The 57,671-nt window shown below is 29.1% G+C and carries 51 protein-coding genes (2 of these 51 running past the window's edge); 31 read left to right on the top strand and 20 right to left on the bottom strand.

What is annotated here, in order from left to right:
- A protein-coding gene (locus AC34EU_RS00790; RefSeq protein ID WP_487533033.1) for an amidase crosses the window boundary here: on the bottom strand, positions 1 to 798 show its 5' portion. Its footprint begins 789 nt before the window's first position; 798 of the gene's 1,587 nt are visible here — the first part of the coding sequence; the start codon lies at positions 796 to 798; the stop codon falls past the left edge of the window.
- Between the two features lie 76 nt (positions 799 to 874).
- Between AC34EU_RS00790 and AC34EU_RS00785 the strand changes: the two genes are divergently transcribed.
- Complete coding sequence (locus AC34EU_RS00785; protein ID WP_487533032.1) at positions 875 to 1,987, top strand: Sb-PDE family phosphodiesterase; 1,113 nt, start codon at positions 875 to 877, stop codon at positions 1,985 to 1,987.
- An 11-nt stretch (positions 1,988 to 1,998) separates the two neighbouring features.
- On the opposite strand, the gene AC34EU_RS00780 is transcribed toward AC34EU_RS00785, so the two are convergent.
- Positions 1,999 to 3,255 (bottom strand): aminotransferase class V-fold PLP-dependent enzyme, encoded by a 1,257-nt coding sequence (locus AC34EU_RS00780; RefSeq protein WP_489666694.1) that lies wholly within the window; start codon positions 3,253 to 3,255, stop codon positions 1,999 to 2,001.
- A gap of 121 nt (positions 3,256 to 3,376) precedes the next feature.
- Between AC34EU_RS00780 and AC34EU_RS00775 the strand changes: the two genes are divergently transcribed.
- The 8 genes from AC34EU_RS00775 (at position 3,377) to AC34EU_RS00740 (ending at position 16,461) form a co-directional block, all read left to right on the top strand.
- Positions 3,377 to 4,255 (top strand): ABC transporter ATP-binding protein, encoded by an 879-nt coding sequence (locus AC34EU_RS00775; RefSeq protein WP_487533030.1) that lies wholly within the window; start codon positions 3,377 to 3,379, stop codon positions 4,253 to 4,255.
- Positions 4,256 to 4,269: 14 nt separating this feature from the next.
- On the top strand, positions 4,270 to 7,848 hold the full coding sequence (locus AC34EU_RS00770; protein ID WP_487533029.1) for a M1 family aminopeptidase: 3,579 nt from the start codon (positions 4,270 to 4,272) through the stop codon (positions 7,846 to 7,848).
- Positions 7,849 to 7,971: 123 nt separating this feature from the next.
- On the top strand, positions 7,972 to 9,579 hold the full coding sequence (gene pckA / locus AC34EU_RS00765; RefSeq protein WP_487533028.1) for a phosphoenolpyruvate carboxykinase (ATP): 1,608 nt from the start codon (positions 7,972 to 7,974) through the stop codon (positions 9,577 to 9,579).
- A 33-nt stretch (positions 9,580 to 9,612) separates the two neighbouring features.
- Positions 9,613 to 9,972, top strand: coding sequence for a hypothetical protein (locus AC34EU_RS00760; RefSeq protein ID WP_487533027.1), 360 nt, complete (start codon positions 9,613 to 9,615; stop codon positions 9,970 to 9,972).
- A 177-nt stretch (positions 9,973 to 10,149) separates the two neighbouring features.
- Positions 10,150 to 11,355: a DUF4856 domain-containing protein gene (locus tag AC34EU_RS00755; RefSeq protein WP_489695995.1), complete on the top strand. Its 1,206-nt coding sequence runs from the start codon at positions 10,150 to 10,152 to the stop codon at positions 11,353 to 11,355.
- Between the two features lie 72 nt (positions 11,356 to 11,427).
- Positions 11,428 to 12,615, top strand: a complete 1,188-nt coding sequence (locus tag AC34EU_RS00750) for an imelysin family protein (protein WP_489695994.1) — start codon at positions 11,428 to 11,430, stop codon at positions 12,613 to 12,615.
- Between the two features lie 11 nt (positions 12,616 to 12,626).
- Positions 12,627 to 14,045 (top strand): HTTM domain-containing protein, encoded by a 1,419-nt coding sequence (locus AC34EU_RS00745; protein WP_487533023.1) that lies wholly within the window; start codon positions 12,627 to 12,629, stop codon positions 14,043 to 14,045.
- Entirely contained in the window at positions 14,026 to 16,461 is a 2,436-nt protein-coding gene (locus AC34EU_RS00740) for a TonB-dependent receptor family protein (protein WP_489695993.1), read from the top strand. Before AC34EU_RS00745 ends, AC34EU_RS00740 begins: the two co-directional genes overlap by 20 nt.
- 6 nt (positions 16,462 to 16,467) lie before the next feature.
- Here AC34EU_RS00740 and AC34EU_RS00735 read toward each other — a convergent pair whose 3' ends face one another.
- The 9 genes from AC34EU_RS00735 to AC34EU_RS00695 form a co-directional block, all read right to left on the bottom strand.
- Entirely contained in the window at positions 16,468 to 18,012 is a 1,545-nt protein-coding gene (locus AC34EU_RS00735) for a sodium:solute symporter family transporter (RefSeq protein WP_487533021.1), read from the bottom strand.
- 11 nt (positions 18,013 to 18,023) lie between these two features.
- Positions 18,024 to 19,169, bottom strand: a complete 1,146-nt coding sequence (locus AC34EU_RS00730) for an LLM class flavin-dependent oxidoreductase (RefSeq protein WP_489695992.1) — start codon at positions 19,167 to 19,169, stop codon at positions 18,024 to 18,026.
- A gap of 9 nt (positions 19,170 to 19,178) precedes the next feature.
- A complete protein-coding gene (locus AC34EU_RS00725; RefSeq protein WP_487533018.1) occupies positions 19,179 to 20,477 on the bottom strand; it encodes a cryptochrome/photolyase family protein in 1,299 nt (432 codons plus the stop codon).
- 83 nt (positions 20,478 to 20,560) lie between these two features.
- The gene (locus AC34EU_RS00720; RefSeq protein ID WP_489695991.1) at positions 20,561 to 21,001 is read right to left on the bottom strand and encodes a winged helix-turn-helix transcriptional regulator; all 441 of its coding nucleotides are present in this window, start codon (positions 20,999 to 21,001) and stop codon (positions 20,561 to 20,563) included.
- Positions 21,002 to 21,222: 221 nt separating this feature from the next.
- A complete protein-coding gene (locus AC34EU_RS00715; protein ID WP_487533015.1) occupies positions 21,223 to 22,203 on the bottom strand; it encodes a glycosylasparaginase in 981 nt (326 codons plus the stop codon).
- A gap of 150 nt (positions 22,204 to 22,353) precedes the next feature.
- Positions 22,354 to 23,124 carry a hypothetical protein gene (locus tag AC34EU_RS00710; RefSeq protein ID WP_489695990.1) on the bottom strand — a complete coding sequence of 257 codons (771 nt, stop codon included), beginning with the start codon at positions 23,122 to 23,124 and terminating at the stop codon, positions 22,354 to 22,356.
- A gap of 62 nt (positions 23,125 to 23,186) precedes the next feature.
- The gene (locus tag AC34EU_RS00705; RefSeq protein ID WP_487533012.1) at positions 23,187 to 24,200 is read right to left on the bottom strand and encodes an NAD(P)/FAD-dependent oxidoreductase; all 1,014 of its coding nucleotides are present in this window, start codon (positions 24,198 to 24,200) and stop codon (positions 23,187 to 23,189) included.
- 46 nt (positions 24,201 to 24,246) lie between these two features.
- Positions 24,247 to 25,143, bottom strand: coding sequence for an MBL fold metallo-hydrolase (locus tag AC34EU_RS00700; protein WP_489695989.1), 897 nt, complete (start codon positions 25,141 to 25,143; stop codon positions 24,247 to 24,249).
- Positions 25,140 to 25,757, bottom strand: a complete 618-nt coding sequence (locus AC34EU_RS00695) for a hypothetical protein (RefSeq protein WP_487533008.1) — start codon at positions 25,755 to 25,757, stop codon at positions 25,140 to 25,142. Before AC34EU_RS00695 ends, AC34EU_RS00700 begins: the two co-directional genes overlap by 4 nt.
- A gap of 21 nt (positions 25,758 to 25,778) precedes the next feature.
- Between AC34EU_RS00695 and AC34EU_RS00690 the strand changes: the two genes are divergently transcribed.
- The 9 genes from AC34EU_RS00690 to AC34EU_RS00650 all read left to right on the top strand — a co-directional run bounded on the left by AC34EU_RS00690 (position 25,779) and on the right by AC34EU_RS00650 (position 35,847).
- Positions 25,779 to 27,038, top strand: a complete 1,260-nt coding sequence (locus AC34EU_RS00690; RefSeq protein WP_489695988.1) for an aminotransferase class V-fold PLP-dependent enzyme — start codon at positions 25,779 to 25,781, stop codon at positions 27,036 to 27,038.
- A gap of 49 nt (positions 27,039 to 27,087) precedes the next feature.
- Positions 27,088 to 28,122, top strand: coding sequence for an alkane 1-monooxygenase (locus AC34EU_RS00685; RefSeq protein WP_487533006.1), 1,035 nt, complete (start codon positions 27,088 to 27,090; stop codon positions 28,120 to 28,122).
- Positions 28,123 to 28,130: 8 nt separating this feature from the next.
- Entirely contained in the window at positions 28,131 to 29,444 is a 1,314-nt protein-coding gene (locus AC34EU_RS00680; protein WP_487533004.1) for a sugar porter family MFS transporter, read from the top strand.
- A 79-nt stretch (positions 29,445 to 29,523) separates the two neighbouring features.
- Positions 29,524 to 30,966, top strand: coding sequence for a pyridoxal phosphate-dependent decarboxylase family protein (locus tag AC34EU_RS00675; RefSeq protein WP_487533003.1), 1,443 nt, complete (start codon positions 29,524 to 29,526; stop codon positions 30,964 to 30,966).
- A gap of 19 nt (positions 30,967 to 30,985) precedes the next feature.
- The gene (locus AC34EU_RS00670) at positions 30,986 to 32,209 is read left to right on the top strand and encodes a mechanosensitive ion channel family protein (protein WP_489695987.1); all 1,224 of its coding nucleotides are present in this window, start codon (positions 30,986 to 30,988) and stop codon (positions 32,207 to 32,209) included.
- Between the two features lie 4 nt (positions 32,210 to 32,213).
- Positions 32,214 to 34,538, top strand: a complete 2,325-nt coding sequence (locus tag AC34EU_RS00665; protein ID WP_487533000.1) for a zinc-dependent metalloprotease — start codon at positions 32,214 to 32,216, stop codon at positions 34,536 to 34,538.
- Positions 34,535 to 35,032 carry an asparaginase domain-containing protein gene (locus AC34EU_RS00660; RefSeq protein ID WP_487532998.1) on the top strand — a complete coding sequence of 166 codons (498 nt, stop codon included), beginning with the start codon at positions 34,535 to 34,537 and terminating at the stop codon, positions 35,030 to 35,032. Before AC34EU_RS00665 ends, AC34EU_RS00660 begins: the two co-directional genes overlap by 4 nt.
- A gap of 24 nt (positions 35,033 to 35,056) precedes the next feature.
- Positions 35,057 to 35,191 (top strand): hypothetical protein, encoded by a 135-nt coding sequence (locus AC34EU_RS00655; protein WP_487532996.1) that lies wholly within the window; start codon positions 35,057 to 35,059, stop codon positions 35,189 to 35,191.
- Positions 35,185 to 35,847 (top strand): class I SAM-dependent methyltransferase, encoded by a 663-nt coding sequence (locus AC34EU_RS00650; protein ID WP_487533051.1) that lies wholly within the window; start codon positions 35,185 to 35,187, stop codon positions 35,845 to 35,847. The genes AC34EU_RS00655 and AC34EU_RS00650 overlap by 7 nt, the downstream gene beginning before the upstream one ends.
- Positions 35,848 to 35,864: 17 nt before the next feature.
- Here the strand turns inward: AC34EU_RS00650 and ctlX are convergent, their stop codons facing one another.
- Complete coding sequence (ctlX, locus tag AC34EU_RS00645; protein ID WP_487532995.1) at positions 35,865 to 36,782, bottom strand: citrulline utilization hydrolase CtlX; 918 nt, start codon at positions 36,780 to 36,782, stop codon at positions 35,865 to 35,867.
- Positions 36,775 to 37,695 carry a dimethylarginine dimethylaminohydrolase family protein gene (locus AC34EU_RS00640; RefSeq protein WP_487532993.1) on the bottom strand — a complete coding sequence of 307 codons (921 nt, stop codon included), beginning with the start codon at positions 37,693 to 37,695 and terminating at the stop codon, positions 36,775 to 36,777. Before AC34EU_RS00640 ends, ctlX begins: the two co-directional genes overlap by 8 nt.
- A gap of 109 nt (positions 37,696 to 37,804) precedes the next feature.
- Here AC34EU_RS00640 and AC34EU_RS00635 point away from each other — a divergent pair, with 109 nt between their 5' ends.
- Entirely contained in the window at positions 37,805 to 38,218 is a 414-nt protein-coding gene (locus AC34EU_RS00635) for a tellurite resistance TerB family protein (protein ID WP_487532992.1), read from the top strand.
- Here AC34EU_RS00635 and AC34EU_RS00630 read toward each other — a convergent pair whose 3' ends face one another.
- Positions 38,219 to 41,350, bottom strand: a complete 3,132-nt coding sequence (locus tag AC34EU_RS00630) for a cytochrome c biogenesis protein (RefSeq protein ID WP_487532990.1) — start codon at positions 41,348 to 41,350, stop codon at positions 38,219 to 38,221.
- A 142-nt stretch (positions 41,351 to 41,492) separates the two neighbouring features.
- Between AC34EU_RS00630 and AC34EU_RS00625 the strand changes: the two genes are divergently transcribed.
- From AC34EU_RS00625 to AC34EU_RS00605, 5 genes are all read left to right on the top strand, one after another.
- On the top strand, positions 41,493 to 42,236 hold the full coding sequence (locus tag AC34EU_RS00625) for a Rossmann-like and DUF2520 domain-containing protein (protein ID WP_487532988.1): 744 nt from the start codon (positions 41,493 to 41,495) through the stop codon (positions 42,234 to 42,236).
- Entirely contained in the window at positions 42,229 to 42,744 is a 516-nt protein-coding gene (locus AC34EU_RS00620; protein WP_487532987.1) for a KdsC family phosphatase, read from the top strand. Before AC34EU_RS00625 ends, AC34EU_RS00620 begins: the two co-directional genes overlap by 8 nt.
- 4 nt (positions 42,745 to 42,748) lie before the next feature.
- Positions 42,749 to 43,333: a Maf family nucleotide pyrophosphatase gene (locus AC34EU_RS00615; RefSeq protein WP_487532986.1), complete on the top strand. Its 585-nt coding sequence runs from the start codon at positions 42,749 to 42,751 to the stop codon at positions 43,331 to 43,333.
- Between the two features lie 23 nt (positions 43,334 to 43,356).
- Positions 43,357 to 45,828 carry a PIG-L family deacetylase gene (locus AC34EU_RS00610; protein WP_489695986.1) on the top strand — a complete coding sequence of 824 codons (2,472 nt, stop codon included), beginning with the start codon at positions 43,357 to 43,359 and terminating at the stop codon, positions 45,826 to 45,828.
- An 87-nt stretch (positions 45,829 to 45,915) separates the two neighbouring features.
- Positions 45,916 to 47,595: a sodium:solute symporter family protein gene (locus AC34EU_RS00605; RefSeq protein ID WP_487532984.1), complete on the top strand. Its 1,680-nt coding sequence runs from the start codon at positions 45,916 to 45,918 to the stop codon at positions 47,593 to 47,595.
- A 25-nt stretch (positions 47,596 to 47,620) separates the two neighbouring features.
- Here AC34EU_RS00605 and AC34EU_RS00600 read toward each other — a convergent pair whose 3' ends face one another.
- Positions 47,621 to 48,457 (bottom strand): DUF2911 domain-containing protein, encoded by an 837-nt coding sequence (locus AC34EU_RS00600; RefSeq protein ID WP_487532983.1) that lies wholly within the window; start codon positions 48,455 to 48,457, stop codon positions 47,621 to 47,623.
- Between the two features lie 325 nt (positions 48,458 to 48,782).
- On the opposite strand from AC34EU_RS00600, the gene AC34EU_RS00595 reads away from it, so the two are divergent.
- On the top strand, positions 48,783 to 49,292 hold the full coding sequence (locus AC34EU_RS00595; RefSeq protein ID WP_487532981.1) for an SRPBCC family protein: 510 nt from the start codon (positions 48,783 to 48,785) through the stop codon (positions 49,290 to 49,292).
- The gene (locus AC34EU_RS00590) at positions 49,289 to 49,981 is read left to right on the top strand and encodes an SDR family NAD(P)-dependent oxidoreductase (protein WP_487532980.1); all 693 of its coding nucleotides are present in this window, start codon (positions 49,289 to 49,291) and stop codon (positions 49,979 to 49,981) included. The genes AC34EU_RS00595 and AC34EU_RS00590 overlap by 4 nt, the downstream gene beginning before the upstream one ends.
- Here the strand turns inward: AC34EU_RS00590 and murA are convergent.
- The 3 genes from murA to AC34EU_RS00575 are packed head-to-tail and all read right to left on the bottom strand — an operon-like array spanning position 49,978 to position 52,286.
- A complete protein-coding gene (gene murA / locus AC34EU_RS00585) occupies positions 49,978 to 51,285 on the bottom strand; it encodes a UDP-N-acetylglucosamine 1-carboxyvinyltransferase (RefSeq protein WP_487532979.1) in 1,308 nt (435 codons plus the stop codon). The two genes, AC34EU_RS00590 and murA, sit on opposite strands and share 4 nt — an antisense overlap.
- A 12-nt stretch (positions 51,286 to 51,297) precedes the next feature.
- Positions 51,298 to 51,948, bottom strand: a complete 651-nt coding sequence (locus AC34EU_RS00580; RefSeq protein WP_487532978.1) for a DUF4290 domain-containing protein — start codon at positions 51,946 to 51,948, stop codon at positions 51,298 to 51,300.
- 59 nt (positions 51,949 to 52,007) lie between these two features.
- Positions 52,008 to 52,286: a DUF493 family protein gene (locus AC34EU_RS00575; RefSeq protein ID WP_487532977.1), complete on the bottom strand. Its 279-nt coding sequence runs from the start codon at positions 52,284 to 52,286 to the stop codon at positions 52,008 to 52,010.
- A 55-nt stretch (positions 52,287 to 52,341) separates the two neighbouring features.
- Between AC34EU_RS00575 and AC34EU_RS00570 the strand changes: the two genes are divergently transcribed.
- From AC34EU_RS00570 to AC34EU_RS00550, 5 genes are all read left to right on the top strand, one after another.
- Positions 52,342 to 52,881 carry an AAA family ATPase gene (locus AC34EU_RS00570; RefSeq protein WP_487532976.1) on the top strand — a complete coding sequence of 180 codons (540 nt, stop codon included), beginning with the start codon at positions 52,342 to 52,344 and terminating at the stop codon, positions 52,879 to 52,881.
- Positions 52,878 to 54,575, top strand: a complete 1,698-nt coding sequence (locus AC34EU_RS00565; RefSeq protein ID WP_489667040.1) for a RecQ family ATP-dependent DNA helicase — start codon at positions 52,878 to 52,880, stop codon at positions 54,573 to 54,575. Before AC34EU_RS00570 ends, AC34EU_RS00565 begins: the two co-directional genes overlap by 4 nt.
- A gap of 40 nt (positions 54,576 to 54,615) precedes the next feature.
- Positions 54,616 to 55,560 (top strand): methionyl-tRNA formyltransferase, encoded by a 945-nt coding sequence (fmt, locus tag AC34EU_RS00560; protein ID WP_487532974.1) that lies wholly within the window; start codon positions 54,616 to 54,618, stop codon positions 55,558 to 55,560.
- A 125-nt stretch (positions 55,561 to 55,685) separates the two neighbouring features.
- On the top strand, positions 55,686 to 55,958 hold the full coding sequence (locus AC34EU_RS00555; RefSeq protein ID WP_487532973.1) for an HU family DNA-binding protein: 273 nt from the start codon (positions 55,686 to 55,688) through the stop codon (positions 55,956 to 55,958).
- An 81-nt stretch (positions 55,959 to 56,039) separates the two neighbouring features.
- Positions 56,040 to 56,585 carry a YqgE/AlgH family protein gene (locus AC34EU_RS00550; RefSeq protein WP_487532972.1) on the top strand — a complete coding sequence of 182 codons (546 nt, stop codon included), beginning with the start codon at positions 56,040 to 56,042 and terminating at the stop codon, positions 56,583 to 56,585.
- Here AC34EU_RS00550 and AC34EU_RS00545 read toward each other — a convergent pair.
- Both AC34EU_RS00545 and AC34EU_RS00540 read right to left on the bottom strand, forming a co-directional pair.
- Positions 56,582 to 57,415 carry an aminotransferase class IV gene (locus tag AC34EU_RS00545; RefSeq protein WP_487532971.1) on the bottom strand — a complete coding sequence of 278 codons (834 nt, stop codon included), beginning with the start codon at positions 57,413 to 57,415 and terminating at the stop codon, positions 56,582 to 56,584. The genes AC34EU_RS00550 and AC34EU_RS00545 overlap by 4 nt on opposite strands.
- A gap of 7 nt (positions 57,416 to 57,422) precedes the next feature.
- On the bottom strand, positions 57,423 to 57,671 hold the 3' portion of the coding sequence (locus AC34EU_RS00540) for an START-like domain-containing protein (RefSeq protein ID WP_487532970.1). 144 nt of this gene lie beyond the right edge of the window; the window shows 249 of its 393 coding nt (coding positions 145–393); the start codon falls outside the window, past its right edge; its stop codon occupies positions 57,423 to 57,425.

Genomic DNA, 57,671 nt, shown 5'->3' with positions numbered 1-57,671 from the left:
AAGACATATTGCTGCATCTTGAACACTTCTAGCCATTGGTCCTGCAGTGTCTTGAGTATAAGATATAGGGATAATTCCCGATCGACTAATCAAGCCTACAGTTGGTTTAATTCCAACAACGCCATTAACTGTTGAAGGACATACTATAGATCCATTAGTTTCAGTTCCAATTGCTAGAAGAGTAAGATTTGCTGAAACAGAAACTCCTGAACCAGAGCTTGATCCACATGGATTTCGAGTTAAAACATATGGGTTTTTAGTTTGTCCATTAATTCCACTCCAGCCACTAGTTGACCTCTTGCCTCTAAAGTTTGCCCATTCACTTAAATTTGCTTTACCTAAGATTACAGCTCCAGCTTTTCTGAGTTTCTCAGCTACTTTACTGTCTTTTAGTGGTTTGGATCCAGCTAAAGCCCTTGATCCAGCTGTTGTAGACATTTGATCATTAGTATCAATATTGTCTTTCAAAAGAATTGGGACTCCATGTAGATGACCTCTTGAACCATTATTTTTTAACTCTTGATCTAGTGCTTTTGCAATTGAAATAGCTTCAGGATTAATCTCTATAACCGAATTAAGTCTTGGACCATTTTGATCAATTTTTTCAATTCTTTCTATGTATGCTTTGATTACTTCTTCAATTGTAAAGTCTCCATTTTTATATCCATTATTTAAAGCTATAATATCAATCTCAAGAAATTTAAAATCGTTAAGATCTTTATTTATAGGCTCAGTAAAAGTATTGCAACCAAAAAATATAAAAATTATATTGAGTATAAAAATATTATAAGCTTTCATAAAGTCATAAATTGAATAATTATTTAGAATATCATAAAGTTAATTAATATATTATAAGAAATAAAAAACCTATCAAATGATACTTTTATATAAAAAATACTTTTTATTTTTTTTGGTAATTTTTTATTCTTTTGAATGCTATTCGCAAAACATCAAGTCTTTCTTCAAAGCTCCTGATGGAGAATATTTAATCAGTACAGACCTGCATATTCACACTGTTTTTTCTGATGGAAGTGTCTGGCCAGATATAAGAGTTGATGAAGCTGAAAGAGAATCGCTTGATTTAATTGCTATAACTGATCATCTAGAGTATCAGCCTCACTCTAAAGACATACCTAATCCAGACAGAAATAGATCATTTGAAATTGCTAAGTCTCACAGAAGTAAAAAATCAAATTTAATTGTAATTAATGGAGCTGAAATAACAAGATCAATGGCTCCAGGTCATATAAATGCAGTTTTTATTAATGATGCGAACAAAATATTGCACATGGATTCATTAAGTGGAATATTAGAGGCCAATAAACAAGGTGCTTTTGTTTTCTGGAATCATCCAAACTGGATTTCACAAAGAAATGATGGAATAGCTAAGTTAGATCCATACCATCAATATCTTATAAAAAATAAACTTTTACATGGAATTGAAGTCGTTAATGAAAATTCATTCTCTGAAGAGGCTTTTGAAATTGCATTAAATAACAATTTAACTGTATTGGGAACTTCAGATATTCATGGGTTAACCGAATGGGCTTATAATATTTCGTCAGGAGGACACAGGCCTATTACATTTGTAATTTCTAATTCAAAATCAGAAAAAGGTATTCATAACGGATTATTAAACAACCAAACCTTTATATGGTTTAATGATCTCTTGATTGGCAGCGCTGACAACTTAATACCGGTACTTTATTCAAATCTAAATGTTACTTCTAATGGATATAAGTCTAACACAATACTTGCAGAAATTGTTTTAAAAAATCATAGTTCTGTTCCAATTAAACTTGAGTATTTAGGTGAGTACAATCTACATGAAAACAGTAAAATGATTGAAATCGATCCCTATAGCTCAAAAATAATTTTAGTTAAAACAAAAGAGTTTCGTGAAAAAATCAAACTCCCCTTCAGAGTCTTAAATGCATTAATCAGTTCTAAAATAAATGCTTTAATTTCTTATGATATTTCAATTTAAGTTAATAAAAGTTAGACCCTGCTAAGTGATTTTATTGCTTCAATAAAATGATCTAGCTCTTTTGTTGTTGTAAAAACATTGGGAGAAATCCTACAACCATTTACATTTGCATAATTTATTGCTACAGTAAATACATTAAATTGTTTAAATAATTTTTCAGCTAAATCTTTAGAAGACATGTTATCAAGTCCAACGTTAGCAATAGCACAACTTCTTGTTTTATCTTTTGGTGTGTTGATGTTTACATTAGGATAATTACGAAGTTTTTCAGTCCAATAATTCTGAATGAACCTTAATCGTTCTTCTTTTCTATTAATACCCATCCATTCTATATAATCTAAAGCATCATTAATAGCTAAGTCAATATGAACTGGATGTGTTCCTATATGATTCAATCTATCTATATCATTTAAATCTTTATTGTGATCTGCTAAAAGAGGCCATATTTTAGAAGTATGTTTGGAGTCTACATATAATAATCCAGCGCCAAGAGGAGTTGCCAGCCATTTATGAAGACTTGACCCATAATAATCACAATTTAAATCCTCAATATTGAAGTCAAAATGACCTATGCAATGAGCCCCATCAACCATTACTTCAACTTTATGTTTATGGGCCATATCACATATCTTTTTTATGGGTAAAATTTGTCCAGTTATATTTATCATATGACAAACCATAATAAGTTTTGTTTTGGAAGTTATTTTGGATTCATATAAAGACACAATTTCTTCATCAGAATCAGGGTGATTTGGAACAGAAACTACTTTATTTAAAACGCCATGACGCTTATAAACTTGTTCAAACATTACTTTCATTGCGCCATAGTCTTGTTCTGCATAAATAGCTTCATCTCCACTCTTCCAGGGAAATCCACCAATAATAAGATCTAAAGACTCAGTTGTATTTCTTGTTATTGCTATATTGTTAGAATTGCAGCCGACAAATTTCGCAAGTCTATTTGTGATTAATTTTTTATCAGTTAAACGATTATTTCTCATATAATATGATCCTTCAATATTAATTCGCCTAACATGATCAATATGTTTTGACAATGTAGGTTTTGGAATTATATTATAATATCCACTTTCAAGGTTTATATAATCAGATGTTAGTTCATAGTGATCTCTTATTTTATTCCAATAATCTGAATTAAAGTCAGGATAGTTAATTGTCTCTTTTTCAATATATGAAACATTAGATGATGAAATAAGTAAAGGAGAAGCCAATGCAGTTCCAATAGCTTTTAGGAAAGTTCTTTTTTTCATTTTTTTAGAAGTTTGTCTTTTAAAGATAGAAAAATCAAAACTGAAAAAATATTTATATCTTCGGCAAAATTTAAGCCTTAATTAAAAACCATATATTCACTAGCTTTTAAAATTAAAATTTATGAGACAATTAGTGTTAAAAAACCTTTCAAAGACCTACCCAAATAATGTTAAAGCACTTGATGATGTGTCGATCGAAATAAAAAGTGGGATGTTTGGACTTCTTGGACCTAATGGTGCTGGAAAATCTTCTTTAATGAGAACTATTGCTACACTTCAAGAAGCTGATTCGGGGTCGATATTTTTTGATGACTTAAATGTTTTAGATAACACAAAAGAGTTTCGTCAAAACCTTGGGTATCTTCCGCAAGAATTTGGCGTATATCCCAGAATTACTGCCGAACAGCTTCTTGACCATATAGCAACTTTAAAAGGAATTTCAATAAAAAACGAAAGAAAAGAATTAGTAGAATACCTTCTTCAAAAAGTTAATTTGTATGATAAAAAAAATAAAAATGTAAAAGGTTTTTCTGGAGGAATGAAACAAAGAATAGGAATCGCTCAATCCCTAATTGGTGATCCAAAAGTTTTAATTGTTGATGAGCCAACTGCTGGGCTTGATCCAGGAGAAAGAAATCGTTTTTATGACCTATTATCAGATGTTGGAGAGGATGTAATAGTCATTTTGTCAACACACATTGTTGACGATGTTAGAGAACTATGTACTCAAATGGCTATTATGAATTTTGGACAAATAGTTTTTAGTGGGGCACCTGACGATGGAATTAACTCATTAAAGGGTAGGGTTTTTGAGAAACAGATAAGTAAATCTGAGCTCGACTCATACAAGGAGAGTCATCAGGTAATTTCAAATAAATTAATTGCTGGAAAACCAGTAATTCATGTTTTAAATGATAAGATTCCAGACAAAAGCTTTAAGAAAATTGAACCTTCACTAGAAGACGTATTCTTTACTAATATTCAAAAAAATAATCAATAAAATATATTTATTATATGTTTAAGAACTTTTTCTTATCAGAACTCAGGTATAGCTTTAGACAGCCAATGCTATATTTATTCTTTTTAATAGTTTTCTTGTTGGTTTTTGCCGCTAATGTCACAGATAATGTGTCAATAGGTGGTGCAATTGGAAATGTGTTTCGAAATGCTCCCAATATTATCACAATCTATTCACTTATAATGACAATTTTTGGATTATTATTTGCTACCGCATTTTTTAATAATTCAGCATTAAGAGATCATAAAAATAATTTTCAAGAAATTTTATTTTCGAAACCCATAGATAAGTTTGGGTATTTTATGGGTAAATTTTTAGCCTCATTATTTTTATCTACAGTTCCATTGACTGGCGTTTTTTTTGGAATTATTCTTGGATCAAAAGTTGCTCCATTAATGGGGTGGATTGAAGCCGATAGGTTTGGTCCTTTTTTTATAGAAACTTTTATTAACAATTACTTTATTTTCATCTTACCTAACATGTTCATTGGAGGAGCTATTATATATTCATTAGCGCAAGAGTATAAAAATACGATGATTTCCTTCGTCGGAGCAATGCTAATAATTGTAGGCTATTCAATAGCTGGTGAACTTGTTTCTGATATTGATAATGAGAAAATAGCTTCATTGGTTGATACTTTTGGAATTAGAACATACAGTATAACATCTAAATATTATACCCCTTTAGAAAAAAATACTTTAAATCCTTCCTTATCAGGTTTAATTCTTTACAATAGACTTCTTTGGGTCGGTTTTGCAGCAATAATACTTTTTGCATCTTACACAAGATTTAGTTTTACAACAAAAAAAAGTAAAAAGAGTAAAAAGAATAAAAGTGATTTAAATAAAGTCATTTTAAGTGTTCCGAAAAAAGCTCCTAAAGTTCAAGTTTTTAAAAACTCAGCCCTTCTCCATTTTAAAAGTTTTTTCAAACTTAACATGAACAGCATTTATAAACATGTAACATTTAAAATTCTATTCGTTTTTAGTATTATTCAGCTAATTGCAGGACTGGCAACGGGATTTGAATATTTTGGTCTAAAATCATATCCCCTAACCTACTTCATGGTCGATCAAGTAAACGGTTCGTCTAGCTTATTCATTTTGATTATTTTAGTTTTTTTTAGTGGTGAATTGGTTTGGAGAGATCGAGATGTTCAAGTAAACGAAGTAATTGATTCTACTCCTCATTCTACTCTAATTCCACTTTTTTCAAAAACTTTATCTCTTTTTTCATTATCTGTTGTAATTCATTTAGTTCTTATTTTAATAGCTATAATATATCAGTTAATTTCTGGATTTACACAAATTGAATTCTCTTTATATGTCAAAGACTACATATATAATATGTTTCCAATCTATTTTACAATGTGTGCTGCTTTGGTTGCTATTCAGGTCATTGTTAATAATAAATATATTGGATATATGGTCTCCGTAATTGTATTATTAGGATTCGATATTATATTACTAATATTGGATGTAAATTCTAATATGTTATCGCTAGGGAGTACTCCTTACATGATATATTCAGATTTAAATGGTTTTGGTCCAAGCAATACGGGTGTGTTTTGGTTTAGTCTATATTGGATACTATTTTCTTTATTGTTGCTCTCATTATCTGGATTAATATGGAACAGAGGTGTGAAAAAATCATTTAAAGAAAGATTAAATAGCATTAACAGTAATACCAGTAAAACTTATTCAATTATCGTGTCTTCAATAGGAGTATTGTTTATTTTAACAGCTTCCTTTGTTTATTATAATACCCAAATATTAAATAGTTACAAGTCGAGTGACCGATATGAGGAGTTAGCTGTTTCCTACGAAAAATATTATAAAAAATATAAAAACTTACCATTTCCAAAAATCATAGAGGCTAAATATAATATTGATATTTTTCCAAAAAAGAAGATGGCAGATGTTTTAGCTTACTTAACCCTTACGAACAACAAAGAAAAACCTATTGATAGTATACTGCTAAACGTAAATAAACAGTGGGATTTAAGTTTTGAATTTCCAAACGCCACAATAATTAGTAAAAACGAAGATCATGGAGTTCATTTTTATAGGATTGATCCCCCAATGCTTCCTGGCGATACTCTAATTCTAGAAATAAAAAACAAATACGAAACAAAGGGGTTTTCTAATGGAGGAGAAACAACAAGCATCGTTAAAAATGGATCATTTTTAAATAATTTTGAAATATTACCTAATATTGGATATGATTCAAGTAAAGAAATTGGAGATAAAAATAAAAGAAAAAAACTTGGATTGCCACCAAAAGAACGAATGCCTAAGTTAGAGGTTGATTGTGGGGTGAATTGTGACAAAAATTATTTAACTCAAGGCTTCTCCGACTATATTAATGTAGAGAGTATAATCTCTACTAGCATTGAACAAACTGCTATTGCTCCCGGTTCATTAATAAGAAAATGGGAAGAAAATAACAGGGCCTATTTTGAATATAGATTAGATCATCCTTCTCAAAATTTTTATTCTTTTATTTCAGCAGAGTATGAAATTGCTAAAAGGGAATGGAATGATGTAGATATTGAGATTTATTACGACGCAAAACATTCTGTGAATATTGATATGATGCTAGATGCTGTAGAAAGGTCCCTGAATTATTACACAGAAAATTTTGGTCCATACTATCATAAACAAGCAAGGGTAATTGAGTTTCCAAGATTTTCTACTTTTGCACAGGCATTTCCTGGGACCATGCCGTATTCAGAATCATTTGGTTTCATTATTGATCTTGAAGATGAAGAAGACAACAACGTTATAGATGCTGTTATTGCCCATGAAATGGCTCATCAGTGGTGGGCACATCAATTAGTTGGTGCAAATATGCAAGGTGGAACACTTATGAGTGAAGCATTTTCAGAATATTCTTCATTAATGACTCTAAAAAATATAGCAAAAACTCCAATGAAAATGAGAGAGTTTCTTAAGTACGATCATGATAGATATTTAAGGGGTAGATCAGGTGAGCTAGAAAAAGAACTTCCTTTATACAAGGTAGAAAATCAACAATACATCCATTATGGAAAAGGAAGTGTAATACTTTATGCTTTGCAAGACTATATCGGTGAAGATAAAGTTAACAGTGCAATGAAAGAATTTTTAGAAAAGTACCGTTATAAAACTCCTTACCCAACATCTTTAAATTTTTTAGAAATTCTTGAGCCCAAGATTCCTGATTCTTTAAATTATTTGATTGATGATTGGTTTAAAGAAATCACCTTATATGATAATAGGCTAAAAACAGCCTTTGCAAAAAAACTAGACAATGGAAAATATGAAGTAAGTATTGAAATTGAAGCTTTTAAAATAAAAGCTGACTCAGTAGGAAATGAAAAGAAGGTTAGTTTAAATGAATGGATTGACATAGGAGTCTTTTCTGATTCAGACGAAGAAAATTTAATTCATCAACAAAGAGTCAATATAAATGATTCCTTAATGAGATTTACAATGATTGTTGATTCGTTACCTGCTAAAGCAGCAATCGATCCAAGACACATTTTAATTGATCGAGTTTTTTCTGACAATACAAAACCAGTATCGTTCAATTAATATAATTACCAACATTCTATTTATTAATTTATTTTTTAAAAAAAATTAACCTATTTAATATACATTTGATAGTAGATTACTATGTTATAAAAATATAAATTCATTAAATTAAAGTGATGTTATATGAATAGGCAAAAGAATGTATCTCTCTCTAAATACGGGATAAATAAAAGCAAAATCTTTTATCAGTTATCTTCTGATGAACTTCAAAAAGTAACTTTAGATAACAATCATGGTGTCCAGGTGTCATCTGGAGCTCTAGCTGTTAATACTGGAGAGTTTACTGGCAGATCTCCCAAAGATAGATTTATAGTAAAAGATGGAATAACTAAAGATAAAGTTTGGTGGGGAGATATAAACATTCCTTTCGAGCCATCCAAATTTGATAAGCTTCTTAATAGGGTTATTGAGTATTTAGATGGAAAAGACTTATACGTAAGAGATTGCCATGCTTGTGCTAAAGAAGATCACAAACTAAACATTAGGGTAATTAACGAATATCCTTGGTCAAACATGTTTGCGTACAACATGTTTTTACGTCCCTCTAATAAAGAATTAGAAAAATTTAAACCTGAATGGACAGTAATAAATGCACCTGGATTTTTAGCAGATAAAAATATTGATGGAACTAGGCAACATAATTTTTCAATTTTAAATTTTTCAAAAAAAATTGCTTTAATAGGAGGAACGGGTTATACTGGAGAAATCAAAAAAGGTATTTTTTCAGCATTAAATTTTATTCTTCCTGTTTATAAAAACATCCTTCCAATGCATTGCTCGGCAAATATTGGAATTAATAAAGAAACAGCTATATTTTTTGGACTTTCTGGAACCGGAAAGACAACTTTATCTACAGATTCGAAACGAAAATTAATTGGAGATGATGAACATGGGTGGGCTAGTGATCATTCAATTTTTAATTTTGAAGGGGGATGTTATGCTAAAGTTATAAACTTAAAAAAAGAAGATGAGCCTGAAATATATGGTGCCATTAAAAAAGGAGCTTTATTAGAAAACGTCATTGTTGATTCTGAAGATAAAGTAAGTTTTGAAGATGATTCATTGACTCAAAATACTAGAGTCAGTTATCCTATAAATCATATTAGTAATATTCAAAATCCTTCTATTGGTGAAAACCCTAAACATATATTTTTCCTAACTGCTGATGCTTTTGGAGTATTACCTCCTATTTCAAAGTTAACACCAAGTCAAGCAGCTTATCATTTCATCTCAGGCTACACTGCAAAAGTTGCAGGAACTGAAGCTGGAATTAAAGAACCTACCCCTTCATTTTCTGCATGTTTTGGAGCTCCTTTTATGCCACTTCATCCATCCTATTATGCTGAATTATTAATAAAAAAAATGAATGAAGCAAAAGTTAATGTTTGGCTTGTAAATACTGGATGGACAGGGGGTCCTTATGGTATTGGTAGTAGGATAAAATTAAGTTATACTAGAACTATGATTAATGCTGTTTTAGATGGTTCTTTAGGCAGGTTTAACTATGAAGACTATCATATTCACTCTGTTTTTGGTTTGGCTCAACCCAGAAAGTGTCCAGGTATTCCGGCGAAAGTTTTAAGCCCAAGAGCTTCATGGAATAATGATGAAGAATATTATAAGACTGCATTCAAGCTCTCCAAAGCTTTTATGGATAATTTTAAAAACTTTGAAAAAGAATCAAATGAAGAAATACTTAGAGGCGGTCCTCAAAGGACTGCTTATAATTAAAGTTTTTTTATTAGTTTAACACAAAAAATAAATATGAAAGCACACATAGCAAGTTTGGTAAATGCACTCGCATTGATTTCTATTGGTTTATGGGGCTATTTAGACTCTGACCCTAAAGCAGTTACTGCATTAATACCCGTAATAATAGGAATAATATTATTGTTAATTAATATCGGTGTTAAAAATGAAAATAAAGTAATTGCACATATTGCAGTTCTATTAACTTTAATTATTTTAATTGGATTAATTAAACCACTTATGGGTTCAATTGAAAGAGGTGATTCATTACCTATTATTCGAGTAATTGTTATGATTTTTACATCAGCTTGGGCTTTAAAATCTTTTATTCAAAGCTTTATAGAAGCACGAAAAGCAAGAGAATCTAATAAATAATATAATTTTAATAATACTGACTACCCCCTATAAATATGAGTTTTTTTTATTGTAATAAATACTATTTATATTTAGTCTAAATAAATTTTGATATAAAATTATAACGTTTTATATTTGCCTATGCTTATTTAGAATAAATAAGAATTAAATATTACTTTTATTAAAAATTATATTAAAATGTCAGTTTTTTTATCAATAATAATGATTCTTGGGTGCGAGAAAGATCCTGAGACAATTTTACAAATAGTTGAAGTTCCTGGTCCTACAGTAACTGTTGAAGTTCCAGTACCCCCTTCTGAATATGAGTTCACAAGAGAGGGTGTATCAACTGTGTATTATTCAGGTCAAACTACTAGATTAAATCAACATGATGAGTTAAAAAGTGCTATGAATAGTACTGAATCAACGAAAGAAGGGATTTTGGCTATGTTAAATGATGGAACTGGTTTTATTGACTCTACTTTAGATGGAAGTAAAAAAATTGGTAATAAAACAGCAATTAATAGTGCGAACAGTGCTACTAATAAAGCTACAATTGAGTCTTGGATTATTGAGTTTACTGATGTAGTTGCTCCTGCTGTAGTTGCTCAAACTGATGCTTCAGCCGGTGTAGCTGGATCTGTTTCAGATGCTGGTGGTGGATCAAGAACAGGCACAAAGGTAAATGCTAAAGGTCTTGAAATGAATCAAGTATTCAGTAAAGCCTTAATCGGAGCTTTTAACTTAGATCAAATAATTAATGCTAATGGTTCTTTTGGTTACGTTACCGCTCCAAAGCTTAACCCTGTTGCATCTGATAATGATACTGGTGTGATGCATTACACAAGCCCTGGAGCTTCAGTGGCTAATGTTACAAAAATGGAACACTACTGGGATGAGGGTTTTGGATATCTTTATGGACAGGATAATCAATACGCTCCTGCACTTGGACAAGGTGGTTTGTTAAATGACTATTTAGGAAATGTTAGTGCTAATTATGCTATAGGAATTGCTGATGATATCTATAACGCTTTTAAATTAGGTAGAGCTGCTATAGTTGCTAAAGATTATATTACTCGTGATGCTCAAGCTGCTATTATTAAGAAAGAATTATCAAAAATAGTTGGTGCTAAAGCAGCTTCATACTTAAGAAGCGGTGCTGGTCACGTTACAAATAATAATATGGCTTCAGCTTTTCATTCACTTTCAGAAGGATATGGTTTTATTTTCAGTCTTCAATTTACTCAAAAAGCTGACGGAACACCATATATGACAAATACTGAAGTTACTTCTAAATTAGCTGAACTAGATAATGGAAATGGACTTTGGGACAGAACTGCTGCTGAGTTAACTGCTATGGCTGATGCAATTGACAATGCTACAGAAATTAATACAAACCTTTAATTTCTATACTATTTCAATAACAAAAAAAGACAATCGGTTTAAACCGATTGTCTTTTTTAAATTTTTATTATTTTGAGAAAGACTTTATTTTTTTTACTAATTCTAACTATTTATTTTTCATGTTCTACAGATGAACTTAATGAATCAGAATCAGCAGTAGTAGAGCTCACATCTTCAAATAATAATAATTCCACAACCCCCAATACAAATACAAGTAACTCCTCCACTAATTCTAAATTCGATAGAGAGGCAATGCTTGTTTTTTGGGCAGATAGTATAATAATTCCTGCTCAGCAAAAATTTCAGACTGATCTAGTTACTCTTTCAAACTCTATAAGTGAATTTTCATCTAATTCCTCCCAAGTTTCTCTAGATCTAGTTAGAGAAAATTGGTTTAATGCCTACAAATCATGGCAACATATTGAAATGTTTAATATTGGAAAAGCAGAAGAAATAAACTACGGAGTTAGAATGAACGTTTACCCAGTAGATACTGAAAAAGTAGAAGCTAATATTTCAAGTAGTGACTCTGACATTGAACACCCAAATGATTATGCGGCTCAAGGATTTCCTGCAATTGATTATCTATTGTATGGAATAGGATCAAATGATTTGGAAATTTTAGAAAAATATACTTCTGAAAACAATAAGTACTTAGCTTACTTATTAGTTCTTTCAAACAAAATGACTGAGCTTACAAATTCTGTGGTTTCTGATTGGAATTATTCTTACAGAGATGCTTTTGTAGCTTCAATAGATAACACTGCCACATCAAGCATAAATAAATTAACAAATGACTTTATCTATTACTATGAAAAGGGTTTTAGAGCTAATAAAATAGGAATTCCTGCTGGAGTTTTTTCAGGAAGTTCATTGTTAAATCGTATAGAAGCTTATTACAGAAGGGATATATCAAAAATCCTTGCAATTGAAGCTATTAACTCAGTTTCAGATTTTTTTAATGGAATCTCTTTTAATGGAAATTCATCCTCGATAGGAATTAGTTTTAAAGATTATATTGAATTTTTAGAAACCTCAAAAAATGATACACCACTTGGACAATTGATCATAGATCAGTTCGAGTCAGCTAAAACAAGTATAAATAATCTTAATGATGACTTCACTATTCAACTTGAAAATAATAAACTAGATATGTTAATTACATATGATGTTATTCAAGTAGCTGTTGTTCTTTTAAAGGTGGACATGCTCCAAGCACTTAACATAAACGTTGATTATATTGATGCTGACGGGGATTAATTATCATAACTATGCTAAGTTTAAAAACACTTAACACTAATCAATCAACAATTAGTAAAATTAATACTTATTTAAAAAACAGTGTTACTGATTCAGCTCCACTTGCTGTATTTAGAATCTTTTTTGGTATTCTTATGTTTATCAGTATTGTTAGATTCTGGCTAAATGGATGGATAAAGACACTTTATATTGATCCAAAGTTTCATTTTAATTATTACGGATTTAGTTGGATCACTGATTTTGAAGAATACACATATATACTTTTTTTTATATGTGGGTTATCTTCCCTTTTAATTTCATTAGGATACAAATACAGGATCTCAATAATTATATTTTTCCTGTCATTTACTTATATTGAACTAATAGACAAAACAACTTATTTAAATCACTATTATTTTGTCAGCTCAATTAGCTTTTTAATGTGTTTTTTACCATTAAACTGCTACTATTCTTTAGATAGCTATTTTTCAAATAAATCATATAAAAAAGTACGGAAATGGACAATAGACTCTATGAAATTGATGCTTTGTATTGTATATTTTTATGCAGGAATTGCTAAAGTTAATTCTGAATGGCTTTTAAAAGCAATGCCCCTGTCAATATGGCTTCCTTCCAAGTATGATTTACCAATAATTGGACAAAATATTATGCAAGAACAATGGGTTCATTATTTTATGAGTTGGGGTGGTATGTTTTACGATTTATTGATACCATTTTTACTTATATATAAAAGAACAAGATTGTTTGCTTTTGTATTAGTAGTGTTTTTTCATGCTTTTACTAAAATCCTATTTCCAATAGGAATGTTTCCATATATAATGATAGTTGCTTCTTTAATATTTTTCGATCCAAAAACTCATCAAAATATTTTAAATAAAATAACTATAATTATAAATTATATAACTGTTTTATTTTTATTTAAGCTCAGAAAAAGAGTCATATTAATTAACACACCAATTAAACGAAATAAACTTAATTTAAATATAGTTGCAATATTTTTTGCTTTGCAAGTCTTATTACCTTTAAGATATTCACTATATCCTGGAGAACTATTTTGGAATGAAGAAGGTTATCGTTTTTCATGGCGAGTTATGTTAATTGAAAAAAGAGGTTATTCTAATTTTAAAATAGTAGACAGCATTAGTAAAAAATATTTCTATGTTCAAAATGATGATTTCTTAACATCATATCAGGAAAAGCAAATGAGCTTCCAGCCAGATTTTATTTTAGAATATGCTCATTATCTTGGTGATCACTTTAAAAGTCAAGGACATGAAAACTTACAGGTATTTGTTGACAGTCATGTAGCGCTAAATGGAAGATCTAGCACTAGGTTTGTTAACCCTGAAGTAGATTTATATAGTCAAAAAGAATCATTTCAACACAAAACATGGGTTATACCATTTAAAGATGAAATTAAGGGCTTCTAAAATATTATTAATTATATTTTTAATTAACACTCCTGTAGTTTCTTCTCAAAACACACTTGAGGTTATAATTAATACTCCTGATGAAGGTTTTGAAAATGAAACAGTCGAGATATACTTAAAAAACAGCGGTTTTATTGGTGTCGTTCCAATTGGTGAGGTTTATAAGTTTAATTTACAAAACAACAATTCAACTTCGATTATAATCATATCGATGTATCATCCTCTTATTGAAAAAGATATTGACCCCAAAAAAGATTTTAAAATTTCGATTTTATTACCTAGCCGAGTACAAAATCTTTCTGAAGTTATAATAAATGCTAGAAAAAAAAGAGTTTTTGAGTTAAGAAGGCTTAAAGACTTTGAGGGAACATATGTTTTTGCTGGCAAAAAATCTGAAGTTATAAATATGAATGAATCTTTAGCAAATCTATCTGGTAACAATTCTAGACAAATATATAGTCAAGTTGCTGGGTTAAATATTTTTCAAAATGATGATGCTGGACTTCAATTAAATATTGGAGGGAGAGGTCTTGATCCGAACAGGAGCTCAAACTTTAACACAAGGCAAAATGGATACGACATAAGCGCAGATGTTTTAGGTTATCCAGAAAGTTATTATACTCCCCCTGCAGAAGCAATTGAAGAAATTCAAATTCTAAGAGGAGCTGCGTCTCTTCAGTACGGTACACAATTTGGAGGATTAGTTAACTTCGTAATGAAGTCAGCAAATAATTACCAAGCTTTAGAGGTGGTTAGCAGAAACACAATAGGATCAAACAACCTATATACAAACTTTACAAGCATTAGCACTTCCAAAGAAAAGCTTAAAACATATGCATTTATTAACTATAAAAAAGGAAATGGTTTTAGATTAAATTCAGAGTTCAAATCTTTAAATCTATTTTTAAAAAGCGAATATGAAATAAATAATAATTCAAAAATAAGTGCTGAAATAACTTATCTTAAATATTTAGCTAAACAAGCTGGTGGACTCACAGATTTAATGTTTGATGAAAACCCATACCAGAGCAATAGATCAAGAAACTGGTTTGGGGTTGATTGGTTATTATACAATATTCTATATAATTATAATTTCTCAAATTCATCAAAAATATCTGTAAGCTTTTTTGGTTTAAATGCATCTAGAAATGCTTTGGGTTTTAGAACAAATAGAGTTAGTCAGATAGATGCTATGGAAGAACGTGATTTAATAAAAGGTGAGTTCAATAATTTTGGTTTTGAGATAAGGTTTTTAAACAATTATAAACTTTTTAATAAAAAAGCCATATGGATTGTTGGTAGTAAATATTACAATTCAAGTAATACATCTGAACAGGGTCCAGGATCTAATGGAAAAAATGCTGATTTCAATATGAAAAATGAGGATTTTCCATTTTATAATTTTCAATCAAACTATAAATATCCAAACAAAAATTTATCATTTTTTTCTGAAAACATAATTTATTTAAATGGAAAAGTTTCAATAACACCCGGTTTAAGGTATGAGTATATTAGAACTGAGAGTGATGGTATTTTTAAAAAAACAAATAGAGATGCCGCTGGTAACGTAATATTTGATGAATTAATTAATAACAGTGAACTTAGAAAAAGAAATTTTATATTATTGGGGCTTGGAGCAAGCTATAAATTGTCTGATAGTTTTGAAGTTTATTTTAATATCTCAGAAAATTATAGATCAGTAACTTTTGCTGATATAAGTGTTTTTAATCCTGCTTATATGATTAATTCTAATATATCTGATGAAAGTGGGTCTACAACAGATATTGGAATTAGAGGAACATATAAAGAATTCATATCCTATGACTTAAGCACATTTTTATTAGCATACAATAGTCGTATTGGATTTGTTCAAAGAGTTACATCTGGTGGAAATGTAAAAAGTGAGAGAGGTAACGTAGGTGATGCTAGAATATTAGGTTTTGAATCAATTATTGATTTTAATATTGCTGAAATTTTTCTTAAAAAAAATGAAAATACTATTTTTAATTACTTTATTAACTTTTCATTTATTGACTCTGAATACACTAATTCTAAGGAACCCGGTGTGGAAGGAAAAAAGGTTGAATTTATACCTAAAGTAAATCTAAAAACGGGAACAAAAATTGGGTTTAAAGACTTTATGTTCGGTTTTCAATACACTTATTTATCTGATCAATTTACAGACTCCTCTAACGCAATTAACAGCAATTTAAGTGGAGTTATTGGTATAATTCCTCAATATGATGTTTTTGATATATCAACATCATATTCTTTAAAAGAATTTAAGTTTGAATCTGGGATTAATAATTTATTTAATAAAAAATATTTTACAAGAAGAGCTACTGGATATCCTGGACCAGGAATTATACCTTCTTCGCCAAGAACATTGTATTTTACTATTCAATATAAAAAGTAATACATTTTAATGAAAAATTATATGGAGAGCTATCAAGCTGAAAGCTAAAACTATTCCAGATTTTTTTATGAAATCACTGTCGTAACTTATAAGCTCTACCCTATTAACAATTTTATTTTTATTAAATAAAATAGCGATTATCAAACCTAATATGATTACAAAAAAAGCTCTAACAAAATAATTTATTTCAGGAAATAATAATTGAATAACAATATTAGCAGGCAGGGTGATTACGAAGGCAAATAAAATAAAACTGTGTTTAGGTTTAATTAATAAAATAGCCGAACAAATCAAAACAACAATTCCACAGTTAATATAATATCTAAGCTCATTTAGAGTATGAGTAAATGCACTTCCAGGGTTTTCAAACTTTAAAAAAAGTAAAAACAGCCCCATTAAAAGCGCAGTAAATAAACTAAATATAATTGCTCTTCTTCCTGATTGGACTTTTTCAAAATCAGTAGCTTTTTTATTAATATAAACAGAGTAGATATCTACTGACCACATTGTTGCGATCGAGTTAAATGTTGAATCAACAGTACTCATTAATGATGCAAAAAGCCCGCATAAAATTAATCCTCTTAAACCAACAGGAATAAAGTTTTTTACTATATATGGAAAAGCCATGTCAGGATCAACTAAAGGTTGATCAATAATACTATAAAGTGCTATTCCTGGTATAATTATAACTACAGCCATAAAATATTTAAGAACACCTCCAACCATTAAACCTGTCTGAGCATGCTTTAAACTTTTTGCAGCAATTGATCTTTGCATAATTGTTTGATTAGCACACCAATAATTTATATTGAGAAAAAACAAACCAAACATATGAGTCCATGGTAATTTTTCATGATTAGCAGGAAGATGTAAGTGCATTTTTTCTGGAGTGAGAATAAAAAGTTGACTCCAACCCCCAATTTGATATACACTAACAAATAAAATAATAATTCCTCCAGACATTAACACAAAAAATTGAATGACATCAGTCTTTACTACAGCACTTAACCCTCCTAAATATGTGTATACAGCTGAAAAAAGTCCAAGAATGATTATTAAAATTGAAATCCTGTAAATTTGATTCGAACTAATAAAAGTTAGTAAGTCTCCAAATACCATATCTGCAGCATATGCACCCCAAAATAGTGCGGCACCAAGAGTAATTGTTGAGAAAAGAACTATACTTACTAGTGAATAACACAAAGCTATTCTACTTCCCAATTTAAGCTTTATAAATTGAGTTATGGTTGTAATTTTATGTTTCAAAAAAACAGGAACAAAAACAAATGCTGCTATTAAAAGACCTTGCATCGCGTTAATTTCAAGATTAGCTTGAGCTAATCCAAATAAATACGCAGAGCCCATCATTCCAAGAAACTGATAACCTTGAACATTAGTTGCTATAGTAGACAAAGCGATAGATGGCCATTTTAAAGATCTTCCACTTAAAAAGTATTCATCACTAGTAATACTTTTGGTTAATTTAGCACCTGAAATAGCTGTAACGAAAATCAATATGAAATAAACTAATACAATGAAAAAATCAATCATTTTAAAAAGTTTTAATTTCTTTTTCCTTTAGCTAATGGAGATAAAGGAATGTTTTTTGGTATTCTATTTAGAATTTCAGGAAAAGAAAATGTTTGAATTTTTGGTAATACATATTTTGCAAATAAATCTAACTCAGATGAATTTGGATATCCCGATAAAATAAAAGACTTAATTCCTATTTCCATATATTTTTTAATTTTTTCATAAACTTGATCTGGGTTCCCAACAATGGCTGATCCACACCCAGATCGAGCTAATCCAATTCCTGTCCATAAGTTGTCTTCTATATAATATTCTTTATCAGATTGATTTCGCATTTCACTTTGTAATGAAACCCCATATGATTTGGAGTCTAATGCTCTATTTCTGATTTCATTTCCTTTATCAATCTTAAGATGAGATATTAATTTATTAGCATATTCTTTAGCTTCATCTTCAGTTTCTCTAACAATTACGTGAGCACGTAAACCAAACTGCAATTCTCTATTATATTTTATTGATTTCATTTTTAAGTTTTCAATATGATTTTTTAAATTTAAAATTGTTTCAGGCCACATCAAATACACATCACAATGTTGGGCACACAATTCAATTCCTTGAGGTGAATATCCTCCAAAGTATAATAATGGCCCTCCATTTTGTTGGTAAGGTTTTACTGGGTCAGAAGGGAGATTAATATTATAGAAATCCCCTTTAAAATCAATAAAATCTTGATTCCATCCCTGTTTTAATAATTGAATCACTTCATTTGATCTTTGATATCTCATCTCAGAGGATAGGGAGGTTCCAGGAAGATCCGAAGAAATAATATTCAAAGTTAATCTTCCTTTTAGAATGTGATCAAGAGTTGCTATTGATCTTGCTAACATTGGTGGATGAATTTCACCACATCTAATGGCTGTTAATAAATTAATTTGTTTTGTTAATGGAGCTATTGCAGAGGCAAATGTCATTGTGTCTTGACCAACCTGGTATGATGATGGGCACAATATGTTTCTAAAACCAAGCTCATCAGCTTTTAAAACAATTTTAGAAGTATTCTCCCATGAACTTTTGTAATTCGGGTCGTGATCACCTAAAAACTGATCATCACCATTGCAAATAGGGGCAAACCATGAAATTTCAGCACCATTATTCAAAATTGACTTCTTATTCATTATTAATATTTATTCAAGTGCACTTTTATATACTCTAAGACAACGTTCTCTAGCAAATTTATGATCAACTATTGGATCTGGATAATTCAATTCATCACATTCAGGAACCCATTTTTTTATATATAATAATTTTTTATCGAACTTTTTAACCTGTTCATAAGGATTGAAAATTCTAAAATAAGGAGCAGCATCCACTCCACAACCGGCTACCCATTGCCAATTTCCAATATTACTAGATTGCTCATAATCTAATAATTTTGATGCAAAATAAGCTTCTCCTAATCTCCAATCAATTAATAAATGTTTACAAAGAAAGCTCCCAACTATCATCCGAACTCGATTATGCATAAACCCAGTACTATTTAATTCTCTCATTCCAGCGTCAACAATAGGATATCCTGTATTACCAGAACACCAATTTTTAAAATCATTTTCATTATTTAACCATTCAATTCTATCATATTTTGGTTTGAAACTTGTTTCAACTGTGTTTGGGAAGTGCCATAAAATTTGCATAAAAAATTCTCTCCATATTAATTCTTTTAAGAAAGTTTCATCTTCTTCCTTATTTGCTTGTTTAACAAGCTTTCTAACACTTAACAAACCAAACCTTAAGTAGACTCCTAGTTTAGATGTATTGTCTAATGCAGGAAAATTTCTAGTTGATTCATACTCTCTAATAATAGTTGAGTTGTATTTATAATTAGGTATTTTAACTTTTGAAGTTAAAAATTCTAGTTCTGTAAAAGATAAAAATGGTAATAAATGATTTGAAGTAAGATTTTTTAAAAGTTTCTCAGATGGATAATCAACATGTTCTTGTGAATTATAATTTTTTATCCATAATCTTGAAAAAGGTGTATAAACTTTGTATGGGGTTTCGTCAGATTTTACAACTTCATTCTTTTCAAAAATCACATGGTCTTTGTAAGTTTCAAATTCAATATTATTTAGTTTTAAAAAAGAAATAATCTCCTCATCTCTTTTTCTTGCATAAGGTTCATAATCATGATTGAAAACGACTTTATCTATAGGGTGTTTTTTAACTAAGTTTTTAATAATGCTTAAGGGATCTCCCTTAAAACTTGCAATATTTGTCTCATATTTTTCTAGTACTTCATTTATAGCTTCTAGCGCATCATGAATAATTTTAATTCTTGCATCATCTTTCGGAAGTTTACTTATAATATTTGTGTCAAAAATAAAAATAGGAATAACCTCTTTGCTTCCGTTAAGAGCATTATAAAGCCCTACGTTATCAATTAATCTTAAATCTCTTCTAAACCAAAAAAGGGTGTGTTTATTCATAAATATTTTATTTAGATTAAAATAAAAAAGTTTTATCTATTTGAAGGTAAAGCTAAATAATAAAATGAAAATTTATAAAAAAATCAAGCTCGATCAAGAGAATTATCAATGATGAATTGACGAAATTTTTTATAACCAGAAATTTTTTTGGTTGATACAATTTTAGTAGAATCTGAGCTGTTTTCTTTAATCCATTTAATTGATGAAGGACCAAATGTCTTTGATAAATTCTTACTACTCCAATTAACCATCTCTATAATTACGGGATAACAATTGGCTGCTTTATCAGTTAAGTAGTACCACTTAACTTTTTTGTTTAATGGATTGATTTTATAATCTATTAAGCCATCATTCATTAGTGATTTTAATCTATTAGTTAAGATATTAGAGGCAATCCTTTCGGGGCTCGTTAAAAAATCATTGAATGTCTTTTTCTCAAGAAACATATCTCTTATTATTATAAGTGACCATTTGTCACCAAAGTGATCAAGAAAGTTAGCTAAGGCACAGTGGCTTCTATACATTTAGTTTGTAATCTATTTAATTAGATAGTTAATTTATAAAAAGGTTTAATTTTCTTTTAAATATTTTTGAATTTTATTTTTTGCATGATGATAACTTGCTTTTAATGCACCTACAGATGTTCCTGAAATTTTAATAAATGTAATTAAAAAATGAAATGATAAATGTCTGTAGGTCAATTTTTTAAGATTATTTTATCAATATATACGAATTCTAAATAACGCTAATTAAAATAAGAATCAGATTTATAGTTTTTATTTTTTTTATTCGCGTATAAACAATAACTAAAACCTTTGTTTATAGAATAAGAACCAATTTCTCCAATTTTATTTATTGCTATATAGGCAACTTGAAAATCAGGTTTACCCTTCTCTTTATTTATTATTCTTTGAATGGCAATTTCACAAGCTTTTTGAGGAGTATAATTTTGTCTCATTAATTCAACAATCAAAAAACTTCCAACAGTTCTAACTACTTCCTCTCCCATTCCAGTAGCAACAGCTCCACCTATGGTGTTGTCAATAAACAAACCGGATCCTATAATTGGTGAGTCTCCAACCCTACCCTTCATTTTATAAGCTAAACCACTGGTTGAACAAGCTCCAGAAAAGTCACCTTTATTATCCATGCATAAAATACCTATAGTGTCATGATTTTCAATATTTATGATGGGTTTGTAATTAGATTTATCAAGCCATTTTTTCCATTGTTTTTTACTTGAAGGTGTTAGTAAGTTTTCAGCTTTATAACCTTGAGAAATAGCAAATTCTTCAGCGCCCTCTCCGACTAACATGACATGAGGAGTTTTTTCCATTACATCTTTAGCCAATGCAGCTACACTTCTAACATTTTTAACAGCAGCAACAGATCCACAATCTCCAAGATGATTCATTACGCAAGCATCTAAACTAACATTCCCTTCACTATCTGGAGCACCACCATACCCTACTGTTGTATTACTTGAATTTGACTCCTCTACAGAAGCACCTTTTATTGCTCCATCTAGGGCTGAAGCCCCATTTTCTAATTCTGAACCTGCAATAGTATTTGCATTACTAAAATTCCATGTACAAACACTAATTGGGGCTTTTAGATTAGAATTATTTATTAAAAATGAATTATTTTTTGTTTCAAATAAATCTGGAGAGATTAATCCGACTAAACTTAATTTTGATGTATTTTTTAAAAATTTTCTACGTTTCATTTATTTAACAATTAACATATTAAATATAGTATTTAAATAATATTAGTTGACCTAATGACAAATGTTAAGGAAAAATCATATTGAAAAAAATTCCACAAAAAGTAAAAAGACCTCATCGATGAGGTCTTTTTAGCTTTACTTTTTATTTGATCAGTTTGCTTTAAAAATAAGCTCCATATTAGCTGTATCAAATGCTTTTCTTGAAGCCATGCCTGCTTTAGACAATTGATTAGACCTAAAATCTGAAGGGAAATCTATAGTTGCTCCCTCAACTCTACGGTTAAATATAATATGAGTTAAGTTTTGGTATGCATTTTCAGTTCTATCAATAATTCGATTGAACTCCCAGTTCATGTGTTTTCCTGCAAGAATATTTTTTTCCCAAATTGGTCTATAGTATTCCATTTCAAACTGCTCATAATCATCATTAAGTTGCTGAGCTGGAAAAACAGTATAAACATTCCCAACAACATGAGCATTTGGTTTAGTATAGTATATATTCTCCATTACATAACTTCTAGTATCTTTTCTTGGATTATCTTCTGCAGCTATGGATGCAATCATTCTCTCAACTTTCCTGGAAGACATTTTTCCTTTATATGCTTTTTTAGCAATTTCTAAATAACCATCCCAGGTATCAGCTTTCATTTGATCTAGATCCTTATAGATACTTAAAATCATGTAATCAACCACTCCTTTGTCTTCAATTTCAGTCAAATCTCCTCCACCAACATTTTTTAAAATGAACCATCCTGACTTTTTTCCGCTATTAATAGCAGCTTGTTGAATAGGAACCATAAAAGCCTCCACAGCTTCATAATCCATTTCCCTACCATCTTTAACTTGGATAATATCCATATTCAAAATTTGGGCATTTGAAAATAATGGTATAATAAATAATACTAATAATATATTTTTCATAATTTTAATTTAATTGTTTTTTGCAAGTTATAAAAAATAAGATTGTAGGTTATAAAACCTAATTAATCAAAACCCTGAATTCCCTGGACTGTAGTATATTTCAAAACCACCTTTTTATTTGGATTTATTTTTTTGTAGGCAGATTGAACAGCTAGGGTAGCTTCGTGAAATCCACATAAAATCAACTTAAGTTTTCCTGGATAAGTGTTAACATCTCCAATTGCATATACACCAGATATATTTGTTTGATAATCCATTGTATGGTCAACCTTAATAGCATTTTTTTCAATATCAAGATTCCAATTTGATATCGGACCTAATTTAGGTGAAAGACCAAATAGTGGTAACCAACAATCTAAAGAAAGTTCAGTTATTTTTTTTTCATTGTCTTTAATCAAAATAGATTCTAAAGAATTTTCACCTTTTAATGAAATAACTTCTGAATTTGCATACAAATCAATCTTACCAATTTTCTTAAGATGATGGATTTTATCAACGGAGTCTTTATGTCCTCTAAAAAATTCACTTCTATGAATTAAACCTACTGACATTTTTGAGATTTCTGCAAAATAAATTGCCCAATCTAATGCAGAATCTCCTCCTCCTGATATAAATATTTTTTTTTCTTGAAAAAAGGCTGGTTCTTTAACGAAATAATAAACTCCTTTATTCTCATATTTTTCAAGATCATCTATTTTAGGTTTTCTTGGTTCAAAACTACCTAAACCTCCTGCAATAAAAATAATTGGGGCTCTATGTTTTTTCCCTTCACTTGAAGTAACAATGAAACTTCCATCTTCTTGTCTAGAAATTGATTCAGCTCTTTCACCAAGTGTGAATCCAGGTTTAAATGGTTTAGCTTGTTCCATTAGGTTATCTACTAATTCTCCAGCTAAAACAGAAGGAAATCCAGGGATATCGTATATAGGTTTTTTGGGATATATTTCAGACAACTGACCTCCAGGAAAGGGAATGGCATCAATTAGATGGCACTTAAGCTTCATTAAACCAGCTTCAAAAACTGCAAAAAGACCAACAGGTCCTGCACCTATAATTATGATATCAGTTTTAATCATCTATGTTTGATATAAAATATTTTTGCAAATATAATTCTATTAACTTCTAAAGCTCAAAAGTTTGTCCAATTTTTGCAATATTATAACCTTCTCGTATAACTCTTAACGCTATGTCGCTATTTGGATCAAGCATAGGATTAGTATGATTCATGTGAATGAAGAAAATTTTATTCTTGTCCTTTTTTGAAAGTGATTTTAAAGTTTTCATAGTTTCAATTACAAATGGATGCGGAATACTCTCAACTGGCCTGTAATTAATTTCGGAATTGTCATAAAAAGTTGCGTCTATGAATAAAAAATCTGTACTCTTAACTATTTTTTTTAATGAAGTTGGCCAACTACTCCATTTATCAATGTCTGGAAGAAAAAAAGCTGTTTTTTGAGAACCATAAATGTAATAACCAACTGTTTCAGAAAACTCATCTCTATGTGGAACAAGGACAGGTTTAACACTTATATCATCTGAAATATTATAAGATTGATCATTATTCAAGTTAATTAACTCTATGTTTGATTGTGATACTAATTGAGACCAAGGGCCATTCTTGATTAAGAAATTTGACATTCGACTCATTGCATATACCGGAGTATTTTTAGCTCCTAATGCTTCTTTTCCTAAATACATTAAACCTGAATAATGGCCAATATGGGCATGTGTTAAAAATACTCCATTAAAAGAAGATTTATATTTAGTATTCATATAATTTAATTGATCTGAAAAATCAGGAGATGCTTCAAATAAATAAAAACCCTCATTGTCTGGTAATGATAATCCGAGAGATGTTACTTTTAAATCAGAGGATGAATTATTACAGCATTTTTTCTCACATCCGATATGAGGCAAACCACCATCTTGGACAGTACCTAAAACTGTGATAATACTAGTTTTTTGTGATATTAATAATTCAGAAATCAAAAGGAATACAAGTAATGTTTTTTTCATTTACATATTTGATTAATTATTCTACTTAAATTATCCATTATAATTTGATCAGAAACTTTTATATTTTTAATAAAGTTAGATTGAGTATTTATTTTTCTTAACTGATTTAGTTGATTTTCATCAATAAATAATGATGAGACTCCCTGAAATGAGATAAATGAGTTGTTCAGTTTATCATAATTATCAATTGAGTTTCCCTTGCAATTTGCAAATAAATCAATTTCTAATATTTTAATTCTAGGTTTAAAGAGAGCGACTTGTATTATTTTTTTTTCAAGTCTATCATAATCATAACCTGATTTATTATATAAAAATTTTTGTGTCTTTGATTGGCCGTTATTTAATCTTCCAACTTGGTCATTTGATGTTGTTGAAACTCTACTTGGAGATGATGAAATGTAATGTTTAAAGTAAGCTTTTTCATTACTGATTTTAAGCCATTTAGGGTTGTTAAGCTTTAGTAAATATTTAGCTATGTTTTTTTCATTTCTTGATTGAGAAAAAGTCTCTTGTGAAAAACAAAATTTAAACAAGAAAAAAATTAAAATAAAATTAGAAAACTTATAATACATCCTAACTAATATAAATGAATTATTTAAAATTTTAATTATCAATTTTTATATTATTTTTAAAACATGAATACAGAAATAAAACTTTCTCAAAAACTTGATCAAAATGATCAATTAAAAGATTTTAAAAAAGAATTTATTAATAATAATAATGAAATTTATCTTGATGGAAATTCATTAGGCAAACTTCCAATATTATCAAAAATAAAAATAAAAAACGTAGTAGAAAATGATTGGGGAAATAGCTTAATCAGAGGTTGGAATGATTCCTGGCTGGAAATGGTAGACAGGGTGTCATGTAAGCTAGAAAAACTTTTTAATGCCTCTAAAAATGAAATAATTATTGGAGAATCTACTTCAGTTTATTTATATCAAGTTTTATCTTCTTTATTAAATTCTAATAAATACAAACATCACTTTATTTCTGATAATTTAAACTTCCCCTCTGATTTATATATTATAAATGGAATTTGCAAGGAAAAAAAAGGACCTACTTCGGTTATAATTGATTATGAATCTGATATTGAAGCTAATCTTGAAATGTTAAAAAACTCAATAAAAAACAAACCCGGAATCATATGTTTAAGCCTTGTTTCATATAAAAGTTCTTGGATTTACCCAATGAAAGAGCTAAATAACTGGGCGTTAAGTCATAATAGCATAATAGTTTGGGATCTAAGTCATGCGGCTGGAGTAGTTCACATAGATTTAAAAAAAACAAATACTCATGTTGCTGTTGGATGCACATATAAATTTTTGAATGGTGGACCTGGATCTCCTGCTTACCTTTATATCAAAACAGATCTTTTAAAATCATTACAAAATCCGATTAATGGGTGGTTTGGGCATTCAAATCCATTTTCTTTTTCAGAAGATTTTGATCAAGATAAAGGGATTAAAAGATTTTCAAATGGAACGCCTAGTATACTTTCAATAACTCCAATCGAAATAGGTGTTGATCTGGTTTTAAAAGCAGGGATTAAATCTATTGAAGCTAAAAGCAAAAAGCAATCTGAATATTTAAAAAATTTGATTATCAAGTTTTTAATACCATTAGGTTTTAAACTTGAAAGTCCAGTCAATTGCTTAAATAGAGGTTCCCATATTTCAATTTCTCATTCTGAATCTTGGAGAATATGCAAATCTCTCCAGACAGGAACAATTAAAATTATTCCAGATTATCGACCACCTAAGTACATAAGATTAGGAATTTCTCCATTATACACATCATTTGAAGATCTAACAAAAACAGTTTTTAAACTTGCTGAAATAATTAAAAATAAAGAATATTTAAAATATTCAAAGGAAAGACCAAGAGTTACCTAAATCATTGTACTAAATTAATTATATTCACATTAAATTAAAGAGTAGATTAATGCTTGACGATTTAAAATATTTATTTGCTTATACAATTCCATTATCAGCACTTGTTGCAATTTTCTCAAATGGAATATTAACCTTTACAACCCCTATATATGCTTTTATTTTTATTCCGATTTTGGAATTAATAATGAAAGATTTTGATGCTCCATATGATGAAAGTCAAAAGAAGAAAAAATTATCAAATTATATTTTTGATGTTTTACTTTACCTAAACATTCCTTTTGTGTTTTTTTTATTGTTTTGTGGTTTATATAATTTAACAAATACATCATTAATGTTTTATGAAAAGATTGGTATTATATCATCTTTAGGAATCTTACTAGCTACTAATGCTATTAATGTTGCTCACGAATTAGGCCATCGTAAATCTAAAACTGAAACAACACTTTCCAAATTACTTCTCCTTCCTTGTCTTTATATGCATTTCTACTTAGAACATAATTTTGGACATCATAAAAATGTTGCCACACCTGATGATCCTGCTACTTCAAAGTTTAACCAAAGTGTATATAATTTTTGGATTACATCTGTCTTTAATCAATATATCAGTGCCTGGAGAATTCAAAAAAACATTTTAAAAAGAAAAGGAAAAAAATTTATTTCCTATCAAAATGAAATGTTATGGTACATAATAATTCAGTTAACTTATTTAAGCGTAATCTTTCTCCTTTTTGATTTCTACGGATTATTGTTTGCTATTATCCTAGGGATTCAAGCGTTTTTATTTTTAGAAACTATTAATTATATAGAACATTATGGCTTGTTAAGAAAAAAGCTATCCTCAGGCAGGTATGAAACAGTTCAAACACATCATTCATGGAATTCAAATCATTTAATTGGAAGAATAGTTCTGTATGAGCTTACAAGACATAGTGATCATCATTTTAAATCTTCAAAAAAATATCAAATTTTAGAAAACAAAAAGAATAGTCCACAACTTCCCTTTGGATATCCTACTTCTATTTTACTTGCATTAGTTCCTCCACTGTGGTTCAAAATAATTAACCCAAGACTGAAGGTCGTTTAAATAATAATATGTCTAAACTTTATAGAGTTTCAATAGTAGCTGCATTAGCTGGTTTTCTATTTGGTTTTGATACTGTTGTCATTTCAGGAGCTGATCAAGAATTACAAAAACTATGGAATACTTCAGACTTATTTCATGGATCAATAGTAATGTCAATGGCTCTATGGGGAACTGTTATTGGAGCATTGTTCGCAAGTTATCCTTGTGATAAATGGGGAAGGAAAAAAACACTTATTTTAATTGGTGTTTTATATTTAATTTCATCAATTGGATCAGGAATTTCAACAAATCCTTTTATGTTTTCATTCTTTAGATTTATTGGTGGCATTGGTGTTGGAGCTTCAACAATAGCTGGTCCAACTTATATTTCCGAGATTGCTCCACCATCAAAAAGAGGCAGGCTTGTGGCTCTTTATCAATTTAATATCGTGTTTGGAATATTAATAGCATATGTTTCAAATTATAGTTTGCAAAGTTTTGGCAATGAACCATGGAGATGGATGGTGGGAATTGAATCTATTCCTGCCTTAATTTATCTTTTAGGAATAATGAACATTCCATATAGTCCAAGATGGTTGTTAATGTCAAATAAAAATCCTTCATTGGCAAATGAAATCTTTAAAGAACTCAATGGTAGAAAACTTAATGATTCAGAACTTAATAATATTATAAGTTCTGTAAACGTAAACGACAGATTGTTTTCGTTAAAATACATTAAGCCTCTTATTCTTGCTTTTTTAATATCGTTTTTCAACCAACTATCAGGTATAAACGCCTTTTTATATTATGCTCCAAGGATATTTGAGGTAGCAGGGCTTAAATCAGATTCAGCTTTTTTAAGCAGTATTGGCATTGGAATAATTAATCTTATCTTCACTTTACTTGGAATGTATATGATCGATAGAACAGGTCGAAGAACACTTCTTAAAATCGGTTCAATTGGATATATATTTTCTCTGACAATGATAGGTGTCTCTTTTTTGTTAAGCTGGAAAGGAATTTATATACCTCTATTTTTATTTATTTTTATAGCCTCACATGCAGTAGGTCAAGGAGCAGTAATATGGGTATTCATATCTGAAATTTTTCCCAATCACCTTCGTGCTAAAGGACAGTCATTTGGATGTTCTGTTCATTGGATTTTAGCTTCACTTATTACTTTGTTTATGCCTTCGTTACTTTCAGAATTAAGTAATCCTGGTTATATCTTTATATGCTTTGCAGCGTTTATGATTTTCCAATATTTATTTGTAATATTTTTAATGCCAGAAACAAATAATATCACTCTGGAAAAATTAAGTGTAAAAATATTAAAAACTTAAAGCTTATTAATCATATTTAATCCTCCATATTTTTAAACTTTTTTGGTTTTAAACTATATTTACTCAAAACATTTATCTAATGAAAGTAAAGACCCAAAAAACGATTGCAGATGTTGGGAGAATTTTGGAAAATCATATCAATGACAGTGTTAATAAAAAAACAAGTACTTTAAATCAAAGAGTTCCAGAATTAATTGCAAAAAAATTAAAACTTAAAGAACGACTTAAACTAGGGTTCAAGTCTTCTGAAGATATTTTAGATTTTGTGACAAACTATCTTGACAACACTAACCACCTTAATCACCCTCATTACATGGGGCATCAAGTTCCTGTCCCTCATGATTTAGCAGGGATACCTGAATTAATTCATGGAACAATAAATAATCCAAGTTCTTTATATGAGATGGGGCCTGCAGGAAGCACTTGTGAAGGATTTATGATTAATTGGATGTTAGATAAACTAGGTTGGTTAGAAGATAGAGATTATTATGATTTTAAATTTGAAATGGGGCATCCAAGTGGAGTATTAACCCATGGAGGGTCGGTAGCAAACCTAACTGCTTTAACTGCTGCAAGATCATCTATTAGTCCAGACTCCTGGAACTATGGTAATCCATCAGATTTAGTAGTTATGGGTTCAGCATCAGCTCATTATTCAATATTAAGATCATTATCAATTCTTGGGTTAGGTAAAAAGTCATTTGTACCCATTCCTGTAGATGAGAATGAAATCATTGATGTAAGTAAGCTTGAACCTATATACAAAAAACTGATTGCTCAAGGAAAAAAAGTAATGTGTCTAATTGCTAATGCTTGTGCTACTTCAACTGGTTTATTTGACCCCATAGATCTAATGGGTGATTTTTGTGAAAAAAATAATATTTGGTTTCATGTTGATGGAGCACATGGAGCAGCTGCATTAGTCAGTAATAAAAACAAAAAACTAGTTAAAGGAATTGAAAAAGCGACATCTCTAATATGGGATGCACATAAAATGATGAGAGTGCCGGCTCTTTGTACAGCCGTTATTTTTAAAGACTTTAAATATCAAGCAGGAGCTTTTCAACAAAAAGGCTCCTATGTTTTTCACAACAATGAAGTAGTTGGAATGGATTCAATGGCTTATACAATTGAATGTACAAAGTCTGCACTCGGCACTAAATTATTTTGGGCATTTGCAATAGAAGGAGAAAAAGCTATCGAGTGTTTTATTGATTACACTTTTGATTTATGCAACAACTTTTATGATATTTTAATAAAAGATTCTGATTTTGAGGTTCCGTATAGACCCCAAAGTAATATTTTATGTTTTAAATATATTAAATTCTCCAAAGAAGATGAATTTCAATTGAAACTCAGATATCAGATAATAAATAATAAATATTTCTATATAACATCTTGTGAAATGAATGGAATTAGATATTTAAGGGTTGTTTTATTAAACCCATCTACTAATGTTGGTCATTTAAAAGAATTAATTATAGAAATTAAAAAAATAGCTAATATATTGGCTAATAAATAAGAAAATTTAAACTTTAATTATGTACTTATTTTTTTTCGAACTTTTTAAAACTCAAGGTCTAAATAATTCATTATCAAACTTCCTGAGCTTCACATGTGTTGTTTTTATAATTGCATCTACAACACTCTTACTTTCATTTCTATCCAGAAATATCATCAAAAGACTATTTAGTCAAATCGCTAATAGAACCAGTTCAGATTTTGATGATTCTCTCATTAAAAATAAAATTCCATCTCTTTTGGGATATCTCCCTCCTTTATTTTTTTTAATAGTTCAATTACCTCAAGTATTATATAACTTTCCAAAGTTATCCATTTTCAGTTCTAATGTGTTAGAAGCAATCACTGCATTTCTTGGTATTCTAATAATACGAGGGTTTTTAAAATCTGTTACAGATCAACTAAGAAAATATACTGTCTTGAAAGATAAACCCCTGGAAAGCTACCTTCAAGTTTTTATGATTTTTATTTGGTTCATTGGTGGAATTATAATTTTATCCTTACTTACAGGGAAGGAAGTTGGTGTTTTTCTAACTACACTTGGAGCTCTATCGGCAGTCATTCTTCTTATTTTTAAAGATACTTTATTAGGTTTTGTTGCTAGTATTCAGATCACAATAAATGATACTGTTAGAATAGGTGATTGGATCACAATGAATAACTCAAATGGAGATGGAGATGTAATATCCATAAGTCTTTCTACAGTAAAAATTCAAAATTTTGATAATACAATTACCACAATTCCTACATACAAGCTTATATCAGATTCTTTTACTAACTGGAGAGGGATGAGTGATTCTGATGGAAGAAGAATAAAAAGAGCAATTCTTGTTAAAGCCAGTTCCATTAAGTTTTTGAATGATCAAGAAATTGAACCTTTAAAAAAAATAGAACTGATAAGTTCCTTCATAAGTAATAGAGAAAAAGAAATTAAAACACATAACAATTCATTGAAAACAAATAAAGTTGAATTAATTAACGGCAGAAATCTTACGAATATTGGATTATTCAGAGCTTATATAAAAGAATATTTAGACCAGCACTCCAAAGTAAATAAAAACATGACTATTATGTGTAGACAACTAGCCCCAACTCCAACAGGGATTCCTTTGGAAATTTATGCTTTTATAACTGATAAAGATTGGTCTATTTACGAGAGTATTGTTTCTGATATTTTTGACCACCTATTATCTGCTCTTCCAAACTTTAAATTAGAGAATTTCGAATATAGTTCAAAAAATTAATTTTATGATTCGTAGAATATTTTTAATACTGACTTTATTTAGTTTTATATTTTCATATAGTCAAAAAAAGAATAAAAAATCAACCATTGACAGTATTACTGTCGAAATGAAAAAGTCTAATGGACTTATAAATACTTATTTAAAAAATAATAAATTATATTTTGAAATTAATGAAAAAGTTTTAGATAAAGAGTTGCTAATGGTAACTAGATTTTCCCAGTTTCCAGGTGACTATTCGTCATACATAAATGCTGGTTCCAAAACTGCAGAAAATGTAATTTCTTTCAAATTAAAAGATAATAAAATAGTTCTTAAAAAATTGGCATATACAAATGAAGCCACCGACCAAGACCCTATCCAGATAAGCGTAATCAAAAATAATTTTCCTCCAATTCTTGCTGTCTTTGAGATTGAAAATAAAGAAAAAGATAGATTCTTAATTGATGTGTCAAGTTATTTTATGAATGATTCGCCTGGGTTCAATTTAATCAGAAAGTCAGATAAAGAAAGGTTTAAAATTGGAAGTGTAGATAAAAAAAGAAGTTTTATTGATAAAGCAAATAGCTTTCCTAATAATACTGAAATCAAAAACACATTAACATATTCTGCAAATAATCTCCCTAGATCAAACAGTTCGAAAACATTAAGTTTTCAGATAAATCATTCTATTATTCTACTACCTGAAACTTTAATGAAAATAAGATTGTTAGATAAAAGAATTGGCTGGTTTAGTTTAAAGAAAGTTGATTATTCCTCAGACAAACTGAAGTCTGATGAATTCAATATAATCAGAAGATGGAGATTAGAGCCTAAAAATATTGAAGCCTATAACAAAGGTGAATTAACTGAACCCATAAAACCAATAGTGTATTACTTGGATCCTGCAACTCCAATTAAATGGAGGCCCTATTTTAAGAAAGGTATTGAAGATTGGAATATTGCTTTTGAAAAAGCTGGTTTTAAAAATGCAATAGTAGCAAAGGACCCTCCTACTAAAGAAGAAAATTCTAATTTCAGCCCAGAAGACATTAGGTACTCAACTGTAAGGTATGTTGCATCCAAAACTAGAAATGCTACTGGTCCAAGTGTATCAGACCCTAGAACAGGGGAGATTTTAGAAAGTGATATAATTTGGTATCATAATCATTTAAGATCATATAGAAATAGATATTTATTAGAAACTGGTGCCGCTAATCCTAAAGCAAGAACACTGGACACTCCAGAAAAAGAAATTGGAGAAATGATGAGGAGAGTTATTTCACACGAAGTTGGACATGCACTTGGGTTGCCTCATAACATGAAAGCTAGTTCTGCGTATCCTGTTGATTCTTTAAGATCAGGAAATTTTACTCAAAAAATGGGTATTGCTGCAACTATCATGGATTATGCGAGATATAATTATGTTGCCCAACCAGGTGATGAAAACATAAGATTCGTTAGGAAGCTAGGACCTTACGATGAATATTCAATAGAATGGGGATATAGATATTTTTCAGATAAAAATGAAAATGAAATAGCAAAAGAACTTAATAAATGGGTTGGTGTTAAAAATTTAAATCCTATATATATGTTTGGATCATATGGTAATGATCCAAATTCTCAAACCGAAAACATTGGAGATGATCCTGTAGAAGCAAGTAATTACGGATTAATGAATCTTAAAATTGTCTCTCAAAATCTTGAGAAATGGACAATTAAAGAAGGTATGAGCTTTGAGGATTTAAATGAGCTTTATGGAGAACTTATAAGCGTATATAGAAGATATATATATCATGTTTCGTCTATAATTGGTGGAGTTAATAAAACTTTAATGAACAAAGGTCAAAGCGCAATACCTTATAAAAATGTTTCTAAGGATCAACAATTACGAGCAATAAGTTTTTTATATAAGAATCTTTGGTCTTCACCAATTTGGTTATATGATAAAAAAGTGATTTCGAAAATAAAAAATGACGGTGCTTTAACTCTAATAAGTAATCTTCAAAAATCAGTATTCAATAGGATTTTGAGTGTTAAAAAATTAAATACTATGATTTCAACTGAAAATACTCTTGAAGGAAATGGATTATCAGTATTTGAGCTAATTGAACGTTTAACAAATAATTTAACCGCGGATTTGGTAAAACCTGACATTCTTCAAAGAGAGCTTCAAAAAAACCTTATAAATCATTTTAAACTATTGATTGAGGACGAGAAATTATCAAATGAGGTGAAAGGTTTGATTCAAAATAAAAATAAATATTTATTAAAATATTTTAGATCTAAAAAAAGATCAAACTCACAAACTCTCAAGATACATTATCAATATTGCTATAATTTATTAAAATGAGTAAAATTCAAATATTTGTTACTGGAGGTACATTTGATAAAACATACAATTATATAAATGGTAAATTATTTTTTGAAAAAACTCATGTGCCACAAATGCTTAAAAGAGCCAAATGCAGACTTAATTTAGAAATAGATCAATTGATGCTTATTGATAGTCTTGAAATGGACGATTCTCATCTTAAGTTAGTTGAAGAGGCATGCTTGAAATGTAAATCAAAATTCATTGTAATTACCCACGGAACAGATACAATGACAAATACTGCTAAATATCTAATTAAGGCAAATATTCCAGAAAAAGTAATTGTAATTACTGGAGCAATGGTTCCTTATGCTTTCGGAAGTTCGTCTGATGGATTCTTCAACTTAGGTAGTGCTCTCTCTGTAGTTCAGAATCTGAGTAAAGGAGTATACATTAATATGCATGGGCAAACATTTTACGGGAATGAAGTTGAAAAAGATATAAAAAATGGAGTTTTTAAATCTATTACCTAAAATTATGTCAACTGACTAAAGACTATGAAAGTTAAAGAAAATGATAAACTAATTCCAAAATGGGATACAGAGTTATACAATGATAATTATACTTATGTCTATAATTATGGAAAATCTCTTGTAGAGTTACTTAATCCAAAAAAAATGAGAGAATTTTAGATTTAGGTTGTGGCTCGGGACAGTTAACATTTATAATCAATGAAATTTCAAAAAAAACTATTGGAATTGACAAATCCGTTGAAATGATTGCTGATGCAAAGCTAAGATATGGAAAGGTTAAATTCCAAGTTTGTAATGCGGAAAATTTTAGATTTAAAAATAAATTTGATTCTATTTTTTCAAACGCAACTCTTCATTGGATTAAAAATTATAAAAGTGTTATAAAGTGCATGTATAAAAATTTAAAATTTAATGGAAAAATAGTTCTTGAGTTTGGAGGAAAAAATAATGTAAAGACAATAGTTGATCAGTTAAGAAGCTCTCTAAAAAAACGAGGCTACTTAAACCAATCTAAATTAGAATTATGGTATTTCCCATCTGCTGAAGAATACTCAAAAGAATTAGAATTGGTAGGGTTTAAAGTTGTCCTAGCGGAAAGTTTTAATCGTAAAACAGAGCTTACTAATCAAAAGGATGGTATAAAGGACTGGATTTCAATGTTTGCCAAAAGTTTTTTTAAAGATGTTGATTTAACACACATAGAAGAAATTAAAACTGAGGTACAAGAAAGCATAAAAGAAAAATGTTTTACCAATGGAAAATGGTATGCTGATTACAAAAGAATTCGTTTTATAGCAATTAAAAATATTTATTAATTGTTATTAAGTGGTATTTAAAAGATTTCAGCTAACATACACCTTGCACTTCCACCTCCTGTTTTTTCAATAGTCTCTAGATTAGAATGGACTATTTTAGCGTAAGTTTCAAATTTATTAATCTGGTCATTAGATAAAGATTTAAATGCTGAAGTACTCATGACCAAAATAGGTTGAATACTGTTTTTTACAAGCAACATATTTCCTGCAAACTGTTCAATTTGATTTTCAGTTAGTGATATAACTTCCTTATTATCATTTTTTAATTCATTATAAACCATATTTCTTTCTGCGACATCATCTATTGAATCAAACCCAACAGCTGCAAATTTATTTCCAATACTCATCATTACGTTTGTATGATAAATCTTTAATCTCTTATTGTCAACAGTCTGATATGAGGAGAATATGATAGGCTTGTAACCCATTTTTTTGGAGAAATCTAGTATTACAGAGTCATCTGTTCTATCAGACAACGAGGCATAAAGTTTTTTATTAACCCTGTCTAAAACCATGCTTCCAGTACCCTCTAAATACATGTTTAAATTCTCATAATTTGACAAATCAAAAATAATCTTAGTATTTACACCTGATTCTTTTAGAGAATCAAAAACATGACTAGATCTTTCATCTCTTCTGTTTTTGGCAAACATTGGATAGAGAATCACTTTATGTTTATCATGAAAAGAAATCCAGTTATTAGGAAATAATGAATCAGGTGTCTCAGGATTCTGATTATCCTGATGAATGGTAACCTTTATGCCATTTTTAATTAAAATCTTAACTAATTCATCAAATTCCCTAAGAGCTAATTTGTTTAATGTATTAAAATCCAAGCCACTATCATATTGATAGTGGTTGTTTAATGCTGTTTGTTCATTCTTTTTAAAAAGGTAAGGACGAACCATTAAAACATGATTAGTTAATCTATTCATTTTTTCTAATTAATGGTAAAGTAACACATCTAAATAATCCCTCTTGCTTAGCTATTTCTCTAAAAGAAACTTCTTCTACTTTAAAGCTTTTTTTAATAAGCCATTTATTAAGCCTTGTAAAACTTGAATCAGACACTACTGTATTCTTGTTAATTGAAAAGACATTACTCATCATGTCAAACATTTCTTTAGAATTAATAAAGAAACAATTTTCAATACCAAAATCATCTATGAGAGCCAATAACTGATTTTTATTTGAAAATCCTCCCTTATGAATTATAGCAGATTTTTTACCAATAGGCTGAAAACAACAATCTAGGTGTAAAACATTTTTTTTTGGATCTGTATTAGATTTATTTAATTCTAACAAAACAACTTCCTTTTTTGAAAAATAATTCTGTAAAAACTTCAAGCCTTCTAAATTTGTTCTTGCAGTTATGTATTTAGGATAATCACTTCTTATATAAGCACCAACATAAATTTTGTCTTTGTGAAGAACAACATCTCCTCCTTCGATATGTGCATCTTTTGGAAAAGTAATAATTAATTCTGGATCTAATGAGTTTAGTATGTTTTTTAGCGCATCAATTTCTCTAGATCTGATTGGTAAAATATTTGATTTAAAAAATTTATTTTCAATAACAAAACCAATGTCTCTAGAGTATATTTGATTATAATTTTTTATTAAATCTGGTCTATGAACCTTTATTCCATAAAAAGTTAATTTAGAGATAAAGCAATCTAATTCAATAATCATATCAGCCTCTAAAGGATAAGTCCCAGATAATATATGACTTCTTGATTTAGGGTCATAAACATCTTTTAATTCAGGAATACCACCGTTACTGTTTGCTATTCCAACTACTAAAGATTCTAGAGATGAAGTCTCGTCTACAACATTTAATACCATCATTTAGATTTTGAGCTAATTTAAAAAAATACAATCAAAATATATAAAAATGCATATACATGTTTGAAGTAAATGCAGGTTTTTTATATTTGAAAAAAATAAACCGAAATATATGTCTAATGTTTTTTCAAGTAATTTTAAAAACCGTAATCGAGATCATTTCGCATCAATAGTAAGAGTTGCGCTGAGTGATGATATAATAACAGATGATGAAAGAAAATTCATCAACAGACTTGCTATCCTATTAGAAATTGAACCAGCAGAGGCTGATGAAATTATTTTAAACCCTGATTCTCATCAAATAAATCCTCCTGCCTCAGAGCTTAAGCGTTTAGAGAGGTTATATGACTTATCTAGAATTGTTGTTGCTGATGATATTGCAGATAAAGCAGAAATTAAATTGCTTATCAAGCTCACAATCGCTTTAGGCTTTCCTATTGAAGAGGCTAACTCTATAGTTGAAAAATCTATAAAACTTGTTCAGTCGGGTGCTGATGAGGATGATTTTATTTTATCATTAAAGTAGTTATTTGTAATGTTTTTTATTGGAGTAATAAGATATGCTTCCTAAAATAATTACAAATAAAACTGAGTAGTATACAAAGTTTGGAGTTATAATTTTATCTCCACTTGCATAAGAATGAAGACCTACAAGATAAAAGTTAACACCAAAGTAGGTCATTAATATACTTGAGTATGCTACTATACTCATTAGATTAAATAACCACCTTCCTTTTAAACCAGGAACTAATCTCATATGAATTACAAATGCATATACCATAATTGAAATTAAAGCCCATGTTTCTTTCGGATCCCAACCCCAATATCTACCCCAGCTTTCATTTGCCCACATTCCTCCAAGAAAATTTCCAATTGTCAACATTATTAAACCTATAGTAATAGAGAGTTCATTGATTATACTTAATTCTTTGATTTTTGATTTAATTTTGTTTTTGTTTTTTGAGTTTGTTATGGTAATTAAAAATAAAGTTACAATTCCAAGAATCATACTAATAGAAAAAGGACCATAACTCCCTACAATTACTGCGACATGAATCATTAACCAATAACTGTCTAAAACAGGTTGTAAATTGGCTATAGCAGGGTCCATCCAGCTCCAGTGAGCAATCATAAGTATCATAGATGACACAAAAGATGTAGCAGCAATTGTAAGTGAGGATTTTCTACCAAAAATTAAACCAAAAAATAATGTAGCCCATGAAACATATATCATAGACTCATATGCGTCGCTCCATGGTGCATGACCTGAAATAAATGATCTAAAGATTAAACCTAAAGAATGAAGAGAAAAAAGTAATATAATAGATCCTATTAAAGCTAATTCAAAATATTTAAGGAATTTTCTTTCATTAAAAATTCTAATTATTAAAACTATAAATAATAAAAGTCCAGCATATATGTACCAACTAAATAATTTTTTAAATATATCATATTTGTTATATAAAATTTCAGCATCAACTTTTGAAGAACTTGGTATAACTTCTGATCCATATTTTCTTTGAAACCCCTTCAAACTCTCAATAAGCTCATCAGCTTGCGTGAAATCTCCATTAGACTTTCCTAATCGCATTGCCTGGAAATAAAGTGGTAAAACATTATTCACATACAATGAGTCTGTTCCTTTTATATCAACTTCATTTAATTCCGGATATGAAACCCATTTATTTATTGAATCGTTTGGTATAGGGAAAATCCTTAATACCTTTCCTTCTAATGCAGAATATAAGAGATTAACTCTTCTATCTAATTCAATAAAATCTTTTTGAAATTGATTTGGAGTTTGGGCCCTATATGCATTTTCTAATTGATTAGCAATCTTGTAATTACCTTGTTCATCAAAAAATGATACTAGTGGTGCATATTTTGATTTTTCATCAACCCCAGCAATTTTTCTCAAGCTATCATTCCCCCTTTTTAAATATATAATTGGGACATTATACCATACAGCCGGATTGTTTATGATGGATAGCAAAACCTGGTCTGATGAAAGTCCTTTATATGTGTCACTCTTACTAACCTTCCTGAGTAATTCTGATGAAAAAGTATTAGCAGGCTTCATTCTCCCACCTAAGTCTTGAATTATTAAACTACCAAATTTATTGGCTTGGATATCTGGAAAAGCAGTAACCTGTATTAATGAATCAAAATCAAATTCTTGTAATTCAAACTTTTTTAAGACTGAATCTTGAGCATTTAAAGTATTAAAAAATAAAAAAAGTAATACAAACGAAAATTGTTTATTTTTTAATTTTGAAAGGCTTTTTGATAAATTCTTAAAACGAGTTCTTCCTATAAAAAATATACCACACATAGATAGATATAATAGAATATATCCAATATAAGTGATCAAAGTTCCCATAGAGTCATTATTTACAGAAAGTACTGTTCCTTTTTCATCTGGATCAAAAGAGGCTTGAAAAAATCGATATCCCTCATAGTCTAAAACATTATTCATGTATATATCATAATCAAATACTTTAGAATCGTCTTTAACTGTAACTTTACTCATAAATGAAGAATAGCTTTTTTCTGTTCCTGGATATTTGTCTGCTATAAAATCATTTAAAGTAATTGAAAATGGAAGGTTTAATGATTGAGAGCCATATGAAATATAAAAATCAAGTCCACCTACTTTAACATCTTTAGCTTCATTAACAACTCCCTTCCCTCCCATTACACCAATCTGTTTTGTCTCACCCATTGAGCTTATTGATAAATATAATGCATCTTGTTTGTCAGTCAATTTATCATCCGACTTAACAATTCCAAAATCTCCTCTTAAAGGAGGGTCAGGAATTACAAATTGAAAGTTTGGTATAACATAGAGAGATCTAAGTAATAATTCTTGTTCTTCATTTTTTGTTATTTTACCTTTAAATTGATCAGCCATTCTAGTAAATGTTCCAGAAAAGGGAGATTCTATGTAGTATAAACCAGAATCTGAACGAATATTAATAGCTCCATCTACTGAATTATTTAATGTAAAAAGAACATTGTGAATACTTGCAACTTCTCCTTCCTTTAAAAAGTGTTCATGTCTGTTTCCATCATTGGCTTCAACAATCTTTAAATATCTATCTCCATCAGAATTTAAAACAAGCCCTTCTGATACGTTTTCGATATATTTAACAGAACTAATAGAAAATTCTTGTCCATCAAAGTTTTTATTCCAATTAAGATTATTTGAAGTGTGTTCTGAGAACAAGACCTCATCTATTAATTTCTTTCTTTGGGGAGTCCCATTTACTTCTCCATCCACGAGAATTGTTAAAAAAGTTTTTTCTGATATAATTTTACTACTTTCATTCCCTTCTCTTATTGGCATTACTCCTTCAAAACCAAAGTATCTAGTTATAAAAGCACCCAAAAGAATTAATATAAATGAAAGATGTAATAACAACACAGCCCATTTGTCTTTTTTAAACAATCTATATTTAAATATATTTCCAAGAAAATTTAACATAAATAAGACCAAAATAAGTTCAAACCACCATGCATTATAAACCCAGATTTTAGCTGCGGTTGTAGAATAAAAACTTTCCAAAAAAGTACCAACTCCCATTGCTGTTGGGAAAGCAATAAACAACAGCGCCGTTAGTTGATTTGAAAACAAGTACTTAAAAAATTTTTCTTGCATTTATATCTTAAATTGTTATTACAAATATACCCTTTGATACTGGATTTTTAAACAGCTATGTTGTTATTAAAATGATTTATTTAACATTTTTACTGTTTTTTAATTTATTAGTTTATTAACAACATTATGTACATTTGAAATTATGTTAGAGATCACTGTTATTGGAAACGGAAATGTAGGTTCTAAACTAGCAAACTCAATAGACAATCTTAAAGAATTTAAGTTACTTGAGTGGTACGGAAGAAGTTGGATAAACGATGAATTCCCAGAAAAAAGAATCAATAAATTATCTGATCTTAAAAAAGCTGACTTATATATTTTAGCAGTATCAGATAATTCAATTGATACTTTTTTTAATTTTATTAGTACTGATTCTTTTGTTGTTCACTGCTCCGGTGCAACATCAATAAATATATTTAAAAATTATTCTAGATCAGGCGTGTTATTTCCAGTTCAAACAATTTCAAAATCCAATGATAAACTTTTTAAAAATACACCTTTTTGTATTGAAGCTAAAAGTGAAAATGATTTGATTGTTTTAAAAAGATTAGTTCTAGCCCTAAAGGGGAGCTACGAGTGCTTAAACTCCATACAAAGAGCTAATTTGCATTTGTCAGCTGTTTGGGTTAATAATTTTGTGAATCACATGATTTATAAAGGAAAAAAAATATGTACTAATAACGACATTCCCTTCTCTATTTTAGAACCCATTATAAAAAACACAATTAATCAAGCATTGATTAATGATCCAAAAATAGTTCAAACTGGACCCGCAAAAAGGGGTGATAACAAAACATTAAAAATTCATAATGAACTAATTAATGATTTAAATGATAAAAAACTTTATGATTTAATAACAAAATCAATACAAAACAGCTATGAATAAAGAAAATTACAAAATAAGATTAAAAAATATTACAACTTTTATTTTTGATGTTGATGGCGTCTTAACTGATGGCAAACTTTTAATTACCTCAAATGGAGAGATTTTAAGGTTAATGGATGCCAAAGATGGGTTTGCAATGAAATATGCAATTGATAAAGGTTTTAAAATCTCAATAATTTCAGGTGGAAAAGATGAATCCATCAGAAAAAGAATAGAAAAACTCGGTATAAACGATATTTACTTGGATTCTCATAATAAAATTGATTCTTACAATCACTTATTAAATAAATACAAATTATCTGCAAATAATATTCTTTATATGGGAGATGATATACCTGATATACCCGTTATGGAAAAAGTTGGAATAAGTTCGTGTCCTCAAGACGCAGTTACTGATGTTAAAATAAAAGCAGATTATATTTCTCACAAAAATGGAGGTAATGGCTGTGTTAGAGAAATTATAGAACAAGTTCTTCGAGTTCAGAAAAAATGGAAGTATACGAACTAATTCTATGATTGAAAACTTTAAGAAAGAAATCATATTAGCATCTAATTCTCCCAGAAGAAAAGATTTTTTTAATTTATTTAAGTTTCCATTTAAAATTAAAACTTTTGATGTAGAAGAAACCTATCCGTCAAACCTAAAAGAAGCGGATATACCGAGATATATTGCTGGTTTAAAATCTAATCCATTTAAAAAAATAATAAATAAAAATCAAATAGTAATTTCGGCTGATACAATTGTGTGGCATGAAAATAAATGTCTTGGTAAACCAAAATCTTTAGATGATGCAAAACAAATGCTAAAGTCATTGTCCGGAAAAACTCATAAAGTTATTACAGCAGTAGGGTTTTTAACATTTAACAATTATTATTGTATTGATGTAACAACTGAAGTTACATTTGAAAAACTAAATAACTCCATAATTGATGATTACTTATTAAACGCCGCCCCCCTTGACAAAGCAGGTTCATATGCAATACAAGAATCAATTGGTTTATTGGGGATTTCAAAGATAAACGGCAGTTATACAAATGTCGTTGGCCTTCCGGTAACTGAAGTTTTAAATGAAATAAAGAAACTTATAGATCGCTAATTTTTAAATATTAACTTCAACAAATGAAATACTTTTTTACGCTAGTATTATTTTTTCTACTATTCGCCTTTCAGGCAAGATCACAGAATAGTTCAGATATATATTCAAAGATTCAAAAATTAAATGTTTTGGGAAGTTTACTACACATAGGAGCTCATCCAGACGATGAAAACACAAGTCTTATTTCTTATTTTTCAAATAAATATCATATTGAAACAACTTATCTTTCGCTAACAAGAGGTGACGGAGGTCAAAACAGGATAGGGACTGAATTAACAGATGCGTTAGGTTTAATTAGAACTCAAGAACTTTTGGCTGCGAGAAAAATTGATGGTGCTAATCAGTTATTTACAACTGCTAATGACTTTGGCTTCTCCAAGCATCCAGATGAAACATTAAATATTTGGGATAAAAATGAATTATTAAGTCAAATTGTTAAACATATAAGAACAATACAACCTGATATAATTATAAATCGATTTGATCATAGAACTCCTGGCACAACTCATGGACATCATACGTCATCAGCAATTTTAAGCTACCAAGCTTTTGATCTGTCATCAAATGTTAATTATTTTCCAGAACAATTAGAATCACTTTCAGTTTGGAATCCAGAAAAATTATTTTTTAACACTTCCTGGTTTTTTTATGGAAGTAAGGAAAATTTTATGAAAGTTGAAAAAGATAATTTTTTAAAATTTGATCAAAGTGAATTTAATCCTCTGATTGGATTGACCTATGATCAAATAGCTGCTAAAAGTAGAAGTCAACACAAATCTCAAGGATTCGGAAGATCACCAAAACCTGGAGGTCCTCAATGGGGTTATATGGAGCTAATAAAAGGAAAGTCTGTTTCATCAAATAATCCTTTTGAAGGAATTGATATTAGTTGGAACAGATTAAAAGGTGGAGATAAAATTGAAAGCCTAATTGATAGACTTCTTAATGACTTTAACTTTAAAGTTCCTGAAAAAAACATCTCTGACTTAATTAATATTTATAAAAATATTGAAAGTTTAGAAATTGGATATTGGAAAAGCTTAAAGTTAAATGAAGTAAAAAATATAATATCTCTTTGTTTGGGATTAAATATTCAATTAAATAGTGAAAATATATTAGGAACTCCAAAAAGCAAAGAAATATTTAATCTGAAAATTATCAACCCATCAAATACAAGTATTTTAATTAAAAATCTGAAATTAAAAAATACTGATTTTATAATTAATTCTACAATAATTAATAATAATTTGTTTGAAAAAAAATTAGATATAACTACAGGTGATCAAATTTCATCACCTTACTGGCTAACTAAAGAAGGCACGCTAGGAATGTATCAAGTAGACAATCAAGAGCTAAAGGGTTTACCTGAAACCCCAATAGCCATAAAAGCTGAAATAAAGCTAGAAATAAATGGTACAGAATTAAATATGATTGTTGATGCAAATAACAGGATTACAGATCCTGTTCAAGGTGAGGTGATAACGCCCTACACTATTGTGCCAAAAGTCACTGTTAAACTTGATCAACCTGTTTATATATTTCCTGATTCAAAACCAAGACAAATACCTGTTTCAATAACTGCACATGAAAATAATGTTAAGGGCACTCTAAGTATAGAATTACCAGAAGGTTGGATAACCAAGCCGAATCAATTTTTGTTTGATATTTCAAAAAAGAATCAACAAAAAAATTATTTATTCAAAGTTTATTCTAGCAATAAAAACAACTCAGGTATTATAAAGCCAATTATTAATTCAAGCAACAATGAATACTCTAATCAGCTAATAACTATTGATTATCCCCATATTCCAAAACAATTCATTGTAAAGCCAAGTTTTGCTAAAGTTTTTGGAATTGATTTGAAAAATAATATTAATAAAATTGGGTATTTAATGGGTGTAGGAGATAAAATACCTGAAACATTAGAAAATATTGGAATAGAGGTAGTTGATATTGATCCCTCTAAAATAATTTTAGAGAATCTTTTAAGTTTTAAAACAATAGTAATAGGTATTAGAGCATTTAATGTTATTGACGAATTAAGTTTTAAAAACGAGATTTTATGGGATTATGTAAAAAATGGAGGAACTTTAGTTATTCAATATAATACCCGTAGAGGATTAAAAACAAATAATATTACTCCCTATAAATTAAAAATTTCAAGAGATAGGGTTACAGATGAAAATTCAAAAATTCATTTTTTAAATAAATCTCATTCAATATTTAATTACCCTAATAAAATTGAAAATAATGATTTCAAATATTGGGTGCAGGAACGAGGTTTATATTTTCCAAACTATTGGGATGAAAATTTCGAACCTCTTTTAGAAATGAATGATATTAATGAATCAAAAAAAAGAGGAAGCTTACTAGTTGCATCATACGGTAAGGGTAAAATAATTTATACTGGTCTTAGTTTTTTCAGAGAATTACCTGCAGGAGTTCCAGGAGCTTACAGACTATTTGTTAACCTAATAAACTATGGACATGAATAAGATGAAAAATCAAACGTATGCCTTGCTAATTGGAGTAAATATTTTTTACTGGTTTATATTTTATGGAATAATGAAAAATTATAGCTAATGCTAACTATTGATTGGTTTCTTTTAATTGGAACTCTACTTTTTATAGCTTTTTATGGTGTTTGGAAAAATCAAGATCATTCATCTATTAAATCATATATAAAAGGTGATAATAAAGCTAGGTGGTGGACTGTAGGTCTTTCAGTAATGGCTACTCAAGCAAGTGCAATTACCTTTTTGTCTACACCTGGACAAGCTTATAATGAAGGAATGGGCTTTGTTCAATTTTATTTTGGACTTCCATTTGCAATGCTAATTATATGCCTGTTTTTTTTACCTGTATATCAAAAATTAAATGTTTATACAGCTTACGAGTTTTTAGAAAGCAGGTTTGACTTAAAAACTAGAACTTTAACTGCTATTTTGTTTTTAATTCAACGAGGCTTAGCGGCTGGTATTACCATATATGCTCCTGCTATAATTTTAAGTGTAGCACTTGGGTGGGATTTAAAGATTTTGGTAGTATTAATTGGCTTTATAGTAATCTTTTACACTTTAATTGGAGGTACTAATGCTGTAAATGTGACTCAAAAGCAACAAATGATTATAATTATCATTGGTTTAATATCTGCATTTTGGATAGCACTTATTAAAATGCCTGAAAATATTGATTTTTCTAAGGCTCTTAAATTGGCTAGTTATAATGAGAAATTAAATATTTTAGATTTTAGCCTAGACCTTAATAGTAGATATACATTCTGGAGTGGAATCACAGGAGGTCTTTTCCTTGCACTTTCATATTTTGGAACAGATCAAAGTCAAGTTCAGCGATATCTTTCTGGAAAGTCTTTAAAGGAGAGTCAGATGGGGTTGATTATGAATGGGTTTCTTAAAGTTCCATTTCAATTTTTTATTCTTTTACTGGGCGTAATAGTGTTTGTGTTTTATCAGTATGAAACTCCTCCTATTCATTTTAATTCAAAAAATATAATAGAAATAAAAAAATCAAATTTTTCAAACGATTATTTTCAAGTTGAAAAGGAATATGAACTTACCCAAGATAAAAAGCATGAGCTTTTACTAAATCCAATGTTTTTTGAAAATGATCAGTTAAAAAAAGATTACTTAAAACTTGAATTAGATAACAAAAAACAAAAAGAAAAAGTAAATAATTTAATTCTTAAAAACAATAAAGATGCTTCAATTAATGATAAAGATTATGTTTTTATAACGTTCATTATCAATCATTTACCAAATGGAATAATAGGACTACTGTTAGCTGTTATATTTGCAGCAGCTATGAGTTCAACAGCTTCTGAACTGAATGCTCTTTCAGCTACAACCTTAATTGACTTATACAAAAGACACACGCCTAACCTGTCAGAAAATCACTATGTTAATATGGCAAAATTATTCACCTTAATTTGGGGGATAATAGCTATAGTTTTCGCATATAATGGTAATCTTTTTGAGAACTTAATTCAACTAGTAAACATTATAGGATCAATTTTTTACGGAACAATTTTAGGCATTTTTTTAATTGCAATATTCTTTAAAAAGATAGATAGTAATCCAGTGTTTTTTGCTGCTATAATTTCAGAGTTCTTAATAATCTATTGTTACTTGTTTGAGGAATTTGGTTACCTGTGGCTAAATGTAATAGGAGCAGTTTTAACTATAACAATTGCATATCTATTACAAGAAATTCAAAATATAAGTAAAAAAAACCTCGCTAAATAGCGAGGTTTAAGAATATAAGTTTCATCTATTTTGACCATTGCTCAATAGATTCTTTATTCATTTTTAAATAATCATTATTCCCAGCTATTTCAGCTAGTTCATATGATTTTTTAGCAGCTTCAATAGCAGCCTCATTCTCACCTAAACCTGCTAAAATTAATGAATACTGTCTTAAATGAAAGTATTTATTATTTCCTTTATCAATTGCAGTTTCCATCCAATTTTTAGCTTGTTTAAGGTCTAATTCGCTATTTAAAAAATATACTGCAGAACTGTAATAATCTGAAGCCTTAGGATTATTTGACAATGCTTTATCTATAGACGCCATTGTTTTTTTAACAGTAGGAACCTCTATTAAAGTCGTAACCTTTGTATTTTCCCATGAAATAGTAAGCTCTGCATTATTATTTGTTAAATTTTCCAGTTGAATAGTAAAAGATCCTATAATTTCATTTGTTTTAGTTGCTTTTGACTCAGATACTACAGCAATTTGAGTTGCATCCCAATCCTTCACAAGTCCCCAATTATCACTTTTCTTATAAAAAAATACTTCCCACATTTCTTTTCCAGGACGAGTAAATAAAGCATATGTTCCTTCAGGTATTTCAATACCAGCAATTGTTACTGGATCTGAAAAACTAATTTTTGTGTTTGCATTTGCACCAGTTCTCCATAATTCTCCATATGGAACTAAATTACCCATAACTTCTCTACCGCGCATTGCAGGTCTTGAATATTCAATTTTAATATCAGTAAGACCAACAGTTTGATTAATTGTAGCAGAAGGACTCGGTTGAGGAGAGACTACTTGAGCCAAATTGTAAAATGGAACAAATAATAACAATAATAGATTTTTTTTCATGTCTTTAATTTTTATTTATATGTAAATTTAATAACTATATTTCTATGTTTACCCCAATTAAGGATTAATTAATATTTTTATATAATGACAGCTAATTATAGTTTCAGTTTTGTTGTTTGGCTTTCATATTTAATTAATTTGATTGGTAATCATTACGCTTTATTATCTACCAAAAAATATCAATGCTTTTTTTGACTATAGAAAACTCTATACTAATACATAATAACCGTACTATATCAATAATAAACTCTTTAATCTTAATTTTAAAAATAGAAAAATTATTGAAAATTGATAACGACATCTAGTATATTTGTTAAAATTTTTCATGAAAGTTTACACAAAAACTACGTCTCAAAAGCTACCTATATCTATTGATAAAGCATGGGAATTTCTGTCAGATCCAAAAAATCTAAAAATCATAACCCCAGATTATATGGGCTTCAAAATCCTTGGTGGGTCAGAAAAAAAAATATTTGCAGGTCAAATCATACAATACATAGTCACTCCTATCCTAGGAATACCAACAAAATGGATTACTGAAATAACTCATGTCAAACATGGAGTATATTTTGTTGATGAACAAAGGTTTGGCCCTTATTCATTATGGCATCACAAGCATTTCATAAAAGAAATTGAAGGTGGTGTGGAAATGGAAGATGTCATTGATTATAAGTTGCCTTTTGGCCTTTTAGGTCAATTATTTCATCCTATAATAGTAAAACCAAAACTTGATGAAATATTTGATTATAGGTTTAATAAATTAATTGAAATTTTTGGTGAATTTGGAAAAACAGACTCTTATACTAGAAACGAATTATTAAAAAATATTATATGAAAAAAAATATACTTATTGTTGGAGGTAGCTCAGGAATTGGGTTAGAGATTGTAAAACAATTACATGAGGAACATAATGTTTATGTTGCTAACAGAACAAATGAATCTTTAAGTAACTTTAAACATCAATTCATCAAAATTGATATAACTGAAGAAACTATAGACTCTTCAATACTTCCTGAATCATTAGATGGTCTTGTATATTGCCCAGGCACTATAAATCTAAGACCCTTTAGAGGCCTTAAGCCTGAAACTTTCATTTCAGATTTCAACATTAATGTTATGGGAGCAATTAGAAATATACAAGCAGTTTTGAAAAATTTAAATCAATCAGAGCACTCTAGTATTGTTTTGTTCAGTAGCGTAGCAGTTCAAACTGGAATGCCTTTTCATTCATCTATTGCTGCTTCAAAAGGAGCATTAGAGGGGTTAACTAGATCTTTAGCTGCGGAGCTAGCTCCAAAAATATCAGTTAATGCTATAGCACCATCTATAACAAATACGCCTTTAGCTGATAAGTTTTTAAATAATGAAGCCAAAATGGAAAGAGCTATAGATAGACATCCTCTTAAAAAAATTGGCTCACCAAAGGAATTGGCTAATACTGCAATATTTTTACTAAAAAACTCTTCATGGATTACAGGTCAAATAATCAGTGTCGATGGAGGAATTGGAACTCTTAAAGTTTAAATTCGAGTTATTTTAGCTCCAATAGCCTTTAACCTTGAGTCAATATTTTCATATCCACGATCAATTTGTTCGATATTATGAATTGTACTTGTACCTTTGGCGGAAAGTGCTGCAATTAAAAGAGAAATTCCTGCTCTAATATCAGGTGATGTCATTACAGTTGATTTTAGATGAGACTTGAAATCATGACCAATAACAGTTGCGCGATGAGGATCACATAATATTATTTTTGCTCCCATATCGATAAGTTTATCTACAAAAAACAATCTACTTTCAAACATTTTTTGATGAATTAACAAACTTCCCCTTGCCTGGGTAGCAACGACTAAAATTATACTTAATAAATCTGGAGTAAATCCTGGCCAAGGTCCATCTGAGACAGTTAATATAGATCCATCAATATAACTTTGAATCTCATATCCTTTTTTGTGAGCGGGAATATAAATATCATCATTTACTTTCTCTAATTGAATTCCTAATTTTTTGAATACTACTGGAATTTGTCCTAAGTAATCCCAATTGACATTTTTTATAGTCAATTCGCTTTTAGTCATAGCGGCAAGACCAATCCAACTTCCAATTTCTATCATATCAGGGAGTAAAGTATGAGAGACTCCATTTAACTTGTCTACACCATGAATTGTGAGTCGATTAGAACCAATACCCGAGATATTAGCACCCATACTTACTAGCATTTTGCACAATTGCTGAAGGTAAGGCTCACATGCAGCATTGTATATAACTGTCTTGCCATCAGCTAAGACCGAAGCCATTAATATATTTGCTGTTCCAGTCACTGAAGGTTCATCTAATAGCATTTCAGCTCCTCTAAGTTTCTTAGCTGATACAGTATAAAAATAATTTTCTTTGTTATAATTAAATTTAGCGCCTAACTTAATAAATCCTTCAAAATGAGTATCAAGTCTTCTCCTTCCAATCTTATCTCCACCTGGCCTGGGAATACTTCCAACTCCAAATCGACCCAACAAAGGTCCCACAAGCATAATTGATCCTCTTAAGCCTTTCCCGTCAATTTTAAATTGATCAGACTCCAAGTAACTAATATCAATATTAGAAGCTTGAAATTCATATTTACCGTTGTTTAATTTGTTAATTGAAACTCCAAGGTTTTTTAAAAGAGATATTAATTTATTAACATCAATTATATCAGGAAGATTACTTATAACTACTTTCTCTTTAGTTAATAATAGTGCACACAAAACTTGAAGCGCTTCATTTTTGGCTCCCTGAGGTACAATAAAACCAGATAATTTGTTTCCTCCTTCTATTTTAAAACTTCCCATTATGTTCAGTACTTAATATCGAGTTCTTTTATTTCTATAATTATTTTTTTTAATTATAGAGTTATTTGATTTAGGACCATTACCATTCTTAGATCTTGCTTTTAAAAATTCTGAAGATTCGGTTAATGGTAGCAACTCTTCTTTAACTTTTAATTCACTATCTGATAATTCTTTTAAGTGACCGAAGATTAAAGCGTCCTCAACAGTATCTTTATTCCAATTGAGAAAACATTTTTTCATATGATTAGCAATTGTAAAAACTAATGCATCTTTCATTTCTCCTTCTTCCCAACTTCTGGCAACTTTTATCATCTGACTTATATTATTACCATAAAACCTATATTTCTGAATACTAACTGGATAAGTAATTCTTTCTGGTCTAGCCTTAAGAACTTCTTCTTGTGGTTTTTCAAATGGGGAATCAACATCTAATTTAAAATCAGACATTATAAATAATTGATCCCAAAGTTTGTGCTGAAAATCTGGAACATCACGAAGGTGAGGATTTAAATTTCCCATTACTCCTATAATTGATTTAGCCATCTTATTTCGCTCTTCACGACTTTCTATTTCATGAATTTGATCAATCATTAAGTGAATGTGACGACCATATTCGGGAATAATTAGAGGCTTGCGTTGCGTGTTGTACTTTAACACTTCCATATTTGAAAAATTTATTTGGTAAGATTAAGTGTGCAAATTAATAAAAATTCATTGATTTACTAGAGAGCAATGACACCTTTAAATTTAGAAACTTTTTTATATACTTTAATTACAGATTCAGGATTTTGCATTTCTAAACTAACACTAAGGCTTATAAAATTATTTTTGGATGATTTTTTTGTTAAAAAAGTAGGTTTCATGCCTTTAAAGAGATCTTTAACGTCTTCTATATTATTTTCTTTCTGCTTTACAATAAACTTAAACATATAATTTCCTGGCCATTTTTGAGAGATTTTTAAATTTTTTAAAAATCGTGGATAAAATTCTTCATCACTCATAAATTGATGTATTGAGTAGTTTAACTTTGTGTAAATATAGTTTAAAAATAATCCTTTGAATTTAAGTAAAATTGTTGTTACAGGTGCACCAGGAACAGGCAAGACGTCAATTATAAATCTTTTAAAAGCTAAAGGCTACACTTGTTTCGATGAATTTTCAAGGACTTTAATTAACTGGGGGCATAATAATGGTATAAAAGATTTTTTTTTAGAAAAACCCAATTTGTTTAGTGAAAAAATTCTTGAAGGGAGAATAAACCAATTTAACGAATCAAAAAAAAATAAAAAATCAAAGGATAATTTGATTTTTTTTGATCGCAGCATCTTCGACACTTTTGCTTATCAAAAGTTTATAAATAAATCATTTGTTCTTCCAAATGAATATGATGTTTTTAAATATCAAAAAGTTTTTATTTTACCTCTTTGGAGTGATATATTTTTAAATGATGATGAAAGGTTAGAAAGTTTTAAGATTTCAAGAGCAATTGATAAGTCCATTAGATCTACATATTATCATTATAATTATAAATTAAATGATGTTTCAAAAACTAGCATTAAAAATAGAGTTGATTATTTACTTAGTTCCTGTTTATGAAGAAAATTAAAGATGTATTGCTAGAATATTGGGGATATAAGAAGTTTAAAGATCAGCAAGAAGCAATAATTAATTCAATTATATCTGGGGACAATGCTCTAGTCACTCTCCCTACTGGTGGAGGAAAGTCATTATGTTATCAGCTTCCATCTTTAATAATTGGTGGAACTACAATAGTTATTTCACCTTTGATTGCGCTAATGGAAGATCAAGTTAGAGCTTTAAATAAATTAGGTATTTCTTCTTTTTATTTTAAATCTGATTCAAAAAATTTAACAATGGATCAACAATTAGATAATTGTATTTATGGAAATTACAATCTTGTTTACTGCTCACCGGAAAGATTAATAAATTCTGAATTTTTAAATAAAATAAGTAGAGCGAAAGTTAATCATATAGCAATAGATGAAGCTCATTGCATCTCTGAATGGGGTCATGAATTTAGACCTTCATATAGAAACATTAAAGACCTAATAAAGCTTTTTCCAAATGCAGTAGTCACAGCATATACTGGTTCTGCAAACCTCAGAGTCAAAAATGATATAATTGAAAATTTAGAGTTGATTAATATTAATAAAATCGAATCTTCTTATGAGAGAAAAAATATATTTTACGAAGTAAGTCATGTAGATAATAAAATTAATGGTTTATTAAAGGTAATTAACAACGAGAGCTCAATCATATATTGTGACACAAGAAGATCTACTGAATATGTTTCAAAAAAACTATCTCACAAAGGTTTTTCAGTAGACTATTTTCATGGAGGAATTCCTATAGAAGAGAAAAAAGAAAAATTATTAAAATGGCATTCTGAAGATATTAAAATAATTGTTGCAACCACAGCTTTTGGTATGGGCATAGACAAATCAAATGTTAGAAAAGTTATACATTATGACATACCCAGAAGTATTGAGAATTATTACCAAGAGTCAGGAAGAGCAGGGCGAGATGGAGAAAAGTCAAAAGCTATCTCATTAGTTACACCTGAAGATAAAAGTTCATTTATTAACCAAAATTTAAATAGTCTTCCAAACAAAACTAATTTAATTGAAACATATAAAAAACTATGTAATCACCTCCAAATTCCTTTTGGTGAGGGACAAGGCAATTGTTTTGATTTTGATTTTATTTTTTTTTGTAGAAAATATGAGCTGAACAAGCGAACAACTCATAGCATTTTTCGATTTTTAGAAAATAACGGATTAATAGTTTTAAATTATACAAGAAATAATAAAATAAAAATTCATGTTCAAGCCAGTATTAACACTATTAAGGATAGCATTAAGCTTTCAAACCCACAATCTAAAGTCATAGAATCACTTATAAGGTTTTACCCAAGCATAATGGATAAAAAAATTGAAATATCAATAGAAAAGCTAATTCAATTCACCAACCTAAGTCGAAAAGAAATCTATGAATATCTTAAGTTTTATAATAAAATAAATTTATTAGATTTAGATATAACAAGTTCTGATATTCAATTACACTGGTTAAAACCTAGAGAGGATAATTATAGCATAAACCCCTTAATTAAACAACTAGAAGAAATAAACAGTATTAAAAAAATAAAATTTAAAAAAATTATAAAACTTATTTATGATGATAAAAATTGTAAAACACGACAGCTACTTAAATATTTTGGAGAAAATAAAGCTAATAACTGTATGAATTGTAGTTCTTTTTGCTGTAAATAATTAAAAATAGATTTAATTTCATAGTATAAATTTTAAAAGAATGAAACCCCAAATTATTTTTTTTGGAACTCCAGATTTTGCTGTTGGTGTATTAGATGAAATACATCAAAAAAAATATATAATTGATGCGGTAGTTACTTCTCCAGATCGAAAATCAGGAAGAGGCAGGAAAATTAATTTTTCTCCAGTTAAAAATTATTGCATTAAAAATAATATAAAGCTGTATCAGCCCGAAAACCTTAAAGAAGAATCATTTATTTCAGAACTCAAACTATATAATTCTGATTTATTTGTAGTCGTTGCATTCCGGATGATTCCGAAAATCGTTTGGAGCATTCCAAAAAAAGGAACTTTTAATCTTCATGCATCATTACTGCCTAATTATAGAGGAGCTGCGCCTATAAATTGGGTTATAATTAATCAAGAAAAAATTACTGGTGTCACAACATTTTTAATTGATGAGAAAATTGACACAGGTAAAGTTTTATCGAAAAGTGAGTATATAATTAATAATAATGAAACTTTTGATTCACTTCATAATAATTTATTGAAAATTGGGAAACCGCTGGTTATTAATACAATTCAAAATATATTTAATGATAAGTCATCTCCCTACAAACAAAACAATGACAAGCTTCTAAAGGTTGCTCCAAAACTTACAAAAGAAAATACAAAAATTAATTGGAGTGATTCTTTAAGTCAAATTGTTTCATTCGTTAACGGTTTAAATAGTTACCCAGGTGCTTGGACTAAAATGATAGATCAAGAGAATGTTAATACTTTTAAAATTTTTGAAAGTGATTGTGAATACACACCGCATAATTACAACAATAATGAACTTGTCGTTACTAATAAACAAATAAAAATTTCTCATAAAGAAGGGTTTCTTATTATTAAAAACCTTCAGCTTTCAAATAAAAAGAGGCTATCAAGCATTCAATTATTAAATGGTTTTACCTTTAATACTGGTGTTTTAGTCTCATAAGCACTGCTATTATCAACAATAACTTGCACTTATTAACAAAATGGAGCTTTTTCCTATACTTTTCTTTTGCATTCTAGTTAAAGGTTATAATTTGTATAGTATAAAACATTTAATCTTAAATTATTATGAACAAAACACAATTAATAGATGCGATGGCTTCTGATGCAGGGGTCTCTAAAGCTGCTGCTAAAAAAGCATTAGAATCTTTCCTAGGAAATGTAAGCGGAGCCCTTAAGGGTGGAAATCGAGTTTCATTGGTAGGATTTGGATCATGGTCAGTAACAAGACGTGCTGCCCGAGATGGTCGTAACCCTCAAACAGGTGCAACGATTAAAATTGCTGCAAAAAATGTAGTAAAATTTAAAGCAGGAGCAGAACTATCTGGATCTGTAAATTAAAAAGCAAACTAGTTTTAAAAAAAGGCTCCAATAAAATGGAGCCTTTTTTTATGACTAATTTTAAGATCTAAGTGAATTAAAATGAAAAAAGGGTACATTTTGGTTGCTGCACCTAGCATCGTTGGAGATTTATCTTTTCATAGGACGGTAGTAGTTCTAGTTGATAATACTAATGAGACTCTTATGGGATTTGTGATTAATAAAAAATTAGACTACTCTTTAAATGAAGTTGCTAATCAATTAAAAAAACCATTTCCTTTATACTATGGAGGACCTGTTGAAACCGATAGTTTATTTTTCATATACAATTCTAAAGTCAAAGTGTCAGGAAGTATATCTATATGTAAAAACCTAAATTGGGGAGGAGATTTTGATGAAATCGTCAAATTAATAAATGATGATAAAATATCTAAAGAGGATATCAAGTTCTTCTTAGGTTATTCTGGTTGGAATCCAAACCAGTTAAAAAATGAAATGAAAGATAAAAACTGGGAGATATTTAAAAACATAGACCAAGACTTAGTTTTATCAAATGAAACTGAAGGTATTTGGAAAAATTACTTAAACTCAATAGGGGGAGAATATCTTATATGGTCAAATAGCCCTGAAAATCCAAATCATAATTAACCTAAGCTTGTTTTAATAAATGATTTGAAAACCTCAGGCAAACGTTTGGTCTGATAAGTTTTTTTTCTGTATTTACACACTGGACTTATTCCGTTATCAATTGACAAAACTGATAGCTCATCAGACACCTGAAGTTCAAAAACACCAAAAGACTCATAAGAAAAACTAATATTGTTATTTTTCAAGTATTCAATAAATAAATCAGACAATACAATTGATTCTCTCCCAATACTAGATGGCGGACATATAATTCTCCCTTCGTGAAGTAAAAAGACATTACCCAATACTGATCCAATCACATTTTTTTTATTATTTAAAATAATATTATCATCACAATTATTTTCAAATGATTCAATAGAAGCAATCCTCTTTATGTCTTTCTGTAGATAAGAAATAGAACCAAATTCCTGGTCAGTTAAATTATAATCTTTGAATAATGACATTTCATTTATGGATGAAAAATCATCATGAATTAATGATTTAGATTTCGAAGTAAAGATTGCTGTAATTAAATTGGGCTGAAAATTATTAAAATTTGGCTTAAATTCATTTGCAAATTTTAAATGAATTATTAAATATTTTTCATTTTCAATATTAATAAGTTTTTTAATTTCTTTAATAAAAAAGTCAAGTGTGAAATCCATTGGTATTACCAATCTTAATCGCCTTAATTGAGCCATCATCATGAAATAATGTTCTTCCCAAAACAGAATTTTATTGCCTTCCCATCTTAGTTTAAAATCAAAAACAGGATTTACAAGAAATGATTTAATAAAACTTGAAGGAATAGTATTGTAATTAGAGTAAATCGCTCCGTTAATGTTAATCATCTATACTTTAACTAGAGCCTAAAACTTGTTTTAATGAAGCTACTAGGTTCTCCCACAGCATTTTAGATTCTTCAAGTTCATCTTCATCTGAAAAATCTGAAATAATTAAAGAAACATCTTTTGTAATTTCATCAACTTGAATTTTAAATTCAAAATAAATCTGATCTGCATCTTCATCATCATTTAACCATTGAAACCTAACTCTTTCGTTATTTTTCTTTTGAATTAATTTTGCTTTTTCTTCTCCGTCATCCCA

Source organism: Candidatus Marivariicella framensis (assembly GCF_982709265.1).
This window is presented reverse-complemented; position numbering and strand designations above follow the sequence as displayed.

Coding starts and splice junctions, on each gene's coding strand:
- AC34EU_RS00785 (WP_487533032.1), top strand. CDS start 875: ATGATACTTTTATATAAAAAATACTTTTTATTTTTTTTGGTAATTTTT.
- AC34EU_RS00780 (WP_489666694.1), bottom strand. CDS start 3,255: ATGAAAAAAAGAACTTTCCTAAAAGCTATTGGAACTGCATTGGCTTCT.
- AC34EU_RS00775 (WP_487533030.1), top strand. CDS start 3,377: ATGAGACAATTAGTGTTAAAAAACCTTTCAAAGACCTACCCAAATAAT.
- AC34EU_RS00770 (WP_487533029.1), top strand. CDS start 4,270: ATGTTTAAGAACTTTTTCTTATCAGAACTCAGGTATAGCTTTAGACAG.
- pckA (WP_487533028.1), top strand. CDS start 7,972: ATGAATAGGCAAAAGAATGTATCTCTCTCTAAATACGGGATAAATAAA.
- AC34EU_RS00760 (WP_487533027.1), top strand. CDS start 9,613: ATGAAAGCACACATAGCAAGTTTGGTAAATGCACTCGCATTGATTTCT.
- AC34EU_RS00755 (WP_489695995.1), top strand. CDS start 10,150: ATGTCAGTTTTTTTATCAATAATAATGATTCTTGGGTGCGAGAAAGAT.
- AC34EU_RS00745 (WP_487533023.1), top strand. CDS start 12,627: ATGCTAAGTTTAAAAACACTTAACACTAATCAATCAACAATTAGTAAA.
- AC34EU_RS00740 (WP_489695993.1), top strand. CDS start 14,026: ATGAAATTAAGGGCTTCTAAAATATTATTAATTATATTTTTAATTAAC.
- AC34EU_RS00735 (WP_487533021.1), bottom strand. CDS start 18,012: ATGATTGATTTTTTCATTGTATTAGTTTATTTCATATTGATTTTCGTT.
- AC34EU_RS00730 (WP_489695992.1), bottom strand. CDS start 19,169: ATGAATAAGAAGTCAATTTTGAATAATGGTGCTGAAATTTCATGGTTT.
- AC34EU_RS00725 (WP_487533018.1), bottom strand. CDS start 20,477: ATGAATAAACACACCCTTTTTTGGTTTAGAAGAGATTTAAGATTAATT.
- AC34EU_RS00720 (WP_489695991.1), bottom strand. CDS start 21,001: ATGTATAGAAGCCACTGTGCCTTAGCTAACTTTCTTGATCACTTTGGT.
- AC34EU_RS00715 (WP_487533015.1), bottom strand. CDS start 22,203: ATGAAACGTAGAAAATTTTTAAAAAATACATCAAAATTAAGTTTAGTC.
- AC34EU_RS00710 (WP_489695990.1), bottom strand. CDS start 23,124: ATGAAAAATATATTATTAGTATTATTTATTATACCATTATTTTCAAAT.
- AC34EU_RS00705 (WP_487533012.1), bottom strand. CDS start 24,200: ATGATTAAAACTGATATCATAATTATAGGTGCAGGACCTGTTGGTCTT.
- AC34EU_RS00700 (WP_489695989.1), bottom strand. CDS start 25,143: ATGAAAAAAACATTACTTGTATTCCTTTTGATTTCTGAATTATTAATA.
- AC34EU_RS00690 (WP_489695988.1), top strand. CDS start 25,779: ATGAATACAGAAATAAAACTTTCTCAAAAACTTGATCAAAATGATCAA.
- AC34EU_RS00685 (WP_487533006.1), top strand. CDS start 27,088: ATGCTTGACGATTTAAAATATTTATTTGCTTATACAATTCCATTATCA.
- AC34EU_RS00680 (WP_487533004.1), top strand. CDS start 28,131: ATGTCTAAACTTTATAGAGTTTCAATAGTAGCTGCATTAGCTGGTTTT.
- AC34EU_RS00675 (WP_487533003.1), top strand. CDS start 29,524: ATGAAAGTAAAGACCCAAAAAACGATTGCAGATGTTGGGAGAATTTTG.
- AC34EU_RS00670 (WP_489695987.1), top strand. CDS start 30,986: ATGTACTTATTTTTTTTCGAACTTTTTAAAACTCAAGGTCTAAATAAT.
- AC34EU_RS00665 (WP_487533000.1), top strand. CDS start 32,214: ATGATTCGTAGAATATTTTTAATACTGACTTTATTTAGTTTTATATTT.
- AC34EU_RS00660 (WP_487532998.1), top strand. CDS start 34,535: ATGAGTAAAATTCAAATATTTGTTACTGGAGGTACATTTGATAAAACA.
- AC34EU_RS00655 (WP_487532996.1), top strand. CDS start 35,057: ATGAAAGTTAAAGAAAATGATAAACTAATTCCAAAATGGGATACAGAG.
- ctlX (WP_487532995.1), bottom strand. CDS start 36,782: ATGAATAGATTAACTAATCATGTTTTAATGGTTCGTCCTTACCTTTTT.
- AC34EU_RS00640 (WP_487532993.1), bottom strand. CDS start 37,695: ATGATGGTATTAAATGTTGTAGACGAGACTTCATCTCTAGAATCTTTA.
- AC34EU_RS00635 (WP_487532992.1), top strand. CDS start 37,805: ATGTCTAATGTTTTTTCAAGTAATTTTAAAAACCGTAATCGAGATCAT.
- AC34EU_RS00630 (WP_487532990.1), bottom strand. CDS start 41,350: ATGCAAGAAAAATTTTTTAAGTACTTGTTTTCAAATCAACTAACGGCG.
- AC34EU_RS00625 (WP_487532988.1), top strand. CDS start 41,493: ATGTTAGAGATCACTGTTATTGGAAACGGAAATGTAGGTTCTAAACTA.
- AC34EU_RS00620 (WP_487532987.1), top strand. CDS start 42,229: ATGAATAAAGAAAATTACAAAATAAGATTAAAAAATATTACAACTTTT.
- AC34EU_RS00615 (WP_487532986.1), top strand. CDS start 42,749: ATGATTGAAAACTTTAAGAAAGAAATCATATTAGCATCTAATTCTCCC.
- AC34EU_RS00610 (WP_489695986.1), top strand. CDS start 43,357: ATGAAATACTTTTTTACGCTAGTATTATTTTTTCTACTATTCGCCTTT.
- AC34EU_RS00605 (WP_487532984.1), top strand. CDS start 45,916: ATGCTAACTATTGATTGGTTTCTTTTAATTGGAACTCTACTTTTTATA.
- AC34EU_RS00600 (WP_487532983.1), bottom strand. CDS start 48,457: ATGAAAAAAAATCTATTATTGTTATTATTTGTTCCATTTTACAATTTG.
- AC34EU_RS00595 (WP_487532981.1), top strand. CDS start 48,783: ATGAAAGTTTACACAAAAACTACGTCTCAAAAGCTACCTATATCTATT.
- AC34EU_RS00590 (WP_487532980.1), top strand. CDS start 49,289: ATGAAAAAAAATATACTTATTGTTGGAGGTAGCTCAGGAATTGGGTTA.
- murA (WP_487532979.1), bottom strand. CDS start 51,285: ATGGGAAGTTTTAAAATAGAAGGAGGAAACAAATTATCTGGTTTTATT.
- AC34EU_RS00580 (WP_487532978.1), bottom strand. CDS start 51,948: ATGGAAGTGTTAAAGTACAACACGCAACGCAAGCCTCTAATTATTCCC.
- AC34EU_RS00575 (WP_487532977.1), bottom strand. CDS start 52,286: ATGAGTGATGAAGAATTTTATCCACGATTTTTAAAAAATTTAAAAATC.
- AC34EU_RS00565 (WP_489667040.1), top strand. CDS start 52,878: ATGAAGAAAATTAAAGATGTATTGCTAGAATATTGGGGATATAAGAAG.
- fmt (WP_487532974.1), top strand. CDS start 54,616: ATGAAACCCCAAATTATTTTTTTTGGAACTCCAGATTTTGCTGTTGGT.
- AC34EU_RS00555 (WP_487532973.1), top strand. CDS start 55,686: ATGAACAAAACACAATTAATAGATGCGATGGCTTCTGATGCAGGGGTC.
- AC34EU_RS00550 (WP_487532972.1), top strand. CDS start 56,040: ATGAAAAAAGGGTACATTTTGGTTGCTGCACCTAGCATCGTTGGAGAT.
- AC34EU_RS00545 (WP_487532971.1), bottom strand. CDS start 57,415: ATGATTAACATTAACGGAGCGATTTACTCTAATTACAATACTATTCCT.